The organism is Pseudomonas sp. HY7a-MNA-CIBAN-0227 (genome assembly GCF_040310325.1).
Taxonomy (GTDB): Bacteria; Pseudomonadota; Gammaproteobacteria; order Pseudomonadales; family Pseudomonadaceae; genus Aquipseudomonas.
Window position 1 is genome coordinate 230,686 of record NZ_JBEOPT010000007.1, and the last position, 57,671, is coordinate 288,356.

Genomic DNA, 57,671 nt, shown 5'->3' on the forward strand with positions numbered 1-57,671 from the left:
CAGGCTCCACCGGGCCGTTTCCATTCCCGTTCGATGAAGGCAAGGAATACAGCATCGCCAAACATGCCAACACCTACGGCCCGGCTGATGGCTACAGCTACAGCGCCCCCGTGGGCAGCTACCCGCCCAACGCATTCGGCATGTACGACATGCACGGCAACGTCTACGAGTGGGTAGCCGACTGCGAACATCCCAACTACATCGGCGCACCCACCGACGGCAGCGCCTGGGTAGAGCCGGGCTGCGAGTCCCTGCAGATTCGTGGCAATGACTGGGGCGAAGCTCCGATCTTTTCTCGCTCCGGCAACCGCAACAACATCTACCCGCACACCCGTGGCGACTGGATCGGTTTTCGCGTCGCGCGCGATCTCTGAAACGCCCCCGCAGGCTTTGGAAAAACCGGTCGCCACCAGTCGGCGGCCGGTTAAATTAAATCCCTGGCCAGACGTTCTACTGGGTATCTGCCTCGATCCCCAAGGAACTCACCTCTCATGACCCAGCCCAAGCGCGGTGCAATTCATGAATTGTTCACCCTTCTGAAACCCTTTCGACTGGTGGTTGCCCTGTCCATCGCGCTGGGCATGGTCGGCGGCCTGAGCGTGACGGTGCTGCTGGCAACGATCAACAACGCCCTGCACTCAGAAACAGGCCTGACCCAAGGAGTCGTGGCACTGTTTGTCAGCCTGTGCGTACTGGCCTTGATCAGCGCGATCTGCTCGGACATCGGCACCAACTACGTCGGCCAGCACATCATCGCCAAGCTGCGCAAAGAGCTGGGCGAGAAAGTGCTGTCGGCGCCCATCGAACAGATCGAACGCTATCGCAGCCACCGATTGATCCCGGTGCTGACCCACGACGTCGACACCATCAGCGACTTCGCCTTTGCCTTCGCCCCGCTGGCCATTTCCCTGACGGTCACCCTCGGCTGCATGGGCTATCTGGCGATGTTGTCGTGGCCAATGTTCCTGCTGATGGTGGTGGCCATCGTCATCGGAACCGTGGTTCAGTACCTGGCACAAGGCGCGGGAATCAAGGGTTTCATGGCGGCGCGGGATGCCGAAGACGATCTGCAAAAGCACTACAACGCTATCGCTGAAGGCGCCAAGGAACTGCGCATCCACCGCCCACGTCGCCAGCGCATGTTTGTCTCGGGCATCCAGTCCACCGCCGACTTCATCTGCAAGACTCAGGTGCGCTCGATCAACACCTTTGTCATCGCCAAGACCTTCGGCTCGATGCTGTTCTTCGTGGTCATCGGCCTGGCCCTGGCCCTGCAAACCCTCTGGCCTAGCGCTGATAAAAGCGTGATGAGCGGTTTCGTGCTGGTGCTGCTGTACATGAAAGGCCCGTTGGAGCACCTGATCGGCACCCTGCCCATTGTCAGTCGTGCGCAGATTGCCTTTCGCCGCATCGCCGAGCTGTCAGAACAGTTTTCCTCGCCGGAGCCGCACCTGCTGCTCAACGACCAGGGCGACAAGGCCAGCCCGGTGCATAGCCTGGAGCTGAACAACGTCAGCTATGCGTTCCCTGAAGTACCGGGCAGCGATCCATTCCGCCTGGGGCCGGTCAACCTGAGCATTCGTCAGGGCGATATCGTGTTCATCGTCGGTGAAAATGGTTGTGGCAAAACCACCCTGATCAAGTTGCTATTGGGGCTGTATGCGCCGCAGCAGGGGGAAATCCGCCTCAACGGCCAGGCCATCGTCGCCGCGAATCGCGACGACTACCGCCAACTGTTCACCACGGTGTTTGCCGACTACTACCTGTTCGATGACGTGGTCCGGGGTGACCAGCAAATTCCCGAAGACGCCAACAAATACCTGGAACGCCTGGAGATTGCCCACAAGGTCAGCGTCAAGGACGGCAATTTCACCACCACCGACCTGTCCACCGGCCAGCGTAAACGCCTGGCCCTGGTCAACGCCTGGCTGGAAGAGCGCCCGGTGCTGGTGTTCGATGAATGGGCGGCGGACCAGGACCCGACCTTCCGGCGGATTTTCTATACCGAGTTGTTGCCGGACCTCAAGCGCCTGGGCAAGACCATCATCGTCATTTCCCACGATGACCGTTACTTCGACGTCGCGGACCAACTGGTAAGAATGGAATCCGGGCGCGTCATGGTCGAGGCAGAAGTGGCCTGACCCCAGCCCTGCGGATCGATCGAAGCCCCTGGAAACAAGTGTTCCAGGGGCTTTTTTTGTGCACCGACTAAATTGCTGAAGATCCGGCTCGTCTTTTACAGCAGCACACAAACATACCGGTGCCTTCACCCGCGGCTTTCAATATTTTTCCCCTGTTTTGGTTTTTTTGGAGAACTTTCCATCCGGTTTTGCGCTCGCGATGCGTCTAATAATAATTCTTATTAACAAAAACTCTGACCACACTTCTCTGGAGCCCCTTCACGCGATGAACACCTCAATCCTGCGCCGTCCCGTCCTGGCGACCCAAGCTCAGCGACCGATCTTCAAGCGGACCCTGCTGTCCAGCGCCGTACTGAGCATGGCCATGGCCGCTACCCAGTCCCAGGCCGCTCCGGTGCCGTTGAATATCCCTGCACAACCGCTGTCCAGCGCCTTGCAGTCACTGGGTCAGCAAGCCAACGTGCAGATTCTGTACGGGCAGGACACGGTTATCGGGCTTCAATCCAAACCGGTGAATGGCACGCTGGAGCCAGCACAGGCGCTGGAAACCCTGTTGCAGGGCAGCGGCATCAACTATTCGCAGACGGGTAATACCATTTCGCTAACCCCGGCCAGTACCGACGCAGCGCTGCAACTGAACGCCATCAGCATCTCCGGCAAGGCGCCGGGTTCGACCACCGAAGGCACCGGTTCCTACACCACGGACTCGTCCAGCAGTTCGACGCGGCTGAATATCCCCCTGAAGGAAACGCCACAGTCGATCACGGTCATTACCCAGCAACGAATCCAGGATCAGCACCTGACCAACCTCACCGACACCCTTGAGGCCGTTTCGGGCATCACCGTGGTGCGTGAAGGCCTGGGTGCCGACTCGGACGCCTACTACTCCCGCGGCTTTCAGATCAACAACTATGAAATCGACGGTGTGCCCACTTCCTCGCGCCTGGACAACTACACCCAGAACACCGCCATGTATGACCGCATTGAAGTGGTCCGTGGCTCTACCGGCTTGATCAGCGGCATGGGCGATCCGTCCGCGACCATCAACATGATCCGCAAACGCCCCACTTTTACCCCGAAACTGGTCATCGGCGGTGAAGCCGGCAGTTGGGATCGCTACGGCACCAGCGTCGACGTGTCCGGCCCGCTGACCGAAACCGGTAACATCCGCGGCCGCCTGGTCATGGACTACAAGACCCAGGGCGCCTGGGTCGACCGTTTCAAGCAGGACCGCAACCTGGTCTACGGCATCACCGAGTTTGACCTGAGCGAAAGCACCCTGCTCACCGCAGGCTTCAGCTACCTGACCGTACACACCAACCAGCCTCCGCGCAGCGGCTTCCCGCTGACCTACAGCAACGGTAACAAAACCGACCTCAAGCGCGCCTTCAACACCTCTGCCGACTGGTCCTACTTCGATCACGAACAGACCACCTTCTTCACCTCCATCGAACACCAGTTCGATAACGGTTGGAGCGGCAAGGCCGAATACAGCCGCAACGAAAACAAGTACGACTCGGAGATCGTCTTCCTCGCCGGCAGCATCGACCAGAACACCGGCCTGGGTGGCTACGTGATGCCGAACAAGTTCAAGGGCAACCCTGTACAGAACGCCGTCGACGCGTACCTCACCGGTCCTTTCCAGTTGTTTGGTCGCGAACACGAGCTGATTACTGGCGTCACCCTGTCGCAGATCCGTAACGAAGATGCCCCGGACTACGGCGGCTGGATACGCCCCGGCAACTCTGCCGGCTACAACGGGACCATCGGCCCGATCAACGACTGGAACGGCAACGTCGCCAAGCCGGACTTCGTCAAGCAAGGCGAGCAGAACTTCAAGGAAAACCAGTACGCGGCCTACATGACCTCGCGCTTTCACCTCAACGACGATACCACCCTGATCGTCGGCGGCCGGGTGATCGACTGGAAACAGGACGATGAAACCCGCTATTACTCCGGCGACGTCAGCCAGAACAAGCGCACGGAAACCGGGGTCGTGATTCCCTACGCCGGCCTGGTGTATGACCTGAGCGAAATCTGGTCGGTGTATGCCAGCTACACCAAGATTTTCAACCCGCAGTCCCTGGAGTCGGTCAGCGGTGCCTACCTGGACCCTCTAGAAGGCACTGGCTACGAAGCCGGGGTCAAGGCGGCCCTCAACGACGGCAAGCTCAATACCAGCCTCGCCTTGTTCAAGGTTGAGCAGGACAACCTGGGTGTCTACGACGGCACCAACTCGACGCCTTCCGGCTCGCAGGCCTACAAAGCCTCCAAGGGTACGACCTCCCAGGGCGTGGAATGGGAGTTCAACGGCGAACTCGCCCAAGGTTGGCAAGCGGCGGGTGGCTATACCTATAGCGTCAGCACCGATCAGGATGACAAGCGGATTGCCACCCAGATCCCGCGTCACAGCCTCAAGGCATTCACCAGCTACCGCCTGACAGGGCCTCTGGACAAGGTCACAGTCGGTGGTGGTTTCAACTGGCAGAGCAAATCGGGCTTTGACCTCAAAACCAACGAGCAGAAGCCCTACACCGTCGCCAACCTGATGGCGCGCTACGACATCTCGGAAAACCTGTCGGCCTCGGTAAACCTGAACAACGTGTTCGACCAAGAGTATTCCACTACCACCACCGGTGGCGTCTGGGGCGCTCCGCGTAACTTCATGACATCGTTCAAGTACACCTACTGATCCATCCTCGGGCCTCGTTCCTTGTGGAACGAGCGCCCATGAAAAAAGCGCATCAGCCTGGCTGATGCGCTTTTTTTGTTTGTGCTAAACGGCCGCCAAAAATCAAACCAAACCAAACACCCGGCGCAAAGCCCCTCCAATCTCCTGCTGAGCCTCTTCAGCCTCATCAATGATCGCGCCCATGCGCAAAAAGTCATGGGTCATGCCGGGATAAACCGTTACGTTCACCGTCGCCCCCGCCTCACGCAAATGCGCCACATACGCCAAACACTCGTCATGCAAGGGATCGCATTCGCCAAGGATCATCAAGGTCGGCGCCAGCCCCTCGGGCACCGCGCCCAACAGCGGCGAAAAACGAGGGTCCTGACGGTCAGCCAGCTCCCGCTGATACAACCCGTAGAACCACTCCAACGTGTCCTTCTCCAGCAAATACCCCGTGGCATACCGCTTCAGGGAAGCAGTGCTGCGGCTGGCATCCGTCACCGGATAGATCAGCACCTGCAAACGCGGCTGAACCGGCGCACTATTACGGGCCAGTTGCGCCGCCAACACTGCCACCAGACTGCCGCCCACGCTGTCGCCAGCCAGCGCCAATCGCTGCGTATCGATACCCAGCCCGGTGCCCTCTTCCACCAGCCAGTGCCAGGCATCTTCGGCGTCCTCGGCCGCCGTGGGAAAACGCCACTGCGGCGCCAGTCGATACGCCACCGACAACACCGCGCAGCCGGCACTTTCGGCCAAGGCCCGGCACAACGAATCATGGGAGTTGAGGCTGCCCACCACATAGCCGCCGCCATGCAAGTACAACAACGCCGGGGCCGGCGCGGCAAGATCAAGGCGGCTGGCGCTGTACAGACGGGCCGGCAGTGGCTGGCCGTCGCGGCTCAGGATATCGAGGCTGTCCACCTGCTCCAGGTCGGCGGCGCCGGCGTCCATCATTTGCGACGACAGGTCAAATTGTTCGCGGGCCTGCTGCGGCGACAGTTGATGCATGGCCAGGTTTTTCCCCGTGGCCCGGCCGCTGCCCACCAGTTCAAGAAAAGCAGCAATATCAGGATTCAATGACATACAAGGCACTCTGTAGTACCGGGCAGACCTGAGGTCTCGCCCGGTGTGTATTCAGGGTTTCAAAGGACCGCAACCGGTTCCGCCAGGGCGTCCACCAGCCACGCCAACAATTGTTCGGAGCGCGGCACTTCAAAGTGACCACAATCGAGCAGATAACCGGCGGTGGGCTGCTCAAGCTGCCCGGCCAAGCGTATCGCCTCTTCGCCGCGACCTGCCGTCCACCAACACTGGGGACGAACCTTGAGCGGCTCGCACGCCGCCAGTTGCAGCGAGCGCTGCTTGAGGTGTCGTGCCACGGTAAACACCTGGGCCAACTCGTCGGCGCCGAAGCCTGGCCGGGTCGCATCGCTACCCTCCCGCGCCAGGGCGTCGGCCAACAGCTGGCGCAGGTTTTGCGCAGTCTCAGTGCCAGACAGCTTCAGGTGTCGGGAAAGGTCGAAGCGAGTCACTTCGATGAACTCGCGCAGATCCGCCTGCCAGTCATCCACCGGCACCGATGGCTCGCCAGGCACATACGCATCCAGCAAACCCAGCAGTTCCACTGTCTGGCCCTGGCGTTGCAACTCTGCGCTCATCAACGACGCCAGCGTGCCACCCAAGGACCAGCCGATCAGGTGGTAAGGCCCCTCGGCTTGCTGCTGACGCAGATAAGCGACGTAGTCGCGAGCCATGCTGTGCAGCGACTCGTCCTGCCAGAGCGGATCAAGCAGCATCCGCGACTGAATGGCGATCACCTGTCGCTGGCCGGACAGTGCCCGTGCCAGCGGCTCGTAATCGAACACCGTGCCAAAGCCCGCATGCACACAGAACAGCGGCGAGCGCCCGGCCACGGCAGGGCTGAGGACCAGTAGCGGTGAACGTTGCACAGCGGCCGAAGCATCGGCGGTCAACTCGCCAATGGTCGGCTTCTGCATCAAGTCCCGCAGCTTGAGGCTGAACCCCTGATTTTTCAGCACACGGGAGCGGGCCACCAGTTGCAGGCTGAGAATCGAGTCGCCGCCCAGTTCGAAGAAGTTGTCATCCAAGCCGACACGCTCCACCTTGAGCAAGGTCTGCCACAGTTGCGCCAGGGCCTTTTGCACCTCGGTCACCGGCGCGACGTAGCCGCCGGTGGCGAGATTGGCGGACGGCTCCGGCAACGCCTTGCGATCCAGCTTGCCGTTCGGTGTCAGTGGTAACTGCTCCAGGCGGATCAAGTGGGTCGGCACCATGTAGTCGGGAAGCGTCTGCTGCAACTGCTCCCGCAGGCGCTGGACGAGGCCTTGATCGACCGCGCTGTCGGCGGCAATTACATAACCCAGCAATTGCTTGCCACTACCGGCGTCACGGGCAATGACCACCGCTTCGCGCACCTCGGCGCTGTCTTTGAGGCATGCCTCGACTTCGCCCAGTTCGATACGGAAGCCACGGATCTTCACTTGCTGGTCAATACGCCCCAGGTAATCGGTCGTACCGTCTGCCCGCTGGCGAACCAGGTCGCCGGAACGGTACAGGCGTGCGCCGTCGAGGCTGTAAGGATCGGGAACAAAGCGCTCGGCGGTCATCGCCGGCCGGTTCAGATACCCTCGGGCCAGCCCCTCGCCGCCCAGATACAACTCACCGGCAAGACCGCTCGGCAACAGGTTGAGGTCCATGTCCAGCACATGGGCGCTGCGATTGCCGATACGGCTGCCAATCGGCGCATAGGCGGCGCCGCAAACGTCCTGTGGCCCGGCTTTCCAGATCAACGGTGTCACCACCGTCTCTGTCGGGCCATAGCCATTGATGATGAACTGCGGGCGCAAGGCGCGCTGGGCCAGGTCGAAACTGGCCTGGGGCACCGCATCGCCACCGAAGCAGTAGATGCGCACTGGCGGCGGGTTGCCATCGCGCTCGGCCTGTTCGGCCAGCTGTTGCAGGTACACCGGCGGGAACGCCGCCACCGTCACGCCATGCTCATGCATGGCCGCGTAGGTCTGCTCCGGGGTCCACAGGCTGTCATCGCGAATCAACAGCCGGCCACCATGGGTCAAGGTGGTCAGCCAGCGCTCGTGAGCACCGTCGAAGGCGAACGACATAAAGTGCAACTCACAGTCATTCGGACTCATCTCATAGCGCTCGCCGATGGCCTGGCAGTGCATGGCCAGAGGACCGTGACTGACCGCCACGCCCTTGGGCTGCCCGGTGGAACCGGAGGTGTAGATCACGTACGCGAGATTTTCCCCGTGCACCGTCACCGCAGGCGCAGTGTCCGGTAAACCATCGAGCGTCAGTTGGTCGAGTTCCAGTACATGAACGTTGGCCGGAATCGGCAACTGCCCACGTAACAAGCTGTCGGTCAACAGCAGCGCAATACCCGAGTCCTGCATCATGTAGGCCAGGCGTTCGCGTGGATAACTGGCATCCAGCGGCACATACGCGCCACCGGCCTTGAGCACCGCCAACAGCGCGACGATCATGGTTTCGCTGCGCGGCAAGGCCACGCCGACCCGCACATCCGGGCCCACGCCCTCGGCGATCAGGGCCCGGGCCAAACGGTTGGCGCGGGTTTGCAGCGCGGCAAATGACAGGCGCCGCTCGGCAAACAGCACCGCCGGAGCATCGCCCTGGGCCGCCGCCAACTGGCTGATCTGTTCATGCACCCAGCCCGACTCACGCACCGCTGCCGCAGCCTGCACCGCTGACGGTGTGGCAGGCAGACCGATGGCGCCCAGGCGTTGCCCGGCGTCGCTGGCCAGGCGCTGGATCAGTCCTTCCATATTGGCGCGAATGCCTTCCACCACGGCATCACTGAAGTGTTCCTGCAGGTACATGTATTCGATCACCAGACCGTCTTCGAGGGTGACCATCAAGTCCATCGGGAAGTCCGTCAACCCGGCACTGGCGCTGTCGCCGAACGCCAGGCTGTCGTCCTGCCATTGGCGCAGGGCCTGGTCGATCGGCTGGTTCTCGAAGACGATAATACTGTCGAACAACGCCTGCCCGGCCTTGCCGGCCCAACGCTGGATATCGGCCAGCGGGGTGTATTCGCGCTCGCGCATGTCCAGGTTGTAGGCCTGCAACTGGCGCAGCCAATCACCAACGCAGTGGTGCGGGGTGATTTCCTGGATCACGGGCAAGGTATTGATGAACAGCCCCAAAATTCGCTCGGAACCCGGCAGGCTGGCCGCCCGTCCCGACACCGTGGCACCGAATGCCACGCTGCGCTGACCACTGTAACGGCTCAACAGCAACAACCAGGCCGCCTGCACCAGGGTGTTCAACGTCACTTTCTGGCTTTGGGCAAAGCCCTTGAAGCCTTCGGTGGTGGCGCTGTCGAAACGGCTGTAAAGCGCCTTGTGGCCCTTGCCCTGACGAACCGCCGCAACCGTATCGGCCAGGTAGGTCGGCTGATCCAGCACCGCCAACTGTTGGCGCCAGAACTGCTCGCCCGCCTGGGCATCCTGGCGTTGCAGCCAGCTGATGTAGTTTTCGTACGGCAATGCCGGCGCCAATGCCTGCCCGGAATACTCGGCCAGCACTTCACCGATCAACTGGGAGATGCTCCAGCCATCGATGAGGATGTGATGATAGGTCCAGATCAACTGATGGCGCTGGTCGTCCAGGCGCACCAGGATAATCCGTTGCAGCGGTGGCTGATTGAGGTCAAAACCCTGGACTCGTTCACTCGCCGCCAATGCCTGCACACGTCGTTCAGGTTCAACTTCGTCGCGCCAGTCGAGCTCGCGCAGCGGCACCTCCAGATGATCCATGACAAATTGCAGCGGCTGCTCAAGGTCTTGCCAGACGAAGCCGGTGCGCAGGATTGGATGGCGGGCGAACGCCACTTCCCAGGCCCGCTTGAAGCGCTCCACCTGCAAGCCCTTGACCGGCAGGCTTAGTTGGTTGACGTACAGCTCGGCATCCGGAGCATTGAGGCCCAGGAACAGCATGCCCTGCTGCATCGGCGACAGCGGGTAAAGGCTTTGCACCTGTGCCATCGGGATCGGCAACGCCTGCACCTGCTCGGGGCTGAGGCTGTGCAGTACCTGATCCGCTACATGCTCGAGCTCAGGCTCGGCGCCGTCCAGGTTCACCACTCGCAGGGCCAAAGCTCGAATATTCGGGTGCTGGAACAAATCCTTCGGGCTCAAGCCCAGACCCGCTTCCCGGGCGCGGCTGACCACCTGAATCGACACAATCGAATCACCGCCCAGTGCGAAGAAGTTATCGGTGACCCCCACCTGCTCCCGGCCCAGCACCCCTTGCCAGATAGCCACCAGCGCCTGCTCGGCGGCGGTACTCGGTGCTACATAGGCCTCCTGGACCTGATCCGGTGCCGGCAAGGCCTTGCGATCCAGCTTGCCATTGGCCGACAGCGGCAGATGCTCCAGCGCTACCCATTGGCTCGGCACCATGTAATCCGGCAGGCAGGCGTGCAGATGCTCGGTGAGGATTTGACGCCAATCAGCGTCAACCGAAGGTTCCAGTACCACATAACCCACCAGTTGCTTGCCGTCGCGGGCCAGCACCACGGCTTCGCGCACCGCCTCGTGTTCCAGCAGCCGCGCTTCGATTTCCCCCAGCTCGATACGCAAGCCACGGATCTTCACTTGATGGTCGATACGCCCGGCGTATTCGATCACGCCATCGGCGCGGTAGCGGGCCAGGTCGCCGCTGCGGTACAGGCGCTCGCCGGCCACAAACGGGCTGGCGATAAAACGTTCGGCGGTCAGGCTTGGGCGACGGTGGTAACCCCGCGCCAGGCCGATGCCGCCCAGGTAAAGCTCACCCACTACGCCGACTGGCAGCGGTTCAAGGCTGCTGTCGAGGATGTAGGTGGCCAGGTTGGCAATCGGCTGACCAATCGGCACGCTGTCGCGGCCTTCGTCGGTGCAAGTCCAGTAGGTCACGTCGATAGCCGCTTCGGTCGGGCCGTACAGGTTGTACAGGCCGGCATTCGGCAGCTTGGCAAACACTTGTTGCTGGATATCCACCGCCAGCGCTTCACCACTGCAGACGATGCGCTTGAGGCTGGTGCAACTGTGGACGGATTCGTCCTGCAAGAACGCCTGCAACATCGACGGTACAAAGTGCAAGGTGCTGATCTGCTCGCGGTTGATCAACGCCACCAGCTTGGCGGGGTCGCGGTGATCACCCGGTGCGGCAACCACCAGCCGAGCACCGGTCATCAGCGGCCAGAAAAACTCCCACACCGAGACGTCGAAGCTGAACGGGGTTTTCTGCACCACGGTGTCGCTGGCGGCCAGGCCATAGGCCTGTTGCATCCAGCACAGACGATTGGTCAGGGCGACGTGGCGGTTGCCGGCGCCTTTGGGTTTACCGGTGGAACCGGAGGTGTAGATCACATAGGCGAGGTTTTCGCCGGTCACGCCCACCGATGGGTTGGTGGTGCTGTAGCCCGCCAGCCAGTCGCCCGGTTGATCCAGGGCCACGGTGTGCATTGCGTCAGTCAAGGGCAGGCGTTGCAGCAACGCGGTTTGCGTCAGCAGCAGGTTCACGCCGCTGTCTTCAAACATGTAGCTCAGGCGATCCTGAGGGTAATCCGGGTCCAGCGGCACATAGGCACCGCCAGCCTTGAGGATTGCCACCAGCGCCAGCACCATTTCGGTAGAGCGCTCGGCCGCCACGCCCACCAACACATCCCGGCCAACGCCCTGTTCAATCAGGTAGTGAGCGAGCTGGTTGGCGCGGTCGTTGAGCTGGCGATAGCTCAAGCGCTCTTCGCCAAAGGCCAAGGCCTGCGCATTCGGGGTTTTCTCGACCTGGGTTTCGATCAGCTGTTGCACCGTTTGCTGCAACGGGTATTCGGTGGTGGTGGTGGTGGTGGTGGTGGTGTTCCAGCCCTCGATCAACCGTTGGCGCTCAGCCACCGGCAACAGGTCGATATCACCCAGCAACGTATCAGCCTCCAGACAACCCAGCAGGTGGATCATCCCCGTCGCAATCTGCTCGATAGCGCCTTCGCTGAAACTGCCCAGATCAAAACTAAAATGCAGCGACAAGCGTTCGCCCATATTCACCAACACCGTCAACGGGTAGTTGGTCTGTTCATGGTTGGCCACCGTGCCAAAGCGCAGGCCACCGGTTGCGCCCTGCTCCAAAGCCTCGGACACCGGGTAGTTCTCGAACACCAGAATGTTATCGAACAGCGCTTCACCGCCCTGCCCGGCCCAGCGCTGAATGTCGAACAGCGGCGTGTGCTCCTGCTCACGCAGGGCGAAATTCTGTGCCTGCAATTGCTCCAGCCATTCACCCAAACGCTGCTCGGGCCGTGGGCTGGCGACCACAGGCAAGGTGTTGATAAACAGGCCGATCTGCTGCTCGACACCCGGCAATTCTGCCGGACGCCCAGACACCGTGGCACCAAAGGCCACCGCGTCCTGACCGGTATAGCGTTGCAACAGCAGCAGCCAGGCCCCTTGCACCAATGTGTTGAGGGTGACTTTCTGCTGGCGGGCAAACTCGCCCAGCTGTTGGGTAAAGCTGCGGTCCAGTACACGGACCTGCTCGGCATGACCACTGCCCAGGCTTTCGACACCATGACTGACACTGTGGGCCAGCCGCGTCGGCTCATTGAGCGGCGCCAATTGCTGCTTCCAGAACGCCTCACTCACCGCTCGATCCTGGCGTTGCAGCCAGGCGATGTAGTCGTGGTAGCGTCCGGCAAATGGCGCCACCGCCTCTCCGGCATAGCGCTGCAACACCTCGCCGAACAACTGCGCGTTGCTCCAGCCGTCGAGCAGGATGTGATGGTTGCTGTAGATCAGGTGATAGCGGTCTTCGCCTGTGCGCACCAGCGTCAGGCGCAACAGCCCCGGCTGCTGCAAATCGAAAGGCTGTTCGCGCTCGCCCAGGGCCAGGGCATCCAGGGCCTGGTCAAGATCGGTACGGGACTGCCAGTCGAGCACGCTCAACGGCACGCTCACGTGTTTGTGTACCACCTGCACCGGCCGTTCGAACGAGCCCTGCCAAAGAAAACTGCTGCGCAGGATGTCATGCTCGTCCAGCGCCGCCTGCCAGGCCGCACGGAAGGTCTCAACCTGCAAGCCGTCGACATCGACCCGCAACTGGTTGATGTAGGCGCCGCTCGCCTGCTCGTACAGGCTGTGGAACAGCATGCCGTGTTGCATCGGCGACAGTGGGTAAATGTCGGCAACCGCGCTGGCTGGCAACGGCAGGCTGTCCAACTGCTCCTGACTCAAGCCAGCCAGGGGGAAGTCGGACGGCGTGACCGCACCGTGCACGCCATCGCAGCAATGGGCGATCAGTGCGCTCAGTTCCTGGGCATAGTCGTCCGCCAGGGCCTGGATGGTTTGGCTGTCGAACATCTTCTGGCTGAAGGTCCAGCTCAGGCTCAATTCGCCGCCATAGACCTGGCTGTTGAGGGTCAGCCAATTGGCCAGGTTGGCGGCGGCGCTTTGCTCGGCGCCGGCCGACTCACTGGCAGGCACGAACAAGGCAGCGTCATCAAACTGGCTGTCGAACTGCCCCAGGTAGTTGAAGGTAATACGTGGCATCGCCAGGGCACTCAAGGCGACCTTGCTCGCCTCATCCCCCAGGTAACGCAGCGCACCAAAACCAATACCTTTGTGTGGGATTGCCCGCAGTTGCTCCTTGATCGCCTTGATTGATGCGCCAAGGTCATCCTGAGTGTGCAAACGCACCGGGAACAGGCTGGTGAACCAACCCACGGTACGGGTCAGGTCGAGGTCTTCGAACAGATCCTCACGGCCATGACCTTCCAGGGCAATGCTGCTGGCCGACTGGCCGGTCCAGCGGCTGATCACCCGCGCCAGCGCGGTCAACAGCAGATCGTTGACCTGGGTGCGGTAGGCCGCAGGGGCCTGTTGCAACAGCTGGCGCGTGAGGGTGGCATCCAGTTGCGTCTGGATCGTCACGGCGTGGCGATTTTCCAGGCTCGCGTCGCTATGGTCGCAAGGCAACTCGCTGCCCGCTTGCAACTGGGCCTGCCAGAACGGCAACTCTTGTTGCACCACCTCGCTACGGGCATACGCCTGCAAGTGCTCTGCCCAGTGTTTGATAGCACTGCTCTTGGCCGGCAAGCGCACAGGCTGGCCCGTTTGCGCTTGCTGATAGGCCACTTGCAGGTCTTCCAACAGGATGCGCCAGGAAACGCCATCCACCACCAGGTGGTGGATGATCAACAGTAGACGCTGGCTGCCATCGGCCAAAGTCGCCAGCAGTGCGCGCAGCAACTGGCCGTCTTGCAGGTTCAAGCTGCGCTGGGCTTCAAGGCCATACACGGCAAGGTCCTCTGCATGCTCAAGGCTGACTTGCCACACGCGTTGCGCTTGCGCTTGCACTTCACCGAAGCGAGCCGTCCAGCCCGACGCCTGCTCGGTAAAGCGCAGGCGCAAGGCGTCATGGTGGGCACAGACCGCGTTCAAGGCCTGCTCCAGCGCCGAGCCATCAAGGGCCTGACGCGGCGTGAGCAGGACCGACTGGTTCCAGTGATGCTGTTCGGGAATCGCTTGCTCGAAGAACGTCTGTTGCATCGCCAGCAACAGGGTTTCACCGGTGACCGGCGACTGATCGATAACCAGCGCACTGACACCGGTTTTCGCCACCGTGGCCAGGCCCTGCACGGTCGGGTGCTGGAACAGGTCCTTGGGCGTGAAACGGATACCCGCCTGACTGGCACGGCTGACCACCTGGATGGAGACAATGGAGTCACCGCCCAAGGCGAAGAAGTTGTCGGTGACACCGACCTGCGCAAGACCCAGCACCGTTTGCCAGATGGCAACCAGTGTGGCCTCGACATCATTGACCGGCGCCACATAGGCCTGGGCCTGAACAGCCTCCGGCAGCGGCAGTAGATTGCGCGCCAGCTTGCCGTTGGGGCTCAGGGGCATCTGCTCCAGCAACAGGATCGACGCCGGCACCATGTATTCCGGCAACTCTTGCAGCAGGTAGGTCTTGAGCAGTGTCAGGTAATCGGTCTGGTTCAAGTCAGCATCGACAGGTACCACATAACCCACCAGACGCTTGCCGGCAGGACCGTCCTGCGCCAGCACCACCGCTTCGCGCACTGCCTCGTGTTCCAGCAGCCGCGCTTCGATTTCCCCCAGCTCGATACGCAGGCCGCGGAGCTTCACTTGATGGTCGATACGCCCGGCGTATTCGATCACGCCATCGGCGCGGTAGCGGGCCAGGTCGCCGCTGCGGTACAGGCGCTCACCGGCCACAAATGGGCTGGCGATAAAACGTTCGGCGGTCAGGCTTGGGCGACGGTGGTAACCCCGCGCCAGGCCGATACCGCCCAGGTACAACTCACCCACCACGCCGACTGGCAGCGGTTCAAGGCTGCTGTCCAGAATGTAGGTGGTCAGGTTGGCAATCGGCTGACCAATCGGCACGCTATCGCGGCCTTCGTCGGTGCAAGTCCAATAGGTCACGTCGATGGCCGCTTCAGTCGGGCCGTACAGGTTGTAAAGACCGGCTTGCGGCAACTTGGCGAAGACTTGCTGCTGGATATCCACCGCCAGGGCTTCACCGCTACACACGATGCGCTTGAGGCGGGTGCAGCTGTGAACGGATTCGTCCTGCAAGAACGCCTGCAACATCGACGGTACAAAGTGCAAGGTGCTGATCTGCTCGCGGTTGATCAACGCCACCAGCTTGGCGGGGTCGCGATGGTCACCCGGTGCGGCAACCACCAGTCGAGCACCGGTCATCAGCGGCCAGAAGAATTCCCACACCGAAACGTCGAAGCTGAACGGGGTTTTCTGCACCACGCTGTCGCTGGCATCCAGGCCATAGGCCTGCTGCATCCAGCACAGGCGGTTGGTCAGGGCGACGTGGCGGTTGCCGGCACCTTTGGGTTTGCCAGTGGAGCCCGAGGTGTAGATCACGTAGGCGAGGTTTTCGCCGGTCACGCTCACTGATGGATTGACGGTGCTGTAACCCGCCAGCCAGTCGCCCGGTTGGTCCAGGGCCACGGTGTGCATCGCGTCAGTCAAGGGCAGGCGTTGCAGCAACGCGGTTTGCGTCAGCAGCAGGTTTACGCCGCTGTCTTCAAACATGTAGCTCAGGCGATCCTGCGGGTAATCCGGGTCCAGCGGCACATAGGCACCGCCAGCCTTGAGGATTGCCACCAGCGCCAGCACCATTTCGGTAGAGCGCTCGGCCGCCACGCCCACCAGCACGTCCGGGCCAACACCCTGTTCGATCAGGTAATGCGCCAACTGGTTGGCGCACTCGTTGAGCTGGCGATAGCTCAAGCGTTCTTCACCAAACGCCAACGCCGGGGCATCTGGGGTTTTCTCGACCTGGGTTTCGATCAGCTGTTGCACCGTTTGCTGCAACGGGTATTCGGTGGCGGTGTTGTTCCAGCGCGTAACCACAGCTTGGCGCTGGGCCACCGGCAACAGGTCAATTTCGCCCAACGCCCGCTCGGCGGACTCGGCCAGGCGCGCCAGCAACGTCTCCAGGCAAGCCGCCAGCTCAACGATGGCCGCACCGTTGAATTTCGCCTCGATATAGCTGAACTGGAATGCCAACTGCTCGCCCACATTGACCATCAAGGTCAGCGGGTAGTTGGTGCGTTCATGGCTGTGAACGGCACCGAAGTTCAGTTCATCGGGCTCGCCTTGTTGCAGCGCTTCGGACACCGGGTAGTTTTCAAACACCAGAATGTTATCGAACAGGGCTGCACCACCCTGCCCGGCCCAGCGCTGGATATCGAACAGCGGCGTGTGTTCATGCTCGCGCAACGCCAGGTTCTGCGCCTGCACCACTTGCAGCCATTGGGCGACGCTTTGTTCAGGCATCGGGCTGGCGATCACCGGCAAGGTATTGATGAACAGGCCGATCTGTTGCTCCACGCCTTTGAGTTGTGCTGGGCGCCCGGACACTGTCGCACCGAAGGCCACGGCCGGCTGGCCGATATGACGCTGCAACAGCAGCAGCCAGGCGGCCTGGACCAAGGTGTTGAGGGTCACCTTGTTGGCCCGGGCAAAATCGCCCAGGTGCTGGGTCTGTTGAAGATCCAGGACCAGGAAGTGATCGGCATAACCACTGGCCGAAACCGTGGCGTGTTTGTCATGGGCCAGCGCTTCGGCCAGCCGGGTCGGCTCACTGAGCGGTGCCAGTTGCTCGCGCCAGAACTGCTGGCTGAGGCCACTGTCCTGGGCCTGCAACCAACCGATGTAGTCACGATAGCGCCCAGGCTGGTTTGCCGGGGCTTGGCCGCTGTAACGTTGCAGGACCTCGCCCAGCAATTGCGAGCTGCTCCAGCCGTCCATCAACAGGTGATGGCTGGTGAAAATCAGGTGATGACGGGTGTCGCCGATCCGTACCAATTGCAGGTTGAGCAACGGTGCCTGGGCCAGTTCAAAGCCTTGCTGACGCTGTTGATCGGCCAATTGGTCGAGGGCGGCGGGCAGGTCCTTGCGGTCTTGCCAGTCATGCAAGGCATAGGGCAACTCGACGTGCTTGAACACCACTTGCACCGGCTGCGCCAGTTCGCCTTGCCAGACAAACCCTGAACGCAGACTGTCATGGGCATCCAGCGCCGCTTGCCAGGCTTGGCGCAAGCGCTGGGGATCAAGGCCGCCGACATCCAGACGCATCTGGTTGATGTAGTCGGCACTGTCCTGTTCGTACAGTGTATGGAACAACATGCCTTGCTGCATCGGCGACAGCGGGTAGACGTCTTCGATGTTTGCCACGGCCATCGGCAGTGCATCCAGCTGTGCCTGGCTCAACCGCGCCAGCGGGAAGTCCGATGGGGTCACACCCAGGGCCTGGGTACAATGCTCGATCAACGCAGCGAGTTCCTGCTGCAAGTCATCGGCCAGGCGCTGAATGCTCGCGGTGTCAAACATCTGCGCGCTAAAGCGCCAATCCAGACTCAACTCGCCGGCATATACCTGACCGTTGAGGGTCAGCCAGTTGCCCAGCGGGGCATCAAGGCTGTGCTCGGCGCCGGCATTTTCCGCCGACGGCACAAACAATACGCCATCCGCTTCATCGAAGCTGCCGTCGAACTGGCCCAAGTAGTTGAAGGTAATGCGCGGGGTCGGCAAGCCGCGCAATGCCTGCTGCGCATCCTCGTTGCCCAGGTAGCGCAGGGCACCAAAGCCGATACCCTTCTGTGGAATGCTGCGCAGCTGTTCCTTGATCGCCTTGACCGAGTCGCCAAGGCCGGCGGCCGGCGCCAGGTTGACCGGGAACAGGCTGGTGAACCAGCCGACGGTACGCGTCAGGTCGATCTCGTCGAACAGCTCCTCGCGGCCATGGCCCTCCATCTGAATCAGCGTGGAGGCCTGCCCCGTCCAGCGGCAGATCACCCGCGCCAAGGCAGTCAGCAGCAGGTCGTTGACCTGAGTGCGATAGGCCGCCGGGGCCACCTGTAGCAATTGCCGGGTTTGGTTGCTGTCCAGTCGGGTTTGTACCGTCAATACATGGCGGCTCTGCAACCCACCCTCGGGGTGATCACACGGCAAGTGTGCGACTGCGCCCGCCAGATGGGCCTGCCAGAAGCGCAATTCGTCCTGCAATGCCGGGCTGCGAGCGTGGTCATGCAAGCGCTCGGCCCAGGTCTTGAAGGCACTGGTCTTGGCCGGCAATTGCAAGGGTTGGCCAGCGTCCAGTTGCCGATAAGCACTTTGCAGGTCTTCCAGGAGAATGCGCCAGGACACGCCATCCACCACCAGGTGATGGATCGCCACCAACAAGCGCTGGGAGCCGTCTCCCAGGGTCGCCAGCACCGCACGGATCACCACGCCGCTTGCCAGGTCCAGGGAGCGCTGGGCTTGTTCACTGAGGGTTTCCAGGGTCTGGGCATCAGCCACCGGAACCTGCCACAGCAGCGCCGTGGCGTGCAGTTGCGCAGGCGTCAGGTAACGGGCAGTCGCGTCTTCGCTAAAGGCCATGCGCAGGGCGTCGTGGTGCGACACCAGTGCCTGCAAGGCTTGCTCCAGTCGTCCGGCATCCAGTGCCGTGACAGGCTTGAGCAGAACCGATTGGTTCCAGTGGGAGCGCTCGGGGATCGCCAGTTCGAAGAACACCTGTTGCACCGGCAACAGCGGCGTTTCACCGCTCACTGGCCCCTGATCAATCTGCACCCACTGGCTGTCGGTACGGGCCACGAGCGCCAGGCTTTGTACGGTTTGGTGTTGGAACAGGTCCTTGGGCGTGAAGTGAATCCCGGCCACGCGGGCACGGCTAACCACCTGGATGGAGATGATCGAGTCGCCGCCCAGTTCGAAAAAGTTGTCGTTCAGGCCCACTTGATCCAGGCGCAGGACTTCCTGCCAGATCACCGCGATCCGTTGCTCCAGCTCGCTTTGCGGCGCCTGATAGTCGACTTGCGAGGCACCTGCCTCGGGCTTGGGCAAGGCCTTGCGGTCGAGCTTGCCATTGGGTGTCAATGGCAAGGCGCTCAGCAGCAACAGATGGGCTGGCACCATGTAGCCCGGCAACACCCGTTTAAGCTGTGCCTTGATAGCGGCCGGCTGGCGATCGTCTTGCAACAGCGCCAAATCGCTCGGCACCACATAGGCCACCAGCTGTTGCCCGCTCAAGCCCGGCTGGGCCACGACCACCGCTTCACGCACGGCCGGGTTATCTTGCAGGCGCGCTTCGATTTCCCCGAGCTCCACGCGAAAACCACGGATCTTCACCTGATGGTCGATACGCCCGATGTAATCGGTGGTGCCGTCTGCACGCTGGCGCACCAGGTCGCCGGAACGATAGAAACGCCCGCCTGGCGCGCCAAATGGGTCCGGCACAAAGCGTTCGGCGGTCATCGCCGGTCGGTTCAGGTAGCCTCGCGCCAGGCCTTCGCCGCCCAGGTACAGCTCGCCGCAAAGGCCCTGGGACAAGGGGTTGAGTTGATCGTCCAGCACGTAGGTGCTGCGATCGCCGATGCGGCTGCCAATCGGCGCATAGGCGGCGCCGCATTGCAGTTCTGGGCCGGCTTTCCAGATCAGCGGGGTGACCACCGTCTCGGTCGGACCATAGCCGTTGATGATGTGTTGTGGGCGCAGCGCGCGCTTGGCCAACTCGAAACTGGCCTGGGGCACCGCATCGCCGCCAAAGCAATAAATGCGTACCGGCGGCGGGTTGCCGTCGCGCTCGGCGTGCTCGGCCAGTTGTTGCAGGTACACCGGCGGGAACGCCGCCACGGTGACACCGTATTGGTGCATGGCAGCGTAGGTCTGCTCGGGGGTCCACAGACTGTCGTCACGCAGCAGCAGGCTGCCGCCGTGGGTCAACGAGGTGAGCCAGCGTTCATGGGCGCCATCGAAGGCAAAGGACATGAAGTGCAGTTCGCAATCCGCCGGGGTCATGGCATAGCGTTCACCAATGGCCTGGCAGTGCATGGACAAAGGCCCATGGGCCACGCTGACGCCCTTGGGCTGACCGGTGGAGCCGGAGGTGTAGATCACGTAGGCCAGGTTGTCCGGATGCAGGTCTACCACCGGCGCCGTGGCGGGCCAGTGATTGAAGTCCATCAGGTCCAGTTCCAGGGCTTGCAGGCCAGCGACGTTTGGCAACTGGCCAATGAGGCTGGAGTCGGTCAGCAGCAGCGCCACGCCCGAATCCTGCATCAGGTACGCCAAGCGCTCCCGGGGATAAGTGGCATCCAGCGGCACATAGGCACCGCCGGCCTTGAGCACGGCGAGCAACGCCACCATCAGGTTTTCGCTGCGGGGCATGGCCACCGCCACCCGCACTTCCGGCCCCACGCCTTCAGCCATCAGCGCATGGGCCAGGCGATTGGCGCGGCTATCCAATTGCCCATAGCTGAGGGTTTGGCCGTCGACGATCAGCGCGACGCTGTCCGGCGCCTGCGCGGCAATGCGCTGGTGCACAAAAGGTTGCAGGGTGTAGGGCTGCGGCGTGTTGCTCGCCCGCAAGTGGTCCCACTCGCTGGCCGTCAGCAGATCCAGAGCCCCGGTGGGCCGTTGCGCTGACTGGCGAAATTGTTCGAGCAGGTGCAGCAGTTGTGCGTTGATCCGCGCAATCACTGGCGCCGAAAAGCTCTGCAGGGCGTAGCCGTAGTGCAGGGTCAGGGTCTCGTCGAGGTTGATACCCAGGGTCAGCGGGTAGCTGGTTTGTTCCAGGGTCAGCACTTCACCGAAGCGAGGGCCACTGGTTTGCGCTTGCTGCAACGCGTCCGACAAGGGGTAGTTTTCAAATACTAGGATGCTGTCGAACAGGGCTTCACCGCCCTGCCCGGCCCAACGCTGGATATCGAACAACGGCGTGTGTTCCTGCTCACGCAGGCTCAGGTTCAGCGCCTGCACCGCTTGCAGCCATTGGCCCACGGTCTGCTGGGCCTCGCTGCCGGCGATCACTGGCAGGGTGTTGATGAACAGGCCGATTTGCTGCTCGATCCCTTGCAGCGCCGAAGGTCGACCGGACACCGTCGCCCCGAACGCCACCGTGGACTGGCCGGTGTAGCGCTGCAACAGCAGCAGCCAGGCACTTTGCACCAGGGTGTTGAGGGTGACTTTCTGTTCGCGGGCAAAGGTATTGAGACGCTGGGTGGCGGCTGCATCCAGCACATGGACCAACTCGCCATGCCCTTTGGCCCCGGCATCTCCACTGGCCAGGCTCTGGGCCAGGCGAGTCGGTGCGTCGAGGGCGGCCAGTTGCTCGGTCCAGAAGCTTTCGCTGGCCGCGCTGTCGCGACCCTTGAGCCAGGCAATGTAGTCGCGGTAACGCCCTGCCGACTGGGCCACTTCCTGGCCGGCATAGCGTTGCAGCACTTCGCCGAACAGCTGCGCGTTGCTCCAGCCATCCAGCAAGATGTGGTGGTTGGTAAAGATCAGGTGGTGGCGAGCGTCGCCGGTCTGGATCAGGCACAGACGCAGCAGCGGCGCGCGATCGAGCACAAACGCACGCTTGTGTTGCTCTTCTGCGGCGCCGTCGAGGGCCAGGGCCAGGTCATCGCGACCGCGCCAGTCGAAGGCAACAAAAGGCAGCTCGACCTGTCGTGCAATCACTTGCACCGGTTGTTCAAATACCCCCTGCCAGAGAAAGGCGCTGCGCAGGCTTTCATGGGCCGCCAGTGTGTCCTGCCAGGCGGCCTGGAAGCGCTCGCTGTCGAGCCCGTCGACATCGACCCGCAACTGGTTGATGTAGTCGACACCTTCCTGCTCGTACAGGCTGTGAAACAACATGCCCTGCTGCATTGGCGACAACGGATAGATGTCCTCGACGTCTCGCAGCGCAAAGGGCAGCACCTCCAGTTGCGCCTGGGACAGGCCGGCCAACGGGAAGTCCGAGGGGGTCACGCCGCGATGGGCCGGATCGCTGCAATGGCTGATCAGGGCCGTCAGCTCCTGTGCGTAAGCGTCGGCCAACTGTTGCACCGTGACGTCCTTGAACATCTCGCGGCTGTAGACCCACTCCAGGCTCAGCTCGCCACCATAGACCTGGCCGTTAACGGTCAGCCAGTTGCCCAAGGGCGCATCGATACTTTGCTCGGCGCCCGACGACTCGCTGGCCGGGACAAACAAGGAGGCTTCGTCGAACTGCCCGTCGAACTGACCCAGGTAGTTGAAGGTAATACGTGGTATCGGCAGCTGCGCCACGGCGGCGCGCTCATCGGACCCGCCCAGGTAACGCAGCAAGCCATAGCCGAGGCCTTTTTCCGGTACGCCGCGCAGTTGTTCCTTGATGGTTTTCAGCGACTGTTCGAGGTCGGCCGCTGGCGTCAGGCGCACCGGGAACAGGCTGGTGAACCAGCCTACGGTACGGCTCAGGTCGATTTGCTCGAAAAGGTCTTCGCGGCCATGGCCTTCCAGCTGGATAACGCTGGAGGCGCCGCCGGCCCAACGGCAAATCACTCGCGCCAGAGCAGTCAGCAACAAGTCGTTGACCTGGGTGCGATAGGCCTCGGGAGCGTCCTGCAGCAACTGCCGAGTCAGGATTGGGTCCAGGCGCGTCTGCACCGTGGCCGCATGGCGATTTTGCAGGCCGCCCTGAGGATTGTCGCAAGGCAAATCGATGAGATCGTTGCCCAGGGTCTGCTGCCAGTAGCCCAACTGCGCTTGTACGGCATCGCTGCCGGCGTACTGTTCCAGGCGCTCGGCCCAGGCTTTGAAGGCGCTGCTCTTGGGCGCCAGCTTGACGCGACTGGCCGATCCAAGCTGTTGATAGGCGCTCTGCAAGTCCTCCAACAGAATCCGCCAGGACACGCCATCGACCACCAGGTGGTGAATAGCCAGCAGCAAACGCTGACTGCCATCGGCCATCTGCACCAGCAGTGCCCGCAACAACGGGCCCTGTTGCAGGCTCAATGAACGCTGGGCCTCGTCGCAACGGGCGTGCAATTGCCCTTCATCGGCGGCTTCGGCTTGCCACAGCAACGGCTGGGTCTGTTCGACCCGAGCATGGCTGGCCTGGCCATCCGGGGTAAAGTTCAAGCGCAGGGCATCATGATGGACCACCAGCGCCTGCAAGGCCTGTTCAAGTCGCAGCGGGTCGATGGCCTGGGAAGATTTGAGCAACAGCGACTGGTTCCACTGCTGACGCTCGGGGATTTCGGTTTCAAAGAACTGCTGCTGGAACGGCAACAGTGGCGTGGCGCCGGTGACCGGTGCCTGATTGATGTGCAAGGTGCTGCCCAGTTGGGCGACACGGGCCAGGCTCTGCACGGTCTGGTACTGGAACAGGTCCTTGGGCGTCAGAATAATCCCCGCCTGGCGGGCGCGGCTGACCACCTGAATGGAGACGATGGAATCGCCGCCCAGGGCAAAGAAATTGTCGGTAATGCCCACCTGCTCGCGCTTGAGCACGTCCTGCCAGATCGTGGCGATGCGCTGCTCCAGTTCGGTGCCCGGTGCGACGTAGGCGGCCTGTTGCAGGCTCGCGTCCGGGGCAGGCAGTGCCTTGCGATCGAGCTTGCCATTGGGGCTCAGGGGCATCTGTTCGAGCAGCAGCAGATGCGCCGGCACCATGTACTCGGGCATGACCAGCCCCAGGTGCAGTTGCAGGCTGGTGCGCAGCGCTTGCTGGTCGTCATCGCTGGCGTGCAGCAGATCGGCCTGGGTTGGCACCACATAACCCACCAGACGCTTGCCGTCATGGGCCAGCACCACGGCTTCGCGCACTGCCTCGTGTTCCAGCAGCCGCGCTTCGATTTCCCCCAGCTCGATACGCAAGCCACGGATCTTCACTTGATGGTCGATACGCCCGGCGTATTCGATCACGCCATCGGCGCGGTAGCGGGCCAGGTCGCCGGTGCGATACAGCCGTTCACCGGCCACGAATGGGCAGGCGATAAAACGTTCGGCGGTCAGGCTTGGGCGACGGTGGTAACCCCGCGCCAGGCCGATGCCGCCCAGGTAAAGCTCACCCACGACACCGACTGGCAGCGGCTCAAGGCTGCTGTCGAGGATGTAGGTGGTCAGGTTGGCAATGGGTTGGCCGATGGGCACGCTGTCGCGGCCTTCGTCGATGCAGGTCCAGTAGGTCACGTCGATGGCCGCTTCAGTCGGGCCGTACAGGTTGTACAGGCCGGCATTCGGCAGCTTGGCGAAGACTTGCTGCTGGATATCCACCGCCAGGGCTTCACCGCTACACACGATACGCTTGAGGCTGGTGCAACTGCGGACGGATTCGTCCTGCAAGAACGCCTGCAACATCGACGGCACAAAGTGCAAGGTGCTGATCTGCTCGCGCTTGATCAACTCAACCAGCTTGGTGGGGTCGCGGTGATCACCCGGTGCGGCAACCACCAGTCGAGCACCGGTCATCAGCGGCCAGAAAAACTCCCACACCGAGACGTCGAAGCTGAACGGGGTTTTCTGCACCACCGTGTCGCTGGCATCCAGGCCATAGGCCTGTTGCATCCAGCACAGGCGGTTGGTCAGGGCGACGTGGCGGTTGCCGGCACCTTTGGGTTTGCCAGTGGAGCCCGAGGTGTAGATCACGTAGGCGAGGTTTTCGCCGGTCACGCTCACCGATGGATTGGCGGTGCTGTAGCCCGCCAGCCAGTCGCCCGGTTGGTCCAGGGCCACGGTGTGCATTGCGTCAGTCAGGGGCAGGCGTTGCAGCAACGCGGTTTGCGTCAGCAGCAGGTTCACGCCGCTGTCTTCAAACATGTAGCTCAGGCGATCCTGAGGGTAATCCGGGTCCAGCGGCACATAGGCACCGCCAGCCTTGAGAATCGCCACCAGCGCCAGCACCATTTCGGTGGAGCGCTCGGCCGCCACGCCCACCAGCACATCAGGGCCAACGCCCTGTTCGATCAGGTAGTGAGCGAGCTGGTTGGCGCGCTCGTTGAGCTGGCGATAGCTCAAGCGCTCTTCGCCAAAGGCCAAGGCCTGCGCATTCGGGGTTTTCTCGACCTGGGTTTCGATCAGCTGTTGCATCGTTTGCTGCAACGGGTATTCGGTGGCGGTGTTGTTCCAGCCCTCCACGAGAACCTTGCGCTCACTGGCCGCCAGCATCGGCAGCGCATCAACTCGCTGCTGCGGGACGGCCAGCATGGCGTCGAGCAGTGCCAGCCAATGAGCGGCCATGCGTTCGACGGTGGAGGCATCAAATAAGTCCGTGGCATAAATAAACGCCGCCGACAGCGCGCCGTTGTGCTCGACAGTATTGAGGGAGAGGTCAAACTGCGCCGTGGGGCTCTCCCACTCCAGCCCTTCAATCCGCAACCCTGGCAATTGCACCGAGGCGGCCTGAGGGTCCTGCGCCTTATGGTTGAACATCACCTGGAACAACGGGTTGCGACTCAAGCTGCGTTCCGGCTGGAGAACGTCCACCAGTTGCTCAAAGGGCAAATCCTGATGAGCCTGGGCATCCAGGGCGCTCTTGCGCACCTGTTGCAGCAAATGCCTGACAGTGGCGTGGCTATCCACTTCGGCGCGCAGCACCTGGGTATTGACCAGAAAGCCGATCAAGCGCTCGGTTTCACTGCGACTGCGATTGGCAATCGGCACGCCGACGCGAATATCGGACTGCCCGCTGTAGCGATGCAACAACAGCTGGAACGACGCCAGCAATACCATGAAGCCGGTGACGCTCTCTTGCTGGGTCAAGCGCTTGAGTGCTTCCAGCCGTCGACCACCCAGCTCGACTCGCACACTGGCGCCGACAAAGCTTTGCACTGCCGGGCGGGCGTGGTCGGTGGGCAACTCCAGCACCGGCTGCTCGCCGGCGAGTTGCGTCTGCCAATAGCCCAGTTGCCGCTCACGCTCACCCGCTTCCATCCAGTGCCGCTGCCACAACGCGTAATCGGCGTACTGCACCGGCAAGGGCGGCAAGCTGCCTTGGCGGCCCTGGCTGAAATCAGCGTAAAGCTGCACCAGTTCATCAGCCATGACTTGCAGGGAAGCGCCGTCACAAATGCTGTGATGCAGGGTCAGCACCAACACATGCTGGTCCGGCGCCAGGCGCAACAGGCGCGCGCGCATCAAGGGGCCGCGGGCCAGGTCAAAGGAGGCCCCGGTCTCCGCTTCAACCAGTGCCCGCAGGCCTGGCTCGCCGCTGGCAAGCCATTGGGCCTCATGGGCCTCAGCCAACAGTGGCCGGGCCACCGGGTCGCCGATGTGTTGCAGGACTTGATCGCGGTCCTGGATAAAGGTCGTGCGCAGGCTTTCGTGGCAAGCCACCAGCGTCGCCAGGCTGTTGTGCAGGGCATCGAGATCCAGTGCGCCGATCAGGCGTAAAGCCTTGGACAGGTTGTAGGCAGCACTGTCGGGGTCCAATTGCCAGAGGAACCATTGGCGCTGCTGGGCGTAGGACAGCAGTAAAGGCTCGTCGGCATCGCGTTTGAAAATAGGCGCGACACCAAACAAATTAATGCCCTTTTGCTTGAGCAGGATGGCCAGCGCCTTCCTTTCTTTCGCAGAAAGCGCTGCTACCGACTCGATTAACTTTTGCACGCCATAGCCCTCAATTAAGAAATCAGTTTCTCAAGATCATTGGCTGATAGACGTTTGAGGGCCTCCAGAGATTTAGTCAGTTCGTCCTGTAACGGTTGCAAATCGCTTTGCAAGCCTTGCAACTGATCACAGAAGTCACGCAGGTTTTCGGTGGCAAACAGCACCTTTAGCGGTACCTCCAGGTTCAATTGCTCGCGAATGCGCATCGTCACCTGGGTGGCCAGCAACGAATGGCCGCCGAGGGCAAAGAAGTTATCATTGAGGCCCACCTGGGCGACCTCCAGTACCTCTTGCCAGATGCCGGCAACGCTCTGCGCCAGTTCGCTGTCCGGCGCCACATAGTCCGTTTGCGACAGGCTGGCGTCAGGCTCGGGTAACGCCTTGCGGTCGAGTTTTCCATTGCCTGTCAACGGCATCTGCTCCAGCAATACCAAATGCGCAGGCACCATGTACTCCGCAAGGTGTGCCTTGAGGCTCCGGCGCAGCTCACCACGCCAGACCGCCTGATCCTCCACTTGCACCGAGGGCACAAGGTAGCCGACCAAGTGCGTACCGCCCACGCCCTCCCGAGCCAGGACTACCGCCTCGCGTACCGATGGCTGATCCAGCAAGCAGGCTTCGATTTCTCCCAGTTCGATACGGAAACCGCGAATCTTTACCTGCTGGTCGATCCGGCCCACATACTCGACCACCCCATCGGCGCGATACCGTGCCAGGTCGCCAGTGCGGTACAAGCGCCCACCTTCGCTGGAGAACAGGTCCGGAATAAAACGCGCGCCGGTCAGATCAGCCCGGTTCAAATAGCCCCGCGCCAATCCTGCCCGCCCCACATAGAGCTCACCGATACAGCCCCTGGCCACCGGGTTGAGCTGCGCATCGAGCACGTACCAGGACAGGTCCGCAATCGCCACGCCGATCGGGCTGGACGCACCATTGTCCAAATCCGCCAACGACAGCGGCCGGTAAGTGACGTGCACCGTGGTTTCGGTGATGCCATACATGTTGATCAGTTGCGGGGCGCAATCGCCGAATCGCGCGAACCAGGGCCGCAGGCTACTCACTTCCAGCGGCTCGCCGCCAAATACGATGTAGCGCAGCAAGAGATCGCGCGAAGACTCTTGCGCGCAGGCCACACCCATCAGTTGCTTGAACGCCGATGGTGTCTGGTTCAACACCGTCACGCGCTCCTGGTAAAGCAGATCGAGGAAGGCGTGCGGCGAACGACTGACCTCTTGCGTCACGATCACCAGGCGGCCACCGTACAGCAGGGCGCCAAAGATCTCCCATACCGAGAAGTCAAATGCGTACGAGTGGAACAGCGTCCAACAGTCATCGGGACCGAAGTTGAACCAGTCCTGGGTAGCCTGGAACAACCGCAGGACGTTTCGGTGCGGTAACAACGTGCCCTTGGGCCTACCGGTGGAGCCGGAGGTGTAGATCACATAGGCCAGGTTATCCGGCGCGACCACCACCTGCGGGTTGTGGTCGAAAACTCCGTGGTCGTCCTCGATCAACAGGCTGCGCACGCCTTGCGGGATCGGCAGGCTGGCAAGTAGTTGGCCTTGAGTCAGCAACAAGGTCAGGCCACTGTCCTGGATCATGTACTGCAATCGATCATCCGGGTAGGCCGGGTCCAGTGGCACATAGGCGCCGCCGGCCTTGAGGATCGCCAGCAAGCCGACGAGCATCTGGAACGAGCGCTCCACCGCGATGCCCACCAGCACTTCAGGCCCAACGCCCTCGGCGATCAAGACATGGGCCAGGCAGTTGGCCTGGCGATTGAGTTCGCCGTAACTGAGGTGCTGGTCGCCCAACACCAGCGCCACGGCATCAGGTGCCCTGGCCGCTTGCAGTTCGATCAAGCGATGGATCGACTCGCCTTGCGGATAGTGGCCCGATACTCCATTCCACTGCTCCAGGGTCAATTGACGCTCATCGTCAGTCAACATTGGCAGCTCGGCAATGCGCGTTCCAGGCTGCACGACGATGCCCTGCAACAGGGTCTGCCAATGCTGCGCCAGGCGTTCAATGGTGCTGCGTTCAAACACGTCACTGGCATAGGTCAGCGAGGCGATCAAACCGGCTTCGCTTTCGGTGGTGTCCAGGACCAGGTCGAACTGCGCGGTTCCACTGTCCCAGGCCAGCCCCTCGATATGCAAATCGTCCAGTTGAGCGGGGCGAGCCGCGCGACTCTGATGGTTAAATAGCACCTGGAACAATGGGCTGTGGCTCAGGCTGCGCTGGGGTTGCAGGGCATCCACCAGTTGTTCGAACGGCAGGTCCTGGTAGGTCTGGGCGTCGAGCACCGACTGGCGAACCTGGCGTAGCAGGTCGCTAAACGAGTCCTGCCCGTCGACCTCGGCGCGCAGCACCTGGGTGTTGACGAAGAAACCCACCAGACCCTCGGTTTCCATGCGGTTACGGTTAGCCACCGGCACGCCGACACGGATGTCCGCCTGACCGCTGTAGCGGTGCAACAACATCTGGAACGACGCCAACAACAGCATGAACAGCGTGACCTGTTCACGTTGCGCCAGGGCCTGCAAACCGTCGGCAAGCTGCGACGGCAAGGCGAAGTCCAGGCGCGCACCGCGAAAGCTCTGCTCGGCTGGGCGCGGAAAATCGAACGGCAATTCCAGCACCGGCTGCTCACCGCCCAGTTTCTCGCGCCAGTACGCCAGTTGCCGGTCACGTTCGCCCTCGGCCATCCGCTGCTTTTGCCAGGCCGCATAATCGGCGTATTGCAGGGGCAGCGGGCTCAACCGGGCCTCGCGACCTTCACAGCCAGCGGCGTAAAGCTGTACCAGTTCGTCGACGATGATCTGCATCGACCAGCCATCAGAAATGATGTGGTGCTGGGTGATCACCAGCACGTGATGATCGGCCTGGATCTCCAGCAACTTGACGCGCATCAGCGGCCCGTTGAACAGGTCGAATGGGCGCTGGATTTCCTCTTCCACCCGCTGTTGGATCGCCCCGGCAGCCACGCGTTGCTGCTCGACAGCCTGCATGCGATGCGGCTGAATCACCTGCCAGGTTCGCTCGCCCTCCTCCACGAAGACGGTGCGCAGGGATTCATGTCGCTGCACCAGGGCCTGGAACGCTTGCTCCAATGCATGCACATTCAGCTCGCCGCGCAAATGCAGCGCAGTTGGTACGTGGTAAGCGGCGCTGTCGGGGTCCAGTTGCCAGAGAAACCACTGGCGCTCCTGGGCCGACGACAACGCCAGCAGCCGACCGCGCTCCAGAGCCACCATCGGCAGGCTTTCCCGGGTTTGCAGGCCCTCGCAGGCCTCGGCAAATGCCTTCAAGGTGGGCTGTTCGAACAGGGTGCGCAGCGCCACTTCAAGTTGCAGGTCATGACGAACCCGGGAAATCACCTGGGTGGCCAGCAGGGAGTGGCCGCCGCGCTCAAAGAAGTGATCGTCGAGGCCGACGCTGTCGACCTGCAACACCGCCTGCCAGATCGCCGCCAGTTGCGCCTGAAGAGGGTTTTGCGGGGCGACGTAGGCAACCTCGGACCGGTTCAGATCAGGCGCGGGCAATGCCCGGCGGTCGAGCTTGCCGTTGTTGTTCAAGGGCAGCGCGCCGAGCAGTAGCACATGGCCCGGCACCATGTAATCAGGCAACGACTGGCGCAAGGTGGCAATCAGTTGCTGGCGAAAGTAAGCCTCGTCGACTGACGGGTCGCTGGCGACGACATACGCCACCAGCTGCGCGCCACTCGGGCTGTGGTGGGCAATGACGGCGGCCTCGCGCACTTGTTCCAGGGCCTGCAGGCAGGCTTCGATTTCGCCCATCTCGATGCGCAAACCGCGAATCTTCACCTGATGGTCGATGCGCCCGGCGTATTCCAGGGCGTCATCGCCGTTGTAGCGAGCCAGGTCGCCACTGCGGTAAAGGCGTGCGCCCGGCAATGGCGAGAACGGGTCCGGCAGGAAGCGCTCGGCCGTCAGTGCGGGACGGTCAAAATAGCACTGGGCCAGACCGACCTCGGCGCCGATGAACAGCTCGCCGACGCCACCGGTTGGCAACAACTGGCCGGCACTGTCGAGGACATACAGCGACCGGCCGTCGATGGCCCGCCCAATGGGAATACCAAACGCATCGCTGGCATCGTCCAGACGGCATTGATGCACGCTGGACACCACCGTGGCCTCGGTCGGGCCATAGGTATTGAGCAGGCGCACCGCGCCCAGGCCGGCTTCATGCCAGACCCGCAAGCCTTCCACGGACATGGCTTCGCCACCCACGTGAACCTGACGCAGGTTGCCCAGGGAACCGCCGCCGAGTGCGCACTCCTTGGCCAGCAGATACCAGTAAGCGGCCGGCAAATCGGCCAGGGTCACGCCCTGGGCAACGATTTCCCGCGCCAGTTGCCCGGCGTCCAGCAGCTCATCGCCGCGCATGATCAGCGCAGCGCCGGCGCACAACGGCGGGTAGCATTGCTCGACAAAGCCATCGAAGCTGAACGTGGCAAACTGCAGCACTCGGTCCTCGGGGCTCAGCACGCTGTAATCCTCAGCGCTCTGGCAGAACTGGCCGAGGGCCGCATGATCAATCGCCACGCCCTTGGGCAGGCCGGTGGAGCCGGAGGTGTAGATCACGTAGGCCAGGTCGGCAGCGACCGCGTGATTGGACGGATTGCTGGCGGGGTAGCTCGCCAGTTCGTCGCCTGTGGGGCTGAAATCCAGGCGCATCAGTTGCTCGGGTAACGGCAGGTCTTCCAGCAGGCCGGTCTCACACAGCAGCAAGTCAAGGCGGCTGTCGGCGAGCATGTAGGCCAGACGCTCGGTGGGGTATTTCGGGTCCAGCGGGACATAGGCGGCGCCACTCTTGAGTACGGCCAGCAAGCTGACAATCAAGTGCGGGCCACGACGGCATGCCAAGCCGACCCGCTGGCCGGGGCCGACGCCGTGCTCCAGCAGGCGATGGGCCAGGCGATTGGCCCGCTCATTGAGTTGGCCATAGCTCAGGGCTTGATCGCCTGCCTGCACAGCCAGGGCCGCGGGTGTGGCCAGGGCCTGGGCAGCGATGCGCTGATGAACCAGCGCGTGACTGAGCGGGGTCGATACTGGCGATTGGCTGAGCGCCAGCACAGCACGACGACCGGGCGCATCCAGCAGTTCCAGGGTGCCCAGGCAAGCCTGGGCATTGGCAACCAACTGCGCCAACAGGTGTTGCAGGTTGACGCTCAACTGACGCACGCCAGCCTCGCTGAAGCACGCCGAGTCGTAGCTGAACGCCAGGCGCAGGCTGGCACCCAGCTCGATGCCCAGGGTCAACGGGTAGTGGGTGCGTTCGTGACTGTGCAGTTCACCAAAGGCCAAGCCGGCGGGCGCGCCTTGCTTGAGCGCCTCGGCCACCGGGAAGTTTTCGAACACCAGCAGGCTGTCGAACAGGGCCGAGCCTTGCTGCCCGGCCCAGGCCTGAATGTCATACAGAGGCACGTGTTCATGGTCACGCAGGCTCAGGTTCAACGCTTGCAGTTCGCTCAACCAAGGCCCGACCCGCTCGGCCGGCCCAGGGCTGCTGATGATGGGCAAGGTGTTGATGAACAAGCCCAACTGCTGCTCGATGCCCGGTAACGGTGCCGAACGCCCGGCCACTGTAGCGCCAAAAGCCACGCAGTCCTGGCCGGTATAGCGTTGCAGCAACAGGCTCCAGGCCCCTTGAAACAGGGTGTTGAGGGTGATTTTTTGCTGACGGGAGAAGTCGATCAAGGCCTGGCTCAAGGCACTGTCGACACTCACCTGATGCTCCGCCATGCCCGTAGCGCCGACGGGAGGCCGCAGCGCATCGGCCAGCAAGGTGGGCGCTTGCAGCGGCGCCAGGGTGGCTTTCCAGAACGCCTCGCCGGCCTGTGATGCTTGCTGTTGCAGCCAGCTCAGGTAATCGCGGAACTGCCCAAGGGGCGCCGGCAATAGATGGCCGGCGTAATGGCTGATGACTTCACCGAGCAGTTGGGCGTTGCTCCAGCCGTCCATCAGGATGTGATGGCTGGTGTAGATCAAATGCCAGGTTTCATCGCCACCGCGCACCAGCATCAGGCGCAACAGCGGCGCGCTGCTCAGTTCAAAGCCCAGTTCGCGTTCGGCGCTGGCCAGGGCATCCCGGTCGGCGTAGATATCGTCGATCACCTGCAACTGCAGGTCCACCTGGCGATGGATCACCTGATGCGCGCTGCCCAGGCCCAGCCAATGGAAGCTGCTACGCAGGATGTCATGGCGGTCGATCGCCGCTTGCCAGGCGCGACCGAAGGCCAGCACATCTAACCCTCGAATATCCAGGCGTAGTTGATTGATGTAAGCCTGCGCCTGAGGCTCATACAAGGTGTGGAACAACATGCCCTGCTGCATCGGCGACAACGGGTAGATATCGTCGAAGGCCTGGCCTTCCACCGGCAGTCGATCCAGTTGTTGTTGGGTCAGGGTCGCCAGGGGGAAATCCGACGCCGTGACCTGGCCCGGCGTCGCGGCGCAGCAGTGCTCGATCAGCGCCTTGAGTTCCCGAGTGTAGGCATCGGCCAACTGCTGGATGGTAGAGGCGCTGAACATCTCGTGGCTAAAACCCCATTGCAACGCCAACTCGCCGCCATACACCTGGCCTTCCACCGTCAGCCAGTTGGCCAGCGGCGCTTGGGGGTCCTGGGCCTGACCGCTGCCCTGGGTAGCCGGAACAAAGAGTGCCGACTCATCGAACTGTCGGTCGAACTGCCCCAGGTAGTTGAAGGTGATACGCGGCGCCGGCAGTGCCGAAAGCGCTTCGCGGGCCGCAGGTTCGCCGAGGTAGCGCAACAGTCCGTGGCCCAGGCCTTTGCCGGGCACGGCGCGCAACTGCTCCTTGATCGATTTGATCGAGGTCGCCAGTTCAGCCGCCGGTTGCAGGCGCACCGGGAACACGCTGGTGAACCAGCCGACGGTGCGGGTCAGGTCCAGGCTATCGAACAGGTCTTCGCGGCCATGGCCTTCAAGCTGGATCAAGGCGGCGTCCTGGCCGCTCCAGCGGCAGACGGCACGGGCCAATGCAGTCAGCAGCAAGTCGTTGACCTGGGTGCGATAGGCCGCCGGGGCGGTTTGCAGCAATTGACGGGTCATCTCGGCGTCGAGGCGGGTTTCGATCTTTTGCCCCAGGCGGTTGTTCAGGCCGCCCTGTGGATTATCGCAAGGCAGGTCGGCGGCGCTCGACTGCGCCAGCCAGTACGGCAGTTGGTCGTTGAGGGTCTGCGCGTGGGCATGTAGATGCTGCGCCCAGTGCTGGTAGGCACTGGTCTTGGCCGGCAGTACCGACGGCTGTGCGGCGGCGTGCTGCTGATAAGCCTGCTGCAAATCCTCCAGCACGATGCGCCAGGACACGCCGTCCACCACCAGGTGATGGACCACCAGCAACAAACGCTGGCTGCCATCGGCCAGGTTGATCAGCGCGGCGCGCAACAGCGGCCCCTGTCGCAGGTCGAGGCTGCGTTGCGCCTCGTCACACAGCGCGGCCAATTCATCGACGCTGTCGGCGCGGCATTGCCATAGCCCGGACTCGCTGACCGCTGTGGCGTAGGTTTGGCACCAGCCCTCTGCCTCACCGGCAAAGCGCAGGCGCAAGGCATCATGGTGGTTGATCAGTTGGATCAACGCCGCTTCCAGCGCCGGGACCACCAGCGGTTCACGAGGCGTCAGCAGCAACGACTGGTTCCAGTGATGACGGGCCGGGATAGCCTGCTGGAAAAAAACCTGCTGCACGGGCGTCAGGATTACTTCGCCGCTGACCGAGCCTTGATCGATTGCGTTGTGCTGATCAAAGGTCGCTACCCGCGCCAGGCTGCGCACGCTCTGGTACTGAAACAGGTCCCGTGGGCTCAGGCGAATCCCGGCCTGGCGGGCGCGGCTGACCACCTGGATGGATATGATCGAGTCGCCCCCCAGTTCGAAGAAGTTGTCTTCCAGGCCGACCTGCTCAACGCCCAGCACATCGCACCAGATCGCCGCCAGGGCTTTTTCCAGATCGCTGCCAGGCGCAACAAAGGCCTGCTGCGGCGCAGCGTCCGGCAACGGCAGCGCCTTGCGGTCGAGCTTGCCGTTAGCGGTGACCGGCAGTTTCGCCAGCGGCATCAGATAGGTCGGCACCATGTATTCCGGCAGGTTGCCCAACAGCCAGGCCTTGAGCTCCTGCTGCCACGGCATGGTCGGCTCGGCGGCATCCAGCACCAGATAAGCCACCAGCTGTTTGCCGCCCTGCACCAACACCACCGTTTCACGCACCAGAGGGTGCTGCATCAGGCGGGTCTCGATTTCCCCCAGCTCAATGCGCAGACCCCGCAGCTTGACTTGATGATCCAGGCGCCCGAGGTATTCAATCACCCCGTCGGCACGCTGACGCACCCGGTCGCCAGTGCGATACAGGCGCGCACCGGCAGTGAAAGGGCACGGCACGAAGCGCTCGGCGGTCAGCCCCGGACGGCGGTGATAACTGCGGGCCAGCCCGGTGCCTCCCAGGTACAACTCACCCGCAACACCGGCCGGGACCGGGTTCAGTTGCGCGTCCAGCACGTAGGTGCCGAGGTTGGCGATGGGCCGACCGATGGGCACGCTGTCGGCGCCTTCGTCGATGCACGTCCAGTGCGTGACGTCGATGGCCGCTTCCGTCGGCCCATACAGGTTGTACAGCGCCGCGCTCGGCAGTTTGGCGAAGACTTGCAATTGCGCATCCAGCGCCAGAGCTTCACCGCTGCACACGATGCGCTTGAGGCTTGCACAAGCCTGGACACCAGGCTCGTGAATAAACGCCTGGAGCATCGACGGTACAAAGTGCAAGGTGCTGATGTGCTGCTCACGAATGGTTTCGATCAAGCGGGCCGGCTCGCGGTGTTCGCCAGGGGCGGCCACCACCAGGCGCGCGCCGGTCATCAACGGCCAGAAGAACTCCCAGACCGACACGTCAAAACTGAAGGGCGTTTTCTGCAACACCGCGTCGCTGCCGTCCAGGCCGTAGGCGTCCTGCATCCAGCACAACCGGTTGACCAGCGCGCGATGGCTGTTGCCGGCACCCTTGGGTTTGCCGGTTGAGCCCGAGGTATAGATCACATAGGCCAGGTTCAAGCCATGCACCGTCATCGCGACGGGCTCGGTGCTGTAACCCTCAAACCAGTCGGGCTGCGGGTCCAGCATGATGACCTTGACCTCGTTCGCAGGCAGCCTATGCAGCAGGCTGGTCTGGCTGAGCAAGAGGGCGATGCCACTGTCTTCGATCATGTAGGCCAGGCGGTCCAGCGGGTACTCCGGGTCCAGCGGGACGTACGCGCCGCCGGCCTTGAGGATCGCCAGCAGGCCGACCACCATTTCCACGGAGCGCTCGACACAAATGCCCACCAGCACATCCGGACCAACCCCTTGCTGGCGCAAGGCATGGGCCAACTGGTTGGCGCGAGCGTCGAGTTGGGCGTAGCTCAATACCGTCGCGCCGAACACCAGGGCCGGAGCTTGCGGGGTTCGTTGCACCTGATCTTCGATCAACTGATGAATGCCGCGCTCGGTCGGGTACTGCTCATCGGTCTGGTTCCAGCCATGGACCAGCACTAGCCGCTCATCGGCGGCCAGCATTGGCAACTCCCCGATACGCTGGTTGCCATCGACGGCCATGGCCTGCAACAGACTGATCCAGTGCCGGGCCATGCGCTCGATGGAGGCGGAATCGAACAGGTCATTGGCGAAGGTCAGCGCGGCGTGCAGGGTGCCGGACTTTTCATAAGTGTCCAGGGTCAGGTCGAACTGGGTGGTGCGGCCTTGCCATTGCACCAGGGACAGTTCCAGCCCGGAAGCGGTGCTCACCGAAGCGATGTCTGCCACCACTGGCTGGTGGTTGTACATGACTTGGAACAACGGCGTGTGGCTCAAGCTACGCTCGACTTTCAACGCTTCCACCAGGCGCTCGAACGGCAACTCCTGATGGGCTTGGGCGCCCAAGGCGTGCTCCTTGATACCTTGTAACAACTCGCCGACGCGGGTTTGTCCGGTCAGCTCGGTGCGCAGTACCTGCGTGTTGACGAAGAAGCCGATCAGCCCTTCGACCTCAGTGCGGTTGCGGTTGGCAATCGGCACGCCAATACGCAGGTCGCCCTGGCCGGTGTAGCGATGCAGCAGCACATTAAAGGCGCCGAGCAGCAGCATGAACAGCGTGACGTTATGTTGCTGCGCGCAACTGCGCAGTTGCGCGGCCAGCGCCGGATCAATCGCAAAATCATGACGCGTGCCCCGGTAGCTGGGCATGGCCGGACGCGGATGGTCGATGGGCAGTTCCAGCACCGGATGCTCATTGCCCAGACGCGCTTGCCAGTATTCTAGTTGACGAGCCTGTTCGCCCGCCTCCAGCCAGCGGCGCTGCCACAGGGCATAGTCGCTGTACTGGATCGGCAAGGCCGGCAGTTGGGGCGTTTCATTACGTTCATGGGCGTCGTAGCAGCGGATGAACTCGTCGATCAATACATTCATCGACCAGCCATCGGAAACGATGTGGTGCAGGGTCAGCAGAAGCACGTGTTCCTGCTCGGCCAGCTTGAGCAATTGCACCCGCAGCAGCGGGCCATTAGCCAAGTCGAAGGGTAATAGTGATTGCCGGGTAGCGGCATCCGTCACCGCGTGTTCACGCGCGGTGGGCGCCAGGGCGCTGAAGTCCACCTGTTCGATGGCCAACGACGGCTGCACTGCGACCTGCAACAAGCGCTCATCGGCCTGGCGCTGGAACACCGTGCGCAAGGTTTCATGACGTTCCACCAGGCTGGCGAACGCTTGCTCCATGGCGGGCAGGCTCAACGCGCCCTTGAGCCGCACAGCCCCCGGCAGGTTATAGGCACCGCTGGCGGGATCCAATTGCCAGAGAAACCACATCCGCTGCTGCGCGTAGGACAGCGCCTGTCGGTCCTCGGCCTCCACGCCTGCCGGAATCGGAAACCGGGAAAAATCCACCCCTTCCTTGTGCAACGCCTGGAGGAACATCTGGCGTTTTTCCAGGGGTAACCCGATAAACCGGCGAGCAAGTTTCAAGGAGTCTTCAGCGTTCATTTCTTGGGATCCGGGGCAATAGGCAGGAAGCACAAAGGCACGTCGTCCCTATAAAACGAATCCGGGAGGGAAAAATTAGCGGCGGGATTTAGTCAGGCGGGAGGCTGCGGGAGGTGTCATCAAGGGTTACATCAAACATCGGAAAGCCTGGCGAAGTCGCCCTATCATTGACGGACCTCATACTTTGCAACTACATTTAGTTGCACGCAGGGAACGCCGTGTCAAAAAATGAAAAGCTGCTCGCCAAATTGCTCAATGAGCAAATGACGTTTACCTGGCCTGAACTCGTTACGCTGTTGCGTCGACTGGGCTACACACAAATCGAAGGGGCTGGTAGCCGGGTCAAGTTCGACAAGGGCGACCCAAGTGCAATGATTACCCTGCACACACCTCACCCCGGTAACGAGTTGAAACATTACATCCGGCGCCAGATCATCGAACAATTGAAATCAGGAGACCTGATTCAGTGAACAACCAGTTGAAACACAAAGGCTATATTGGCTCCATCGAAGCCAGCGTCGAGGACAATTGCCTGTTCGGCAAGCTTCTGTTCATCAAGGCTCTGATCAGCTACGAGGGCCAGACCGTGGCCCAGTTGGAAACAGCCTTTTGCGAGGCTGTGGACGATTACCTCGACACTTGCCAGAAGCTCGGACAAACACCAGAAAAGCCCTGCAAGGGCTCGTTCAACGTTCGAGTCGGCCATGACCTCCATTTAGCCGCCGCCTTGGCGGCTACCCGTCAAAAAGTGACGCTCAACGACCTGACGCGACAAGCTTTGAGCGAGTTCCTGCAACAACATGCGATGGGGTAACCCATCACCCATCATCCCAGCCGCCGATACCCCAACACCGCTGAAACCAACACCACGCCTGCGGCAACCAGCGCCACCCAGAACCCGCTGGGGGCGCCAAAGTGGTCGATCATCCAGCCGGAACTGGCGGCACCGATGGCCACGCCGATGCTCAGGCCGGTGATCAGCCAGGTCATGCCCTCGGTCAAGCGGCTGGGCGGGACAATTTGCTCCACCAGGGCCATGGACACGATCAGGGTTGGGGCAAAGAACAGCCCGGAGAAAAATACCGCCACCGACAGGCCAGGAATGTTCACCACCAGAAGCAACGGCAGCGTGGCTAGCGCCGTGGCCACGCCGCAGTACAGAAACTGCCTTGGCAACGGCGCTGCCAGTTTCAGGGTGCCAAAGGCCAGCCCCGACAGGCACGAGCCGATGGCGTAGACCGACAACACAATACTCGCGGCAGCAGGTTGGCCCTGATGCTGGGCGAGCGCGACGCTGACCACATCCACCACGCCGACAATGGTGCCCATGGCCATCAGCAGGATCATCAGGATCAGCACCGACGGCGACGCAATCAACCAACCCCCGTGATGGCCGTGGTGCTCATGCACCGGTGGCTCGGTCTGGCGTTGCAGGACAAAGGCGCTGACCCCAACGGCCATCAACAACAACGCCATCAACGGCCCTGCTTCGGGAAACAGCACCACGCTCAGCCCCACCGACAGCGGCGGGCCGAGAATGAAGCACACCTCGTCCAGCACCGACTCCAGGGCAAAGGCGGTTTTCAGTTTTGACTGGCCTCGATACAACTCGGTCCAGCGCGCCCGCACCATGGCCGACATGCTGGGCATGCAACCGGCCAGGGCGGCGAACAGGAACAAGGTCCAATTCGGCGCCTGCAAGCGGGTGCACAGCAACACCATCAACAGCGCGCCACCGCCCAGGATTGCCGCCGCCGGCAACACCCGGCCCTGGCCATGGCGGTCCACCAGCCGTGACACCTGGGGTGCGCAAAAGGCCGTGGCCAAGGCAAAGGTCGCCGCCACCGCGCCGGCCAATCCGTAACCGCCGTGAACTTGCGACAGCATGGTGATCAGCCCGATGCCCGTCATGGAAATCGGCATGCGAGCGAGCATGCCCGCCAATACAAAAGCCCTGGAACCTGGCGCCTTGAACAACTCGGCGTAAGGGTTTGCCATGGTGCGTAACCTCTACCTGAATGCCCTGAAATTTGCATCGCGTGTTATCAGGGGCAAAATACATTTGAAACCCCAGGTTTGATAGAGATACACCGCCATCGTCGCATTCCAGCCAATCGGTGAACTTGTGCCAGGCGCCGCCAGTCAGCTAACTGAACGCTCTGGAAAAGGTTGGGTGCTGAATGCGTATCTCGTTGGATCAACAAGTGGCCCTGGTCACCGGCGCCAGTTCCGGGATCGGTGCCGGGGCTGCCAAGGCTCTGGCCGAGGCCGGTGCTGCAGTGGTGCTGAACTACAACGCCCAGGCGGCGCCGGCCCAAGCCTTGGCGGCGCAGATCAATGCCAGCGGTGGCCGGGCGATTGCCCTCGGCGCCGATGTCTCGAAAGAGGCCGATGTCGAGCGACTGTTTGCGCAAACCCTCGACGCCTTCGGCCACCTGGACATTCTGGTGGCCAACTCCGGTATGCAGAAAGACGCCGCAGCCGTGGACATGACCCTCGACGACTGGAACGCCGTCATCGGCGTCAACCTCACCGGCCAGTTCCTCTGTGCCCGCGCAGCCTTGCGTATTTTCAATCGCCAGGGCATCCGCGAAGGTGTCTCCCGGGCCGCCGGAAAAATCATCCACATGAGCTCGGTCCACCAACTCATTCCTTGGGCCGGGCACGTCAACTACGCGGCGTCCAAGGGCGGTGTCGAGATGCTGATGCGCACCCTCGCCCAGGAAGTCAGCCCTCAGCGCATTCGCATCAACGGCATCGCGCCGGGGGCGATTCGCACAGCAATCAACCGCGCCGCCACCGAGGGCGATGCCGAGCAACAACTGCTCAAGTTGATTCCCTACGGTCGGGTCGGCGATGTCGAAGACGTGGCCAACGCGGTGGTGTGGCTGGCCAGCGATGCCTCCGATTATGTGGTGGGCAGCACTTTGTTTATTGATGGCGGCATGAGCCTTTATCCGGAGTTCAGAGGCAATGGTTGATCTGAAGAACGAAGCACAAAGCGCCATTGATGCCCACGGCATCATCGGAGATATGCGCACTGCCGCCCTGGTCAACGACAAGGGCAGCATCGACTTTTTCTGCTGGCCGGAGTTCGACAGCCCGTCGATCTTCTGTTCGTTGCTGGACTCCCCCGCTGCCGGGATTTTCCAACTGACACCGGACTTGCCCGACGCCCGCCGCGAGCAAATTTACCTGCCGGATACCAACGTCCTGCAAACCCGCTGGCTCAGCGATGAGGCGGTGGTGGAAATCACCGACCTGTTGACCATCAGCGAAGAAGTCGACGACCTGCCATTGCTGGTTCGCCGGGTGCGGGTGGTCAGCGGCAAGGCGACGATTCACCTGCGCTGCGCAGTACGCCATGACTACGCCCGTGCGCCAACCCGCGCCACCGCCGACACTGACGACGTGTGCTTTGAGGCGCCTGGTCAACCCGGCCTGCGCCTGGCCAGCAGCCACGCCCTGCAGATCGACGGCGACGCAGCCGTCGCCAGCTTCACCCTGGAACAGGAACAAGGCGCCGAATTTGTCCTCGGCGGCATCGACGATCCCAGGATTGAAAGCACCAGCACCGACCTGTGCCTGGAGCGCACCTTGAAGTTCTGGCGCGGCTGGATCGCCCAGTCCAACTATCGCGGACGCTGGCGGGAAATGGTCAACCGCTCGGCTTTGGCCTTGAAGCTTCTGACCTCGCGTAAACACGGCGCCATCGTCGCCGCCGCCACCTTCGGCCTGCCGGAAACCCCCGGCGGCGAGCGCAACTGGGACTACCGCTACACCTGGATCCGCGATGCGTCGTTCACCGTCTACGCCTTTATGCGCCTGGGCTTTGTCGAGGAAGCCAACAGCTACATGCGCTGGTTGAAGGGCCGGGTCAGCGACTGCTGCGGCGCGCCCATGAAGATCAACATCCTGTATGGCATCGACGGTCGCCAGGAACTGCCCGAAACCGAGCTGAGCCACCTGCGCGGCCATGGCGGCGCGCAACCGGTACGTATCGGTAATGAGGCCTACGACCAGGTACAGCTGGATATTTTCGGCGAACTGATGGACGCGGTGTACCTGGTCAACAAATACGGCGAAGCCATCTCCCATGAAGGCTGGAAACACACCCTGGAAGTGGTGGGTCAGGTCTGTGAAACCTGGAACCACAAAGACGTCGGCATCTGGGAGATGCGCGGCGAACAGCATCACTTTCTGCATTCGCGGCTGATGTGCTGGGTGGCCCTGGACCGCGCCATTCGCCTGGCCTCCAAACGTTCGCTGCCGGCGCCGTTCGCCCTTTGGGACCAGACCCGCCAGGCGATTCATGAAGATATCTGGAGCAATTTCTGGAACGAAGAACGCGGGCATTTCGTGCAGCATATCGGCAGCACCCAACTCGACGGTTCGATGCTGCTGATGCCGCTGGTGCGCTTCGTTGCCGCTACCGATCCGCGCTGGTTGTCGACCCTGGACGCGATCCAGAAAAGCCTGGTGCGCGATGGCATGGTCTACCGCTATCGCAACGACGATAGCCAGATCGACGGCCTGCAAGGCACCGAAGGCGCGTTTGCCGCCTGTTCATTCTGGTACGTCGAATGTTTGGCCCGTGCAGGCCAAGTGGAAAAGGCGCACCTGGAGTTTGAGCAGTTGCTGCGCTACGCCAATCCGCTGGGTTTGTATGCCGAGGAGTTCGACAGCCAGGCACGACATCTGGGCAATACGCCACAAGCGTTGAGCCATTTGGCGTTGATCAGCGCGGCTACGTTTCTGGATCGCAAGCTGAGTGGCGTGAAAACCGTCTGGCAGCCTTGAGGGGGACAAGCCCACCCGCCACAGGTTATTTTGCAATTATCAAAAGCTATGTATATATCGGTGCGACCGTTTTACTGCACCGCCAGATATTCAAGGAAAGAATATGACCCAGCACATACGACGAAGCATAAGCGCCACTCCACGGCCAATCTTGAGCTGAAGTGAGATGTGGGAAGGCAGCGACAAAGGGCTGATCAAATGCTGGGAGGTCGGCCAAGAGTTTGCAGCAAAACAACCTGAGCTTGCACAAGCTTGCCTCGCTGGTGAGCTTCCCCCGCTAGGCTGGAAAGGTGGGGTGAGTCGTAGCCTTAAAAAACTCGAAAAGTTCGGTTCCCTCAACTACCTAGCACAGTGGCAAGGACTTCGCAGTGAGAGCCTTGACATCGATCCTACCTTGGAAACCGCGCTGACCTGTTCGCGCACCCAGATGATCGTCACCTTCACGCCGGACAAGGCTAAATATTTCAATCAGTCCCCCGAAACAGAAAACTAGAGAGCAAGAACGCATGGTCGACCTGTATCAGGAATTCGAAAATAGCCGTTTCTTCCACAAGGCACGTATTGATCGGCGCTCTGCCGATGCGCTGCTCGGCATCACCTCTGGATTGGCAGCCGATGGAAAAATCAATCAACTGGAAGCCGAGTTTCTCAAGACCTGGATCGAAACTCACCTGATCCACCTGGAAGACCCTGTTGTCAATATTCTCTATCAGCGCCTCACCAGCATGCTGAGCGACGGGGTTCTGGATGAGGAAGAGTCCGCAGAACTGTTGGAAATGCTGCGCCAGTTTGGGGGCGTTACCGTAGGCGTTCCCCTACGTGCAACTTCAGCCACAAGCCTTCCACTGAACGACCCTGTTCCTACATTGAATTGGCTGGATCAGGTCTTCCTATTCACCGGCATTATGGCTTATGGGCCTCGCAAGGAATGTGAATCACTGGTCATCGAACGAGGCGGATTGATTGGCAACTCGGTCAGCAAAAAAGTCCATTTCCTGGTGATTGGCAGCGTCGGCAACGAGCAATGGCTTCACAGTTCTTATGGCACAAAGATCAAAAAAGCCGTCGAGTTGAGAAACAGCGGTGCCCCTATAGCCATCATCAGCGAAACCCACTGGCAAAAGGTGTTGTTCGACTGATGCCGATCCTCTCCATCCTCATCCACACCCCCAACTGGCGCGTCGCTACCGAGTGGTACGCCGCTGCGTTTCCAGCGGCCACGCGCGTTTATCACGAGCCGGACGATTTCGGTCACCTGGATATGGACGGTGTGGCTATCGAGATTGTGAATGCCGATAACAAGGTCGCCAGCGGCGCAGCCGGGTCGGTGGTGTACTGGCGAGTGGTGGATATTCAGCAGGAAGTACAGCGGCTGGTTGCCCTGGGAGCCACGCTGTATCGCGGACCGATGACGATTGAGGACGGGCACTGGATATGCCAGGTGCGTGATCCGTGGGGCAATTGCATCGGATTGCGCCAGCCTGGAGGTGCGACATGAGTGCTTTCCCGACCCTGTACACCGAACGCTTGCTGCTAAGGGAGTTGGTCGCCAGCGATGCCCCGGCTCTGTTTTCGATTTATCGCGATGCCGAGGCCATGCAGTGGTTTGGCGTTGATCCCATGACGGACCTGCTTCAGGCCCAGGCCTTGATCGAGACCTTTGCTCAGTGGCGCACCCAGGCCAATCCTGGTACACGCTGGGGGCTGGAATGCGACGGCCAATTGCTGGGCACCTGTGGTTTTTTCAAGTGGAATCGGGGCTGGAGCAGTTGTTCGCTGGCTTGTGAGCTGGCAACCAAGGCTCGGGGCCGAGGGTTGATGGGTGAAGCATTGCGGGCCATGCTCGATTGGGGTTTTGCCGAAATGCAATTGCATCGCGTCGAAGCCCTGGTACACCCGCAGAACCACTCGTCGCTGGCATTGCTTGGACGTCTGGGGTTCGGCAAGGAAGGTACGTTGCGCGGGGCGGGGTTCTGGGCCAGCCAGCGTCAGGACCTGCACATATTGGCGTTACTGGCCCATGATTATCCGACAGCATCCACGGTAATTTCCGGCTAAATCCCCTCAGTCTTCTGTCCCTTCGAACGGAGCACCGATGAACCACATCGCACCGCTGCATTACGTTCGCACCCCGATGCTCGACATAGCCTATGAAGCCCATGGCCCGGCCGATGGCGAAGTGGCAATTCTGCTCCACGGTTTTCCCTACGACCCGCGCGGCTACGACGACATCGCCCCGGCCCTCGCTGCACGGGGCTTGCGGGTGCTGGTGCCCTACCTGCGCGGCTATGGCCCAACTCGGTTTATCAACGCGCACATAATGCGCTCCGGCCAGCAGGCGGCCCTGGCCAAGGATTTGCTGGATTTCATGGATGCTCTGTCCATCGAAAAAGCCGCCCTGGCGGGTTATGACTGGGGCGGACGCGCCGCCTGCATCGTCGCGGCGCTGTGGCCCAAGCGGGTGCGCTGCCTGGTGACGGGCGATGGCTACAACATTCAGGACATTGCGGCGTCGATCAAACCCCGTTCAGCGATCACTGAACATCGCCTGTGGTACCAGTTTTACTTCCATACGCAACGGGGCGTCGATGGCCTGACCGCCAAACGTCGCGAGCTGTGTGAACTGCTGTGGTCGCTGTGGTCGCCGTCCTGGGCGCACGGGCCGAACCTGTACAGCCAGACGGCGCCGTCGTTTGATAACCCGGACTTTGTCGAGGTGGTGATCCACTCCTATCGCCACCGCTTCATGTATGCCCCAGGCGACCCTACGCTGGAAGGGATAGAACAGGCGCTGGTGCAGCCGCCGGCGATTTCGGTGCCGAGTATTTCATTGTGCGGGGCCGACGACGGTGTGGGGCCCGCGCCTGTGCTGGATGATGACCAGGGACGTTTCAGCGGGTTTTATCGACGGAGGGTGCTGCCGGGGGTGGGCCACAATATTCCCCAGGAAGCACCGCAGGCGACGCTTGAGGCGCTGATTGAGGTGCTTGATCGAACGGGGAATGACTGAGCCTGCGCTATCACTGGCTGACGGAAAACCGCTCACGATAGGCCTGGGGCGTCACCGACAAGGCCCGCAAAAAACTGCGACGCAGGGTTTCTTCGCTGCCAAAACCGCATTGCACGGCGATTCGCTTGATCGACGTGGCGCTGTCGGCCAGTTGCCGGCGGGCGGTTTCCACCCGCATCAACTCCACAGCCCGCGCCGGGGTCTGGCCGGTTTCGGCGCGATAATGACGCACAAAACTGCGCTCGCTCATACCCGCCTGAGCAGCCAGGGTCGGGATGCTCAAGTCCAGGCTCAGGTGTTCGGCCATCCAGGCGTGCAACTCGCTGAAACGGCTGCTGCCCTTTTGCAGGGACACTTGTTGTAAGGACAGTGTCACGCTGAACTGAGATTGCCCTCCCGGGCGCTTGAGAAACACCACCAGGTGCCGCGCCACTTCCAGGGCCACGGCACGCCCCAAGTCTTCCTCCACCAAAGCCAGGCACAAATCGATGCCGGCGGTAACTCCCGCGGAGGTCCACACCGAACCTTGCTGGATAAAAATCGGGTTGGCCTCGACCTGCAGTTTTGGGTACTTGAGGGCCAATTCTGCACAGCGGGTCCAGTGGGTCGCCACCCGGCAGCCGTCCAGCAGGCCACTGGCGGCCAACAGGAAAGCGCCGGTGCACACCGAGGTCATCCGTCGCGATTGCCCGGCCTTTTGCCGAACCCAGTCCACCAACACCGGGTCCTCGGCGGCACCGTACACGCCCCAGCCACCAGCAATCACCAGCGTGTCACACGGCGCATCGGCCGCCGGCAGTGGCTCGGCTACCAGGGCCAGGCCGGCGGAGGTCATCACCGGTTCGGCCTGCGAGGCAATCACCGTCACCGCATAAGGCAACGGCAAACCCTGCTGGCGGGCCAGGTCGTTGGCCGAGGCAAACACTTGCAGCGGCCCGGTGACGTCGAGCACTTGCACATTGGGGAACGCGAGCACATGGACAGTTTTCGGCATGATTGGCGTGATTCGTTGGGTAAATGGCGTATGCGCCAAAGACTAGGTAACTAGAGTGAAGCCGTCCATTCATTTATCACGCCGCCTATAACACTTCCCCTATATCAGGAGTTTCGCCATGACCTTGCAGATCGGCTTTGTGTTGTTCCCCGGCATCCAGCAACTGGACCTCACCGGGCCTTATGACGTGCTGGCATCGTTGCCAGATGTGAAGCTGCACCTGATCTGGAAAGACCTGGCGCTGGTCACTTCCAGCACCGGGCTGGTATTTACGCCGACCATGACCTATGACGAATGCCCTGTGCTGGATGTGATTTGCGTGCCGGGGGGTGCCGGTGTCGGACCGTTGATGGAAGACCCGCAGATGCTGGACTTTCTAAAGGTGCAATCGCGAACCGCGCGCTATGTGACGTCGGTTTGCACCGGGTCGCTGGTACTCGGGGCGGCGGGATTGCTGCGGGGGCGGCGAGCGACTACGCACTGGGCTTACCACGACATGCTGACCACCTTGGGCGCGATTGCGGTGCAAGAGCGTGTGGTGCGTGACGGCAATCTGTTCACGGGCGGTGGGATCACGGCCGGAATTGATTTTGCGCTGACGCTGGCGGCGGAGCTGTATAGCGAGGCGGCCGCGCAGTTGGTGCAATTGCAGTTGGAATATGCGCCTGCGCCACCGTTCAATTCGGGCCGGCCGGACACAGCGCCCAAACATGTGCTGGAAGAGGCCAACAAGCGCACGATTGAATCGCGCAAGACTCGCGGTGAGATCGTGGCGCGGGCGGCGGCGCGGCTGGGTTGAAGGTACGGGGCAAAAATGTGCAGGCTTGCCAACTCCCACACTCGACTTGTGTACATCCGCGCAGTCCTCATCTCGACGATTGCTCAATCCATCAGCCAGCGACTAAAATGCGAAATACTATCAATTAAGACTGCTGCGCCAGGTCGGCTCACGTCACCGGGTCAAGCCAGGCATTACCGGCTGGGCGCAGATCAACAGCTACCGTGGCGAAACCGACACCCTGTTCAAGATCCAGAAGCGGGTTGAATACGACCTGGAATACATCGCCAAGTGGTCAGTGTGGCTAGGCCTGTACATCGTTTTCATGACGATCCCGGCCGTTCTTTCCACCAAGGAAGTCTATTGATGAACACCCTCAACGGATTGATTCCGTGCATCATTTCCGGCGGCTCGGGCACGCGATTGTGGCCTGTTTCCCGGCAGAACATGCCCAAGCCGTTCATGCGTATGCGTGACGACCAAAGCCTGTTGCAGAAGACCTTCCTGCGGGCCAGTCATCTGCCAGGCGTGGAAAGCATCCTGACGGTGACCAACCGCGACCTGTTGTTCTGCACCCTCGACGACTATCGCGCCGTCAACAAGGCGCACCTGGCCCTCGACCTGCTGCTCGAACCGTTCGGTCGCAACACTGCCGCCGCCATCGCCGTGGCCGCCCTGCATGTGCAGGAGCATTTCGGTGGCGAAGCGCAGTTGCTGGTGATGCCTGCCGACCATCTGATCCTTGATGAACGTGCCTTCGCCGAGGCCGTGAGTCAGGCCCGCAACCTGGCCGAGGCCGGCTATCTGGTGACCTTTGGCATCCAGCCCGACCGCCCGGAAACCGGCTTCGGCTATATAGAACAGGGCGCGGCCCTGGGTGACGGTTTCCGGGTCAAACGCTTCGTCGAAAAGCCTGACCTGGCTACTGCCCAGGGTTATCTGGACGGCGGCAAGCACCTGTGGAATGCCGGGATGTTCTGCTTCAAGGCCACCACCCTGCTTGAAGAACTGGCCACCCACGCCCCGGCGGTGCTGGATGCGGCCCAGTTGGCGCTGGAACACAGCCAGACCCTGCGCAACAACAGTTGCCGCCAGCGCGAATTGAGCCCGGAAGGCTTCGGCACCGCGCCGGACATCTCCATCGACGTGGCGCTGATGGAAAAATCCGCCCAGGTTGCCGTGGTGCCCTGCGACATCGGCTGGAGCGATATCGGTTCCTGGGAAGCCCTGCGCCAGCTCACACCGAGCGATGAAAACGGCAACCAGATCAATGGAGAGGCGATCCTGCACGACGTGCATAACTGCTACATCGACTCGCCCAAGCGTGTACTCGGCGCGGTCGGCGTGCGCGACCTGATCATCGTCGACACCCCGGACGCGATCCTGATTGCCGACGCCAACCGCAGCCAGGACGTGCGCTACATCGTCGCCGAACTCAAGCGCCGGAACCATCCGGCGTTCAGCCTGCACCGCACCGTAACCCGGCCGTGGGGCACCTACACGGTGCTGGAGGAAAGTACCCGGTTCAAGATCAAGCGCATCGTGGTCAAGCCCAAGGCTTCGTTGTCCCTGCAAATGCACCATCACCGCAGCGAGCACTGGGTAGTGGTCAGCGGCGCGGCGATGATCACCAATGGTGACAGGGAAATCATCCTCAACATGAACGAGTCCACCTACATCCCCGCCGGGCACAAACACCGCCTGACCAACCCCGGCATCATCGACCTGGTGATGATCGAGGTGCAGAGCGGCGAGTACCTTGGGGAAGACGACATCGTGCGCTACGACGATATTTACGGTCGCGCGCCGGTGGATTTGCCAAAGGAGCCGAAGCCCTGGCACCACAGCAAAAAGCCGTTGCTCAGGTGAGGCATTCTGGAGATCTCGTAGAAGGCATCCTGAAAGCGCCACCCGATCCAGCGTCACGCTGGTCGGATAGCGAGCAGCTTAGTCATCCAACGGCTTAGGGGCTGCCGGTTTGGTTGTCTTGCCGGGTTTGGCACCAGCCTTGCCAGCGGCCGGGGCGGCGGGTTGCGGTTCAGCAGGCGCGGCCGCTTCTTTTTCAGCCACGGGCATCTTGTCGACGGCAGCGAAGAATTCCGCAAGATCGAGGGTATCCGGTGGAACAGTCTTTTCCACTTTCTTCTCGCCGTCCTTGCCTACCAGGATCACTTTAGTGCCGGCGCCGGCACCGAGTTTGAGCGCACGAATCAGCGCGTTGGTATCCTGGGCACCCAAGTCCTTGCCGTCGCGCTGGCCAGCGGTGCCAATGTTGGTGTAGTTCACGGTGTAGAGCACCATGCTGCGCTCGGTGAAGAGTTGCTTGTTGGCAGGATCTTCAAGATCTTTCTTGAGCTTGACCTGTGTCGGGTCGATGGAGCTGGGCGCAATAACGATCAGCGGGCGGAACTTGCCTAGATCCTGTTCCAGCGGACCTCGGTTATCCGCAGCCAACAGCGGCCCCGTAAAAGCCATCAAGGTAGCCAGGGTCAGCGACCGGATGAGCATGCGCACCTCCTTCTAATTCCATGCAGGTTCTTGAGTTTCATGTCTGCGACAGTCAAATTCAAGGATGATTCCTACAAGCCTTCCAGAAAGCGTAGGTCAGGACGCCCGCGACGCAAGGGGTTACGTAGCTTCAGGGCTCATTGTTTCTTCTGATTACGCAGCTATGATTGCGCCGCCCAGTCAGGCCAGTGCCGGGCGAACACCGGGGCCACCAACGGTTCGATATCTATCTGCGCCAAGGTCCAGGCAAACTCAGGCCGTGACTGTTGCAACGCATCACGCCCACCCGCCCAGCGCGACACCGCCGCGGCCATGACGCCCAAGGCGTTCGGAACCGATTGCGACGCAAACAGCTGCCCGGCAAATTGATCGGCAAACACGTCCCAGGCCAGATGCAGGCGCTGTCGCGCACCTGCGATCAACTGCGCCTGCATTGCTTGGTCGGCGCTCGCCAACCAGCGTTCTGGATAGTCGATGATGCCAATCGCCGAATAACAGTTGGCGGCGATATACACCAGGCCGCGAATGACTTGTGCGCGGTCGCCTGGCAGCAGGTTTGATGCAGGAAATACCAGGCCCAGGTGAATCAAAATCGCCGCACTTTCCGTCAATACGCTGCCATCGGGCAGTTGCAAGGTGGGGATCTGTTTAAGCGGGTTGACCCGCGCCAGGGCCTCGCTGCCCGGTGTGTCTTCCCAGGAACAGGCATCGACCTGACACCACGGCACACCGCAGCGCTGCAGGGCGATTTCGATGATGCACGAGCCGGTGCCTTGGGTTCCGTAGAGTGTGTACACGGACTGAGCCTCGTGAGGTGGTAGGCTAGAGTATCAATCGCTTAACGGAAGTCCATCATGCACAGCAAACGGGTCACTATCGAAGACTGGGACGGCGACGGCGCCATTCGCCTGCCGGATGAAGCCTTGCAGGAACTGGGGCTGGATGTGGGCGATACGCTGTATATCGTCGAAACCTACGTGGGCACGCAAAAGGGTTTTGTGTTGTCCACCACGCCGAAGATCGCGGACCGGATGGATGAGTTGGTGGAAGAGCTGACCCACATAGCCTCCAGGCAAGCCGTTTAGAACAAACCCATTTGACCGCCGACCAACGTGCCGAAGTCATCATTCACAAACGGCAGAATCGCATCGGCGACAGGCTGCAATTGTCGGGTTACATAGTGGTCGTAGTCGATTGGCGCCTGGCGTATTTCCAGGGGTTCGGGGCCGTTGACGGTGATCACGTAGCTGATCCAGCCACCATTCTGGTACTGACGCGGACGGCCCTGGCGGTCGTTGTATTCGTCTGCCAGGCGCGCGGCGCGCACATGGGGCGGGACGTTGCGTTCATAGTCGCCTAGCTGCCGGCGCAGGCGTTTGCGGTAGATCAGCAGCTCATCAAGCTCACCACTGAGGGTGCGACGCACATAGTCGCGCACATAATCCTGGTGGGGCTGGCGATGGAATATCCGCTGGTAAAGCTCCTGCTGGAATTGCCGCGCCAGGGGCGACCAGTCGCTGCGCACGGTTTCCAGGCCTTTGTAGACCATTTCTTCGCTGCCATCGGCCCGCGTCACCAGGCCGGCGTAGCGCTTCTTACTGCCCTCCTCCGCACCGCGAATAGTCGGCATCAGGAAACGGCTGAAGTGGGTTTCGTACTGCAACTCCAGGGCGCTTTGCAGACCGAACTCGCTCTGCAGGCGCTCGCGCCACCACTGGTTGACGCGTTGCACCAGGTCCAGGCCAATACGTGCGGCGTCCTCCTGGGAGTGGGCACTACCCAGCCAGACAAAAGTGGAGTCGGTGTCACCGTAGATCACTTCATAGCCCTGGGCCTCAACCAGCTCACGGGTCTGACGCATGATCTGGTGGCCGCGCAGGGTGATGGACGACGCCAGCCGCGTGTCGAAGAACCGGCAGCCGCTGGAACCGAGCACGCCGTAGAAGGCGTTCATGATAATTTTCAGAGCCTGGGACAGCGGCGCGTTGTGTTCGCGCTTGGCCACTTCGCGGCCTTCCGATACACGGGCGACGATGGCTGGCAGGCAGTGACGGGTACGGGAAAAACGCGCACCGCGAAAGCCTTCCACCGATTCGCTGTCTTCGGGATAACGCAGACCTTCCACCAGCCCTACCGGGTCGATGAGGAAGGTGCGGATAATTGACGGATAGAGGCTTTTGTAATCGAGCACCAGCACCGACTCGTAAAGGCCGGGGCGCGAATCCATGACAAAGCCGCCGGGGCTGGCCTGGGGTGGTTTGTCGCCGAGGTTCGGCGCGACAAAGCCCTGGCGATGCATCAGCGGCATGTACAAGTGAGTAAAGGCCGCCACCGAGCCGCCGTTGCGGTCAGCCGGCAGACCGGTGACGCTGGCACGTTCCAGGAGAAATTTAAGCAACTCGGTCTTCTCAAAAATCCGCGTCACCAGTTCGCAGTCCTTGAGGTTGTAGCGCGCCAGGGCGGGCTTGTCTTCGGCGAACATGCGGTTGATTTCGTCCATGCGCTGGTACGGCGTGGAAATCGATTTACCTTCGCCCAGCAAGGTCTGCGCGACGTTTTCCAGGCTGAAGGATTCAAAGCTCCAGGTCGCCGAGCGCAGGGCTTCGATACCGTCGATGATCAACCGCCCGGCTGCGGCGGCGAAATAGTGATTGCGACTGCCGTGTTCGCGCCAGCCCATGGCATCGCCGCCACGGCCCAGCAACAGCGGCACGTTCAGGCGTTGGGCATGTTCGTGAAGGACCCGCAGGTCGAACTGCACCAGATTCCAGCCGATAATGGCATCGGGGTCGTGTTGCGCCAGCCATTGGTTCAGGCGTTCAAGCAACTGGGCGCGGCTGTCGCAATAGTCGAGTTTGAAGTCCACCGCGTCGGTTTTGTTGGGCGGGCCGAGCATGTACACCTGGCGTTCACCGCAGCCTTCCAGGGCGATGGAGTACAGGTCGCCCTGGGCGGTGGTTTCGATGTCCAGGGAGACCAGCTTCAGTGGCGGGCGGTAGTCCGGCGCGGGCTTCATCTGCGCGTCCAGCAGTGTGCCGCTACTGTCAGGCGTACCGCCAAACCACACTGGCGCTGTGATAAAGCGCTCCATCATGTAGCGCTCGGGTGGGCGCACGTCGCCTTCGTAAACATCGACGCCAGCCTTGCGTAGGCGCTTTTCCAGGTCCATCAGTTGGCGATGCTGGCGAGTGTAGAGGCCCAGCACGGGGCGATGATGGAAGTCGCACAGCTCAAGGGGACGCAATTGGACATTGCGCTCCCCCCGCAGCAGCATTTCGGCGGGCTTGCGATGGGCGGCCGGGATAAACATCACCGAAGGCTGCACAGGTAAGCGGATATGCCGGGGGCCCTGGTCGGTGGCCAGCCAGAAACTGACCTCCGTGCCCGCCGGGGTATCGCGCCAATGCCGGGTCAGGACAAAACCCTGCTGTAGATCCACCGTGCCGCACCTCAAGAATCGCTTTCAGGGCGTAATTCTACTCGGCATCCCACAAAACACGGCACGTTAACGGAAATTACCTACGTGCACGCACACCTTTATCCAAATGCCAGTCATGTGGACTGACAAACAAGGTAGAACTAGCGTGGGAGCTGCTTTACCTCCCGGTGGTTGGACAGCCACTCGCCAACTGCGTAGTTTTCCAACACCCCCCACAAGGACCCCAGCATGGCCCCCGACCTCACTTCCATCGAACTGTTTCTCAAGACGGTCAAGCTGGGCAGCCTGTCCCGGGCGGCCGAGCAGTCGCATATCTCCCTTTCCGCCGCCAGTCGGCGCCTGTCGTTGCTGGAGCAGCACTTCAAGGTTGCCCTGCTGAGCCGCACGTCCACCGGTGTATTGCCGACGGCAGCCGGGGACGTGTTGGCCCAGCATGCGCAGTCGATCCTGCGGGCGGTGGATGTAATGCACGCCGACCTCGCCGATTACGCCAAGGGCGCCACCGGCCGGGTCTGCCTGTATGCCAACAGTTCGGCGATGAGTCAGGAACTGCCGCGCCAACTGACCCACTGGAACGCGCTGCATCCCGGCATCCGCGTAGATATCCGCGAAGAGCGCAGCCGGGAGATTATCCAGGCCGTGCGCGAAGGCGTGGCTGATGTCGGCATCGTCACCACCCGGCCCAGCGGTGAAGAGTTGCGCTTTGAACCCTACTGCCAGGATCGCCTGTGCCTGATCGTGCCCAGCGACCACCCGCTCAAAATGCGTCATGCACGCTTTGAGGATTTGCTCGGCTATGACTTTGTCGGCCTGGAAGACAACGCCGCCATCACGCCGCTGATCACCGAGGCTGCCGCTGCAATCGGTATGCCCCTGAGGTTGCGGGTGCAGGTGCGCAGCTTCGAAGCGGTGTGCCGCCTGATCGCCGCAGGCCAAGGTGTTGGCGTGCTGCCGCAGGGTGCGGTGCAGATCTTCCGCAAGGAGATGGCCTTGCGCTTTATCGAAATCGACGACAGCTGGGCCGACCGACAGATGTACCTCTGCATGCGCAAGGAACAGCCTTCGCTGACTAGCCTGGCGTTGTTCGACTACTTCAGCGCCTGCAACCGCGCATAACCATCGGCCTTCGAATTTCGCGAAGGCCGATTCCACAATAAGCAATTCCCCAACTGCCACACCTGTGCCAAAAATGCCCCGCCAGAGTTGCCCTTACTTTTGAACAATAAGAAAAACAAAACAGGAGACACGGCGTGTCCAATTCCACGACCAGCCCCATCCACCGCATCGCCGTGATTCCCGGCGACGGCATCGGCCGCGAGGTGGTGCCCGAAGGCCTGCGGGTGCTGGAAGCCGTCAGCCAGCGCTTTGGCATTGGCTTTCACTTCGATCACTTTGCCTGGTGCAGCGAGCACTATCTGGCCCACGGCACCATGATGCCGGACGACTGGGCCGAGCAGATCGGCAGCCATGACGCGATTTTCTTCGGCGCCGTCGGCGCGCCGGACATCATTGCCGACCACACCGCCGTGTGGGAATCGCTGCTGAAGATCCGTCGCCAGTTCGACCAATACGTGAATATTCGCCCAGTGCGCCTGATGCCTGGCGTGCCCTGCCCCCTGGCCGGTCGAGTGCCGGGAGATATCGACTTTATCGTGGTGCGGGAAAACACCGAGGGCGAATACTCCAGCGTCGGTGGGCGGATGTGGGAAGGCACCTCGCGGGAGATCGCCGTGCAGGAGTCGATATTCTCCCGCGAAGGCGTAGACCGGGTGGTGGACTACGCCTTCAAGCTGGCACAGCAGCGACCAAGAAAAAACCTGGTGGCAGCGACCAAGTCCAACGGCATTTCCATCACCATGCCGTTCTGGGACGAGCGGGTGAACCTGATCGCCCAGCGCTACCCGGACGTCAAGACCGCCAAGTTTCACATCGATATCCTCTGCGCCCACTTCGTCCAGCACCCTGATTGGTTTGACGTGGTGGTGGCGTCCAATCTGTTTGGCGACATCCTTTCCGACCTGGGCCCGGCCTGTACCGGCACCATCGGCATTGCGCCGTCGGCCAACCTCAACCCGGAGCGACGCTTTCCTTCATTGTTTGAGCCCGTACATGGTTCGGCGCCGGACATTGCCGGGCTTGGCATCGCGAATCCGATCGGCCAGATCTGGTCGGCGGCGCTGATGATCGAGCACTTGGGAGACGGCAATCCGCGCTATCAGGAAGCCTCTGCGGCTATCGTCAGCGCCATCGAAACGGTCCTCGCCGAAGGCCCTCACACCCGAGAAATGGGCGGCAGCGCCAACACCCTTGAAGTAGGTCGGGCCATCGCAGCATGCGTCGCCGGGAACAGGAGTTGAGCATGAAAAACGCACATTACATCGACAATCAATGGCAGGCCTCCACCTCGCTGGAAGACATTGCGGTGATCGATCCGAGTACCGGTGAAACCTACTCCAGTATTGCCCGTGGCAGCGCTGCCGATATTGATTCGGCCATCAGCGCCGCGCGCCTGGCACTGGGCGAAACCTTCGACGGCCCGTGGGGGGCATTGTCTGCTGTAGAGCGCAGCCGCTTGCTGGCCAAGCTCGGTATGGCGGTACTGGAACATCACGAAGAATTGGCGCAGATCGAAGCGCGGGACACCGGCAAGGCGCTGAAAGTCGCCCGCGCCGACGCCACCGCCCTGGCCCGTTATTTTGAGTATTACGCCGGCGCCGCCGACAAGCTGCACGGCGAAACCCTGCCCTACCAGGCTGGTTACACGGTGCTGACGGTGCGCGAACCCCACGGCGTGACCGGGCACATCATCCCGTGGAATTACCCGATGCAGATTTTTGGCCGCAGCGTCGGCGCGTCGTTGGCGGCGGGCAATGCCTGCGTGGTCAAGCCGGCGGAAGACGCCAGCCTGTCGCTGCTGCGCCTGGCGCAAATTGCCGCCGAGGTGGGCTTCCCGGCAGGTGCGATCAACGTGGTCACCGGCTACGGCTATGAAGCGGGCGCAGCGTTGTGCGCTCATCCGGGCATCGATCACATCTCCTTCACCGGTTCCACCGTTACTGGCACCGCGGTGTCGAAAGCTGCCGCCGAACGCCATTGCCCAGTGACCCTGGAACTGGGCGGCAAGTCGCCGCAAATCGTCTTTGCCGATGCAGACCTGGACGAGGCGCTGCCGGTACTGGTCAATGCCATCGTGCAGAACTGCGGGCAGACCTGTTCGGCGGGTAGCCGCCTTTTGGTGGATCGCAGTATTTATGAAGCGTTGTTGGCAAGACTCAGCCAGCGCTTCTCTGAACTACGCGCCGGTCCATCGACGCTGGACCTGGATATGGGCCCGCTGATCAATCAAAAACAGCAACGTCTGGTGCGTGAGTTTATTCGCGAAGCCGAACAGGCAGGGATCACGGTTGCGGCGCGCGGCACCGTGGTGGCCGAAGCCGGCAGCGGTGGCTATTTCCAGGAAGCAGTGCTGTTTCGCGACGTGCCAGAAGGCAGCCGCCTGGCGCAGCAGGAAGTCTTTGGACCAGTACTAGCGGTAATGCCCTTTGACGATGAGGCCGAGGCCATTCGCCTGGCCAACGGCACCGAATTCGGGCTGGTGGCGGGCGTTTGGACCCGCGACGGCGCACGGCAAATGCGCCTGGCCCGCAAGCTGCGTTGCGGCCAGGTATTTATCAATAACTACGGTGCGGGCGGCGGCGTCGAATTGCCGTTCGGCGGCGTCAAGGCCAGCGGTTATGGCCGGGAAAAAGGCTTCGAGGCACTGCTGGGCTTTACCACCTTGAAGACCATTGCAATCAAACACGGCTGATTCATCACAACAACAAGAAAGGAGAACACTCCATGCGTCTAGCAAACAAAGTCGCCATCGTTACCGGGGCAGGTTCCGGCTTTGGCGAAGGCATCGCCAAGACCTTCGCCCAACAGGGTGCACGGGTTATCGTCGCCGATATGAATGCCATCGGCGGTCAGCGGGTGGTCAATGAAATCGCTGAAAACGGTGGCCATGCACACTTTATCGAGGTCAACGTGGCCAATGATGAAAGCATGGGCGCCCTGCTCCGTGACACCCTGGAGCAATTTGGCGGGCTGGATATCGTCATCAATAACGCCGGCACCACTCACCGCAACCGGCCGATGCTGGAAGTCGATGAAGCGGAGTTCGACCGGGTATTTTCGGTCAACGTCAAAAGCATCTTCCTCAGCGCCAAGCATTTTGTGCCGCATTTTCGCGGCCAGGGCGGCGGCGTATTCGTCAATATCGCCTCGACGGCAGCGATTCGTCCGCGTCCGGGATTGGTCTGGTATAACGGCAGCAAGGGCGCGGTGGTGGTCATGAGCAAG

General features: G+C 61.7%; 26 protein-coding genes and 2 pseudogenes (2 of these 28 only partly in view). 20 read left to right on the top strand and 8 right to left on the bottom strand.

What is annotated here, in order from left to right; all coding sequences use genetic code 11:
* From pvdO to AAEZ06_RS14580, 3 genes are all read left to right on the top strand, one after another.
* On the top strand, positions 1–374 hold the final stretch of the coding sequence (gene pvdO / locus AAEZ06_RS14570) for a dihydropyoverdine dehydrogenase (RefSeq protein ID WP_350614935.1). The gene continues 520 nt to the left of window position 1, outside the view; 374 of the gene's 894 nt are visible here — the last part of the coding sequence; the start codon falls outside the window, past its left edge; the stop codon is at positions 372–374.
* 117 nt (positions 375–491) lie between these two features.
* The gene (locus AAEZ06_RS14575; protein WP_350614937.1) at positions 492–2,141 is read left to right on the top strand and encodes a cyclic peptide export ABC transporter; all 1,650 of its coding nucleotides are present in this window, start codon (positions 492–494) and stop codon (positions 2,139–2,141) included.
* Positions 2,142–2,406: 265 nt separating this feature from the next.
* Positions 2,407–4,833, top strand: a complete 2,427-nt coding sequence (locus AAEZ06_RS14580) for a TonB-dependent siderophore receptor (RefSeq protein WP_350614939.1) — start codon at positions 2,407–2,409, stop codon at positions 4,831–4,833.
* Between the two features lie 102 nt (positions 4,834–4,935).
* Here the strand turns inward: AAEZ06_RS14580 and AAEZ06_RS14585 are convergent, their stop codons facing one another.
* From AAEZ06_RS14585 to AAEZ06_RS14600, 3 genes are read right to left on the bottom strand one after another with little or no spacing between them, the layout of a single operon-like run.
* The gene (locus tag AAEZ06_RS14585) at positions 4,936–5,901 is read right to left on the bottom strand and encodes an alpha/beta hydrolase (RefSeq protein WP_350614941.1); all 966 of its coding nucleotides are present in this window, start codon (positions 5,899–5,901) and stop codon (positions 4,936–4,938) included.
* Between the two features lie 59 nt (positions 5,902–5,960).
* Positions 5,961–26,753, bottom strand: a complete 20,793-nt coding sequence (locus AAEZ06_RS14595) for a non-ribosomal peptide synthase/polyketide synthase (protein ID WP_502948033.1) — start codon at positions 26,751–26,753, stop codon at positions 5,961–5,963.
* A 14-nt stretch (positions 26,754–26,767) separates the two neighbouring features.
* Positions 26,768–37,801, bottom strand: a complete 11,034-nt coding sequence (locus AAEZ06_RS14600) for a non-ribosomal peptide synthase/polyketide synthase (protein ID WP_350614943.1) — start codon at positions 37,799–37,801, stop codon at positions 26,768–26,770.
* A gap of 218 nt (positions 37,802–38,019) precedes the next feature.
* On the opposite strand from AAEZ06_RS14600, the gene AAEZ06_RS14605 reads away from it, so the two are divergent.
* On the top strand, positions 38,020–38,271 hold the full coding sequence (locus AAEZ06_RS14605; protein ID WP_149413673.1) for a type II toxin-antitoxin system HicA family toxin: 252 nt from the start codon (positions 38,020–38,022) through the stop codon (positions 38,269–38,271).
* Complete coding sequence (locus AAEZ06_RS14610) at positions 38,268–38,615, top strand: type II toxin-antitoxin system HicB family antitoxin (RefSeq protein ID WP_149413674.1); 348 nt, start codon at positions 38,268–38,270, stop codon at positions 38,613–38,615. The genes AAEZ06_RS14605 and AAEZ06_RS14610 overlap by 4 nt, the downstream gene beginning before the upstream one ends.
* 11 nt (positions 38,616–38,626) lie before the next feature.
* Here the strand turns inward: AAEZ06_RS14610 and AAEZ06_RS14615 are convergent, their stop codons facing one another.
* Positions 38,627–39,799, bottom strand: a complete 1,173-nt coding sequence (locus tag AAEZ06_RS14615) for an MFS transporter (RefSeq protein WP_149413675.1) — start codon at positions 39,797–39,799, stop codon at positions 38,627–38,629.
* Positions 39,800–39,981: 182 nt separating this feature from the next.
* Between AAEZ06_RS14615 and AAEZ06_RS14620 the strand changes: the two genes are divergently transcribed.
* From AAEZ06_RS14620 to AAEZ06_RS14650, 7 genes and pseudogenes are all read left to right on the top strand, one after another.
* A complete protein-coding gene (locus AAEZ06_RS14620) occupies positions 39,982–40,782 on the top strand; it encodes a glucose 1-dehydrogenase (protein WP_149413676.1) in 801 nt (266 codons plus the stop codon).
* Positions 40,775–42,601, top strand: a complete 1,827-nt coding sequence (locus tag AAEZ06_RS14625; RefSeq protein WP_350614946.1) for a glycoside hydrolase family 15 protein — start codon at positions 40,775–40,777, stop codon at positions 42,599–42,601. Before AAEZ06_RS14620 ends, AAEZ06_RS14625 begins: the two co-directional genes overlap by 8 nt.
* Before the next feature lie 103 nt (positions 42,602–42,704).
* A pseudogene (locus AAEZ06_RS14630) lies at positions 42,705–43,094 on the top strand (hypothetical protein).
* 13 nt (positions 43,095–43,107) lie between these two features.
* Positions 43,108–43,740 carry a BRCT domain-containing protein gene (locus AAEZ06_RS14635; protein ID WP_149413678.1) on the top strand — a complete coding sequence of 211 codons (633 nt, stop codon included), beginning with the start codon at positions 43,108–43,110 and terminating at the stop codon, positions 43,738–43,740.
* Positions 43,740–44,099, top strand: coding sequence for a VOC family protein (locus tag AAEZ06_RS14640; RefSeq protein ID WP_149413679.1), 360 nt, complete (start codon positions 43,740–43,742; stop codon positions 44,097–44,099). Before AAEZ06_RS14635 ends, AAEZ06_RS14640 begins: the two co-directional genes overlap by 1 nt.
* Positions 44,096–44,659 carry a GNAT family N-acetyltransferase gene (locus AAEZ06_RS14645; protein ID WP_350614949.1) on the top strand — a complete coding sequence of 188 codons (564 nt, stop codon included), beginning with the start codon at positions 44,096–44,098 and terminating at the stop codon, positions 44,657–44,659. Before AAEZ06_RS14640 ends, AAEZ06_RS14645 begins: the two co-directional genes overlap by 4 nt.
* A gap of 37 nt (positions 44,660–44,696) precedes the next feature.
* Positions 44,697–45,611, top strand: coding sequence for an alpha/beta fold hydrolase (locus AAEZ06_RS14650; RefSeq protein ID WP_350614951.1), 915 nt, complete (start codon positions 44,697–44,699; stop codon positions 45,609–45,611).
* A gap of 10 nt (positions 45,612–45,621) precedes the next feature.
* On the opposite strand, the gene AAEZ06_RS14655 is transcribed toward AAEZ06_RS14650, so the two are convergent.
* On the bottom strand, positions 45,622–46,605 hold the full coding sequence (locus AAEZ06_RS14655; protein ID WP_350614953.1) for a GlxA family transcriptional regulator: 984 nt from the start codon (positions 46,603–46,605) through the stop codon (positions 45,622–45,624).
* A gap of 118 nt (positions 46,606–46,723) precedes the next feature.
* On the opposite strand from AAEZ06_RS14655, the gene inhA reads away from it, so the two are divergent.
* From inhA to AAEZ06_RS14670, 3 genes and pseudogenes are all read left to right on the top strand, one after another.
* Positions 46,724–47,404 carry an isonitrile hydratase gene (gene inhA, locus AAEZ06_RS14660; RefSeq protein WP_350614955.1) on the top strand — a complete coding sequence of 227 codons (681 nt, stop codon included), beginning with the start codon at positions 46,724–46,726 and terminating at the stop codon, positions 47,402–47,404.
* 139 nt (positions 47,405–47,543) lie between these two features.
* Positions 47,544–47,750, top strand: a pseudogene (locus AAEZ06_RS14665) (sugar transferase); the annotation flags it as partial.
* Positions 47,750–49,252: a mannose-1-phosphate guanylyltransferase/mannose-6-phosphate isomerase gene (locus AAEZ06_RS14670; protein ID WP_149413684.1), complete on the top strand. Its 1,503-nt coding sequence runs from the start codon at positions 47,750–47,752 to the stop codon at positions 49,250–49,252. The pseudogene AAEZ06_RS14665 and the gene AAEZ06_RS14670, both read left to right, overlap by 1 nt.
* Positions 49,253–49,330: 78 nt before the next feature.
* Here the strand turns inward: AAEZ06_RS14670 and AAEZ06_RS14675 are convergent, their stop codons facing one another.
* Positions 49,331–49,891, bottom strand: coding sequence for a DUF4174 domain-containing protein (locus tag AAEZ06_RS14675; protein ID WP_149413685.1), 561 nt, complete (start codon positions 49,889–49,891; stop codon positions 49,331–49,333).
* 161 nt (positions 49,892–50,052) lie between these two features.
* The gene (locus AAEZ06_RS14680) at positions 50,053–50,688 is read right to left on the bottom strand and encodes a glutathione S-transferase N-terminal domain-containing protein (RefSeq protein WP_350614958.1); all 636 of its coding nucleotides are present in this window, start codon (positions 50,686–50,688) and stop codon (positions 50,053–50,055) included.
* 57 nt (positions 50,689–50,745) lie between these two features.
* Here AAEZ06_RS14680 and AAEZ06_RS14685 point away from each other — a divergent pair, with 57 nt between their 5' ends.
* The gene (locus tag AAEZ06_RS14685) at positions 50,746–50,976 is read left to right on the top strand and encodes an AbrB/MazE/SpoVT family DNA-binding domain-containing protein (RefSeq protein ID WP_149413687.1); all 231 of its coding nucleotides are present in this window, start codon (positions 50,746–50,748) and stop codon (positions 50,974–50,976) included.
* Here the strand turns inward: AAEZ06_RS14685 and AAEZ06_RS14690 are convergent.
* Positions 50,973–53,330, bottom strand: a complete 2,358-nt coding sequence (locus AAEZ06_RS14690; protein ID WP_350614960.1) for a DNA polymerase II — start codon at positions 53,328–53,330, stop codon at positions 50,973–50,975. The genes AAEZ06_RS14685 and AAEZ06_RS14690 overlap by 4 nt on opposite strands.
* A 228-nt stretch (positions 53,331–53,558) precedes the next feature.
* Here AAEZ06_RS14690 and AAEZ06_RS14695 point away from each other — a divergent pair, with 228 nt between their 5' ends.
* The 4 genes from AAEZ06_RS14695 to AAEZ06_RS14710 form a co-directional block, all read left to right on the top strand.
* Positions 53,559–54,446, top strand: a complete 888-nt coding sequence (locus tag AAEZ06_RS14695; RefSeq protein WP_350614962.1) for a LysR family transcriptional regulator — start codon at positions 53,559–53,561, stop codon at positions 54,444–54,446.
* A gap of 134 nt (positions 54,447–54,580) precedes the next feature.
* Complete coding sequence (locus AAEZ06_RS14700) at positions 54,581–55,687, top strand: tartrate dehydrogenase (protein ID WP_350614964.1); 1,107 nt, start codon at positions 54,581–54,583, stop codon at positions 55,685–55,687.
* Between the two features lie 2 nt (positions 55,688–55,689).
* Entirely contained in the window at positions 55,690–57,138 is a 1,449-nt protein-coding gene (locus tag AAEZ06_RS14705; RefSeq protein WP_350614966.1) for an aldehyde dehydrogenase family protein, read from the top strand.
* A 32-nt stretch (positions 57,139–57,170) separates the two neighbouring features.
* Positions 57,171–57,671: the 5' portion of an SDR family oxidoreductase gene (locus tag AAEZ06_RS14710; RefSeq protein WP_149413690.1), read on the top strand. The gene runs 258 nt beyond the window's last position; the window shows 501 of its 759 coding nt (coding positions 1–501); it begins with the start codon at positions 57,171–57,173; its stop codon lies off the right edge, out of view.

Bases quoted from the DNA above. Each gene is read 5' to 3' on its own strand.
- AAEZ06_RS14650 (WP_350614951.1), top strand. From the start codon at position 44,697: ATGAACCACATCGCACCGCTGCATTACGTTCGCACCCCGATGCTCGAC.
- AAEZ06_RS14640 (WP_149413679.1), top strand. From the start codon at position 43,740: ATGCCGATCCTCTCCATCCTCATCCACACCCCCAACTGGCGCGTCGCT.
- AAEZ06_RS14675 (WP_149413685.1), bottom strand. From the start codon at position 49,891: ATGCTCATCCGGTCGCTGACCCTGGCTACCTTGATGGCTTTTACGGGG.
- AAEZ06_RS14625 (WP_350614946.1), top strand. From the start codon at position 40,775: ATGGTTGATCTGAAGAACGAAGCACAAAGCGCCATTGATGCCCACGGC.
- AAEZ06_RS14600 (WP_350614943.1), bottom strand. From the start codon at position 37,801: ATGAACGCTGAAGACTCCTTGAAACTTGCTCGCCGGTTTATCGGGTTA.
- AAEZ06_RS14695 (WP_350614962.1), top strand. From the start codon at position 53,559: ATGGCCCCCGACCTCACTTCCATCGAACTGTTTCTCAAGACGGTCAAG.
- AAEZ06_RS14685 (WP_149413687.1), top strand. From the start codon at position 50,746: ATGCACAGCAAACGGGTCACTATCGAAGACTGGGACGGCGACGGCGCC.
- AAEZ06_RS14705 (WP_350614966.1), top strand. From the start codon at position 55,690: ATGAAAAACGCACATTACATCGACAATCAATGGCAGGCCTCCACCTCG.
- AAEZ06_RS14670 (WP_149413684.1), top strand. From the start codon at position 47,750: ATGAACACCCTCAACGGATTGATTCCGTGCATCATTTCCGGCGGCTCG.
- inhA (WP_350614955.1), top strand. From the start codon at position 46,724: ATGACCTTGCAGATCGGCTTTGTGTTGTTCCCCGGCATCCAGCAACTG.
- AAEZ06_RS14635 (WP_149413678.1), top strand. From the start codon at position 43,108: ATGGTCGACCTGTATCAGGAATTCGAAAATAGCCGTTTCTTCCACAAG.
- AAEZ06_RS14655 (WP_350614953.1), bottom strand. From the start codon at position 46,605: ATGCCGAAAACTGTCCATGTGCTCGCGTTCCCCAATGTGCAAGTGCTC.
- AAEZ06_RS14620 (WP_149413676.1), top strand. From the start codon at position 39,982: ATGCGTATCTCGTTGGATCAACAAGTGGCCCTGGTCACCGGCGCCAGT.
- AAEZ06_RS14580 (WP_350614939.1), top strand. From the start codon at position 2,407: ATGAACACCTCAATCCTGCGCCGTCCCGTCCTGGCGACCCAAGCTCAG.
- AAEZ06_RS14645 (WP_350614949.1), top strand. From the start codon at position 44,096: ATGAGTGCTTTCCCGACCCTGTACACCGAACGCTTGCTGCTAAGGGAG.
- AAEZ06_RS14585 (WP_350614941.1), bottom strand. From the start codon at position 5,901: ATGTCATTGAATCCTGATATTGCTGCTTTTCTTGAACTGGTGGGCAGC.
- AAEZ06_RS14575 (WP_350614937.1), top strand. From the start codon at position 492: ATGACCCAGCCCAAGCGCGGTGCAATTCATGAATTGTTCACCCTTCTG.
- AAEZ06_RS14615 (WP_149413675.1), bottom strand. From the start codon at position 39,799: ATGGCAAACCCTTACGCCGAGTTGTTCAAGGCGCCAGGTTCCAGGGCT.